The following is a 46783-nucleotide window of genomic DNA, read 5'->3' as shown; positions in this document are numbered from 1 at the left end:
CCCGCGGCCGAAGCGCCTCCCGTACAATGCTGCTCGCCTTTTGCCCATTCCGGCAGCGGCCCCCAAGCATTTCCCCAAAAAGAGGCCCCCATGATCATCAAGCCCCGCGTGCGCGGTTTCATCTGCGTGACCACCCATCCCGTCGGCTGCGAGGCCAACGTCAGGAATCAGATCGACTACGTGAAGGCGCAAGGACCGGCGGCCGGGGGGCCCAAGCGCGTGCTGGTGCTTGGCGCGTCGACGGGGTACGGGCTGGCCGCGCGCATCAGCGCGGCGTTCGCCTGTGGCGCGCAGACGCTGGGGGTTTTCTTCGAGCGCCCCGGCGACGCCGGCAAGGCGGGCACGCCCGGCTGGTACAACAGCGCCGCCTTCCACAAGTTCGCGGACGCCGAAGGCCTCTACGCCAAGAGCATCAACGGCGACGCGTTCTCCGACGAGATCAAGCAGAAGACCATCGCCGCGATCAAGGAAGGCATGGGCCAGGTCGACCAGGTCATCTACAGCCTGGCCGCCCCGCGCCGCACTCACCCGAAAACCGGCCAGGTCTACAACTCCACGCTCAAGCCCGTCGGCAAGGCGGTGACCCTGCGCGGGCTGGATACGGACAAGGAAGTCATCAAGGACGGCATGCTGGAACCGGCCACGCAGGCCGAGATCGACGCCACCGTCGCGGTCATGGGCGGCGAGGACTGGCAGATGTGGATCGACGCGCTGCTCGAGGCCGGCGTGCTGGCTGAAGGCGCCACCACCACGGCCTTTACCTACCTCGGCGAAAAGATCACGCACGACATCTACTGGAACGGATCCATCGGCGCCGCCAAAAAGGACCTGGACCAAAAGGTGCTCGACATCCGCGCCAAGCTGGCCGCGCGCGGCGGCGACGCCCGGGTGTCCGTGCTGAAGGCGGTCGTGACGCAGGCCAGCTCGGCCATTCCCATGATGCCGCTGTACCTGTCGCTACTGTTCAAGGTCATGAAGGAAGACGGCACCCACGAAGGCTGCATCGAACAGGTTTACGGCCTGTACCGCGACAGCCTGTGCGGCCCGTCGCCCATCATGGACGACGAAGGACGCCTGCGCGCGGACTACAAGGAACTGGATCCCGCCGTGCAGGCGCGCGTGCAGGCGCTGTGGGATCAGGTGGACACCGCCAGCATCTATCAGCTGACCGATTTCGCGGGCTACAAGCGCGACTTCCTGCGCCTGTTCGGCTTTGAGATCGACGGTGTGGACTATCAGGCGGACGTCGACCCCGCCGTGGAAATCCGCGGCCTGATCTGAGCGCGAGGCGGGCCGGCCCGCCGCGCTTTGGCCGCCGCCGGCAAGCCGGGACGGGCCGGAGCGCTACAGATATTCCAGCGTGACGAGATAACGGCGGGGCGTCGCGCCCGACGCCTTGTCTTCAGCCGACTGGATTGCCCGCACGTCGGTCTTGACATGGCGCACGGGATCAAACGCCCTTCCACCGGCAACCGGCGCGCAGGCGACTTGGGGATGGGCTCCGGGACTGGCCTGCGTCACGCGGGGCATACACTTTCCGGGTTCGACGATGGCGCCCACGAAGCGTATGACGCCGGTATCCGCGCTGGCCATCGTGGGGGCCAGCAAAGCGGCGAACAACAAGGCATGCACTGACGATCGGATGGACATGGCAACTCCTTGGCGTAGGCAAGAACAGGGAAAAAACCAAACTCCTCATTCCTATTACGGCACTTGCGCGCGGAAGCTAAGGCCCTGCCAATCCACCATCCGACATCAAGGCGCCAGGCGCCGCATCTGCGCGGGTAATCTCTGCCAACTTCGTCGTGAACCCAGCCTACTCCGGTTGTTTTTTCGCAGCAATCCTATTTTTTAGTTTTTTTTCGATTGACTACGACACCACTTCCAACAGCCGATCCAAACCGCCTTCGTCGATTGCAATCTTGACCTCTTGCCGCACCGCAGGCTTGGCGCGGTAGCCCACCGACAGCCCTGCCGCGCGCATCATCGGCAGATCGTTGGCGCCATCGCCCACCGCGATGGCGCGCTCAGGCCCCACGCCCAGCGCGGCGCAGACCTCGACCAGCTTGCGGCGCTTCTCTTCGCCATCGCAAATATCCCCCCACGCCTGCGGCACGAGCCGCCCCGTGAGCCGCCCGTCCTTGACCTCGAGCACATTGGCGCGCACGTCGTCCATGCCCAGGCGCACGCGCAGGCGGTCGGTGAAGTGCGTGAAGCCTCCCGTGACCAGCAGGCAGGTCAGGCCCGCCGCCTTGCACGCCGCGATGAGCGCCTGCGCGCCCGGGTTAATTTGCAGGCGCCGTTCGTAGACCTCGTCCAGCGCCGCCTCCGGCATGCCGGCCAGAAGCGCCACGCGCTCGCGCAGGCTCTGTTTGTAATCCACGATTTCACCCCGCATGGCGGCCTCGGTCAGTGCCGCCACTTCGGCCTTCTTGCCCATCAGGTCCGCCATCTCGTCCAGGGTTTCGATCGAGATCAGCGTGGAATCCATGTCGAAGGCGATGACCTTGTAGTCCGCCAGCGCCAACGGCGGGACGATGCCGCGCCATTGCAGGCCGGGGGCCGTCGGGAAAGCAGGCATGCGAACTCCTTGTCTATGCCGGATGGGATGGCCCATGCCGCTGGGTGCAGAGCCATTGAATGAAAAGCTGCGCCTGCGCCGCCGCCGGCCCGTCAGGCCGGTACAGCGCGTGGACGCCCGCGTTGGGCAGTTGCGGCTGGGAAAAGAGCGGCCGCAGCCGGTCCGCGCGCACGTCGTCCTCAAGCAAACACCAGGGTGCGAGCGCGATCCCTAGGTCGTTCATCGCCGCCTGCATGCACAGGAACTGGTGGTCAAAGACAGGACCGGGCAACTGGGCCGGCACGTCCACCTTGGCCAGCGCGAACCAGCGCGGCCAATGGTCCATGCCGCCCGAGATCTTCAGGAGCGGATGGCCCAGGCAGTCCGCGGGCGCGGTCAGGCGGTTGCGCTCGATGAAGCGCGGAGACGCGACGGGCACGTGGAAATCGTCCAGGCAATGCACGCAGGCCAGGTCCGAATGCGCCATGTAGCCATGCCGGATCAGCACGTCGCTGCCGGCATCGCCGCCGCGGTCCAGGAACGGGCGGCCTTGCGTACTGAGCTGGACGTCAATGCCGGGATGCAGCGCCTGAAATGCCGACAGGCGCGGAATCAGCCACTTCATGGTCAGCGACGGCGTGGCGCACACGCGCAGCGCGCCGCCATAGGCCGGGGATTTGAGCTTGGCCGTGGCGGCCGCGATGCGTTCCAGGCTGGCCTGGATTTCCGGAAAATAGGCCTGGGCGCAAGGCAGCAGCGCCACGCCGCGCGCCTCGCGGGCGAACAGGGGCTGGCCCGCATACTCTTCAAGGATGCGGATCTGCTGGCTGACCGCGCTGTGCGTGATGCTCAGTTCGTCGGCCGCCGCGGTGAAACTGCGCAGGCGCGCCGCCGCCTCGAACACGCGCAGGGCCTTCAACGGCGGCAGGCTGTGCCCCGCCATGTCAGGCGTCAACCGCCCGGGCGCCCGCCAGGCGCCGCGCTGTGCTGCTCTTTCCCACTATTGCCCTTGTGTCGTCTATTTATTGTCGGGACGCGGCCGGCACCGGCCGCCTGCCCTGTTCAGCCGCATTCTAGGGGATAGGCGACGCGCCGACCTCTTAGAAAATCTAACGCCATGCCTTAAAAAACACTGCTGGTCGCGAACGGGCGCTGTTCCTATGATGCCTGCAACCTCAGGCAGGAACCCACATGGCATCGATCACGGTAGACGGCATCGTCAAGACATTCGGCGGGCAGCAGGTGCTGCGCAACCTCTCCCTGCACATTCCCGACGGGGCGTTCTATACCCTGCTCGGCCCCAGCGGCTGTGGCAAGACCACGCTGTTGCGCTGCATCGCGGGCTTCTATGCGCCCGATGGCGGCCGCCTGCTGTTCGACCAGGACGACGTGACCCATGTGTCCGCGCACCGCCGCGACATCGGCATGGTGTTCCAGGACTACGCGCTGTTCCCCGACAAGACCGCTTTCGACAATGTCGCCTACGGCCTGCGCGCCCGCGGCGTGGCGCGCGCCGAGACCACGCGGCGCGTCAACGAGGCGCTGGACAAGGTGGGACTGCTGCCCCTGGCCGACCGCTATCCCGCGCAGATGAGCGGCGGCCAGCGCCAGCGCGTGGCGCTGGCGCGCGCGCTGGTCATCCGCCCCCGCGTGCTGCTGATGGACGAGCCGCTCTCGAACCTGGACGCCAAGATGCGCCTGCAGATGCGCGACGTGATCCTGGACCTGGTGCGCGAAGCCGGCATCACCACGGTGTTCGTCACGCACGACCAGGAAGAGGCGCTGGCCATGTCGGACCGCATCGCCATCATGGACCACGGCGACATCGCCCAGCTGGGCACGCCGGAAGATCTCTACGGCACGCCGGTCAACGCCTACGTGGCCGACTTCATCGGGTCGGCCAACGTGATTCCCGTGCCGGCCCGCACCGGCCTGGAAGGCGCGCCCGCCGGCCATGTGCGCTATGAGCTCTGCGGCCTGCAGTTCGACGGCATGCAGGGCGGCACGGGGCTGAACGCGCAAGGCGTGCTGATCGCGCGCCCCGAGGAACTGGCCCTCATGGCCCCGGCGCCCTACGTGCCCAACACGCTGCCCGGCAAGGTCCTGCGGCGGCAGTACCTGGGCTTCAAGACCGCCTATCGCATCGCCCTGGCCAACGGCTCGGAAATCCGCGTCGAACTGCACGCCGGCAACATGGTGGCGCAGTTCCAGCCGGGCGAGTCCGTGCAGGTGCTGATTCCCGCCGACAGCCGCGTCGTCAACGCCTGAGGACGCGCACGCCATGAAAATCAAATGGTGGCCCTGGGGCATCCTGACCGCGATCAGCCTGGTCCTGCTGCTGTTCTTCGTGCTGTATCCGCTGGGCGTGCTCTTTGGCAACAGCATCACCGGCCAGGACGGCGGCTTCACGCTGGAAGGATTCAAGGCCCTGCTGGCCGATTCGCAATACGTGGAGGCCTTCGGCAACACGCTGATCCTGGGCCTGACCGTCACCACGTGCACCGTGCTGGTGGGCGTGCCTTTCGCGTACATGGTGGCGCGCTACGACTTCCCGCTGAAGAACCTGGTGGCCATCCTGCCGGTGCTGACCATCGTGATCCCCGAGATCATCGTCGGCCAGTCCTGGCTGCTCATCCTGGGCAACAACGGCCTCTTGACCAACCTGCTGGGCGACGCGGGCATCTCGCTGCCCTCGTTCTACGGCTGGACCGGCATGGTCTTCTCCATGACGCTGGTCTACTACACCTACATCTACCTGGGCGTGCTGGCCGCGCTGCGCGGCTTCGACGGCCAGCTCGAGGAAGCCGGCCTGAGCCTGGGCACCCCGCCGTTCCTGACCAAGCTGCGCGTGCTGGTGCCCGTGCTGCTGCCCGCCGTGCTCGTCAACGCGCTGGTGGTGTTCACGCTGGTGGTGGGCAACTTTGCGCTGGCGATGCTGCTGGGCAGCCGCGTGCCGCTGCTGTCCGTCATGACGTACAACACCTTCGTCAGCGAAATGGGCGGCAGCCCCACGCTGCAAAGCGCGATGTCCGTGGTGTCGATCGCCATCGTCGCCATCGTGCTGTTCTTCCAGAAGCGGGTGGTCGAACGCAAGGTCTACACCATGACCCAGGGCCGCGCGCCGGCCGCCGTGCGGGTGCGCTCGTGGACGGCGCTGCTCTACACCAGCGGCGTGGGCCTGGTGATCCTGGTGTCCCTGCTGCCGCTCGTCGTGGTCTTCATCGCGGCCTTCACCAAGACCAGCGGACCGGTCATGCAATGGGGGCAGTGGTCGCTCGCCAGCATCCAGCGCGCCCTGCACGGCGCGCCCGAGCCCATCCTGAATTCGCTCAAGTTCGCCTCGCTGGCCACGGTGCTGGGCGTTGCCTTCGCGGTGCTGGTCAGTTACCTGACGATCAAGAAGCGCAGCGCTTTCACGCAGGTGCTGGACTACATCGTGGTGCTGCCCCTGACCATCTCCGGCACCGTGCTGGGGATCGCGCTGGTGCAGACCTTCAATACCGGCTGGCTGGTGCTGGCGGGGACGTCGGGAATCATGGTGCTGTGCTACACGGTGCGCCGCCTGCCCTTCGCGGTGCGCAACGCGTCGTCCGTCCTGTTCAACATCCCCGAGTCGATCGAGGAGGCCTCGATCAGCCTGGGCGTATCCCCGCTCATGACGTTCTTCAAGGTGATCCTGCCCGCCATGAAGGCGTCGATCATCTCGGCCGCCATCCTGATGTGGCTCACCACGATCTCGGAGCTGTCCGCGTCCATCGTGGCCTACAGCGGCGGCCTGGAAACCATGCCCATCGCCATCTTCCGCCAGGTCGACGGCGGCAGGCTGGGCATGGCGTCCGCCTATGGCGCGGCTCTGGTCACCGTGATCGTGCTGCCCATCATCGTGTCCGTGAAGGCATTCCGCATCAAGCTGTTCTCCGGCAAATAACCCACTCGCACAGAGGCTACCCATGCAACTCAAGCACCTTCTCCAGTACAGCGTCCTGGCCGCGGCCCTGGCAACGGGCACGGCGCACGCCCAGAACGTCGTGCTCTATTCGTCCAACAACACCGAAACCATCGAGACCGCGCTGGATGCGGTGAAGAAGAAGTCGCCCAAGCTCAATGTGCAGCCCGTCACCGGCGGCACGGGCACCATGATGAAGCGCATCGAGGCCGAATCGCAGAACCCGCGCGGCGACCTCTTCTGGAGCGGCGGCTTTGGCACGCTGGGCGCCTACCGCCAGCACCTGCAGCCGTACCGCCCCGCGGACCTGGACAAGATTCCGGCGCAGTTCCGCGGCCCCGACGACCTGTGGGTCGGCACCAACGTGCACGTCATGGTCATGATGGTCAACGAGCGCCAGCTCAAGGGCCTGCCGGTCCCGGCGTCGTGGTCCGACCTGATGCAGCCGCAATGGAAGAACAAGTTCGCCATCACCGATCCGTCCAAGAGCGGCACGGCCTACATGCTGGTGTACGGCCTGTACAAGCAGTTCGGCCAGGAAGGCCTGGACAAGATCGCCGCCAACGCTGTCGTCACGGCCTCGTCGGGCACCACCTACAAGGGCGTGGCGGCGGGCGAGTACGCCGTGGGCATGACGCTGGAATACGCCGCGCAGGAATACGTGGCGGGCGGGCAGAAGGAGATCAAGCTGGTGTATCCGACGGAAGGCAGCTATCTGGCCCCCGAAGGCATGTTCATCATCAAGGGCGCCAAGAACCTGGACGCTGCCAAGGCCCTCTACGACGGCCTGCTGAGCAAGGAGTCGCAGGAAGCCCAACTGGTGAAGAACTTCCGCCGCCCCACCCGCACGGACATCGCGGTGGCCAATCTGACCACGCTGCCGGACCTGGCCACGATCAAGATCTTCCCGGTCAGCCAGGAAGCGGCCGCCACCGAGTACGAATCGGTGGTCGCGGCCTGGAACCAGGCCGTCGCGAAATCCAAGTAAGCCTGAAGCGCGCCGCGGGGTCCCGGGCCTGCCTCAGCCGCCCTGGACCATCCGGCCGCCGGCCAGCACCAGCTGGCGTCCGCAACGGGCGGCCAGTTGCGGATCGTGGGTCACCAGCACCAGGGTGGTGCCGTGTTCGCGGTGCAGATCGAACATCAGGTCGATGACCGTCACGCCCGTGGCGGCATCCAGGCTGCCGGTGGGTTCGTCGGCGAACAGCAGGTCCGGCTGCACCACGAAAGCCCGCGCCAGCGATACGCGCTGCTGCTCTCCGCCCGACAGCGTACGCGGATAGTGATGCAGGCGCGCACCCAGCCCCACCCGTTCAAGCATGGCCTGCGCGGCGTCGCGGGCGGCCTGCCCCGCCAATTCCAGCGGCAGCATCACGTTTTCGAGCGCCGTGAGATTGGGCAACAGCTGAAACGACTGGAACACGAAGCCCACGTGGTTGGCCCGCAGGCGCGCACGGCCGTCCTCGTCCAGCGCGAACAGGTCGTGGCCAGCCAGGTGTACGCTACCCATGCTGGGAACATCCAGCCCGGCCAGCAGTCCCAGCAAAGTGGACTTGCCCGAGCCCGAACTGCCCGTGATGGCCACCGCGCTGCCCGCCGCAACCGTAAAATCGATGCCTTCCAGGATAGACAGCGTCCCGCCGGCATCGGCCACCCGCTTGCCCAGCCCTTTCACCACGATCGAATTATTGCTATCCATGCGCCTATTTTCCCGTCTGCTTCTCGTGTCCGCCCTGGCGACCGCCATGGTGGCGCCCGCCCACGCTCAGACCGCCGCGGCGGCCCAGGGTTCCGCGCCGCGCACCGTGCTGGTGGTTGGCGACAGCCTGTCCGCCGAATACGGCATCAAGCGCGGGACGGGCTGGGTGCCCCTGCTGTCCGCAAGAATCTCCGAACAATACCCGAAGTTCCAGGTGGTCAACGCCAGCATCAGCGGCGACACGACCAGCGGCGGAGTCGCGCGCCTGCCCGCCCTGCTGCGCCAGCACGCGCCGGCGGTGGTGGTGCTGGAATTGGGCGCCAATGACGCGCTGCGCGGGCTGCCGCTGAACATGACCGAACAGAACCTGCGCACCATGGCCCAGGCTGCCCGCAAGGCCGACGCGGATGTGCTCATCGTCGGCATGCAGATTCCGCCCAATTACGGCCGGGACTACGCCCAGCGTTTCGCCGATGTGTTTCCCAAGGTCGCCAAAGACGAAAACGCCCGGCTCGTGCCCTTCCTGATGGAAGGCATTGCAACGAACCGGGCGATGTTCCAGGCCGACGGCATCCATCCGAACGAGGATGCCCAGCCTCAATTGCTGGACAACGTGTGGCCGACGCTGCGGCCGCTGTTGAACTAGGGCCTGCGCGCTACCTGAAGCGCTGACAGGCCCCTGACGCGGGCGGGTCAGCCAGCGGCCTGCTGGTCGCCGCGGATGACGTCGGCGGCCGCAGGCAGCACGTTGACCTTGTACTCTTCACGCAGCATGCGGATCATGGCTTCGTTTTCGGCCTGGCCCCATGCGCCCGACAACTGCTGCGCCAGGCGTTCCTTGTCGGCGGCCTCGGACTTGCCGGCCTCGACCTTTTCCAGGCGCACCAGCGTGTAATCCGCGCCGGCCTGCACACCGGCGTAGGCCGGCAGCTGGCCCGCCGGCAGGCGCATCACGGCATCCAGCACCGGACGCGGCAGGTCCTTGGGATCCTGGCGCGACACGACGATGGCGGGCGAGAAACCTTCGGGCGCGGCGGCGGGATTGGCCTTGTCGGCCGCCAGCGCGGCTTCGCCGGCCTTCTTCGCGGCTTCGGCCGAACGCTCATCCAGCAGCTTGCCGCGGATGAAATCGCTGACCTTGTCCAGCGGCGGCACATGCGCCGGCTCGACGGCGGCCACGCGCACGGCCAGCATCGTATCGGGAGCCAGTTCGATCACGCCGGAATTCTGCTTCTCACGCAGCACGTCGGGCGAGAACAGCACCTGGCGCACGCGCGGGTTGTCCAGCAGTGCGGCGTCGGGGCTGTCGGCGGCCGAGCCCGGGCCGACGTTGGCCGCGGGCAGCAGGCCCTCGCGCGTCACGCCGGAGGCGGTGCGCAGCTTCAGGCCGACGGCGTCGGCGGCAGGCTGCAGGCTGTCGCGCTGGTCATAGACTTGCTTGTTCAGCTGGGTAGCCATTTCCGAGAAACGCTGGGCAGCAATCTGCTTGCGGACTTCGGCGGTGATCTGGTCCTTGACCTCGGCCAGCGGCTTGATGGCCGCGGGGTGGATTTCGGTGACCTTGAGGATGTGCAGGCCGAACGGGCTTTCGATCACGCCCGACACCTGGCCCTGGCCCAGGCTGAAGATGGCCTTGTCCAGCGCGGCGGGCTGCGAGCCCGGCGCCTGCCAGTCCAGATCGCCGCCCTTGGCGGCCGAGCCGGCGTCCTGGGAGTTCTTGGCGGCCAGTTCAGCGAATTTGGAGGGGTCCGCGGCGGCTTGCTTGGCCAGGTCCTCGGCTTTGGCGCGCGCGGCCTTGCGGGCGTCTTCCGACGCGCCGGGGGCCAGTTCGATCAGGATATGGCTGACGCGGCGGCGTTCGGGCGTGCCGAAGCGGTTCTTGTTCTGTTCGTAGTACGAAGCCAGGTCTTCGTCCTTGACCTGCACGCCCTGCGTGGCGGCGGCCTCGTCCAGCACGACGTACTGGACCTGAACCTGTTCCGGTACCTGCAGTTGCGCCTTGTTGGCGTCGTACCAGGCCTGGATGTCGGCCGGCGCGACGTTGACCTGCGAACGGTAGTCGGCGGCGGCAAAGTGGCGCAGCTGGACCGTGCGGGTCTGGGTCAGGGCCGATTCCAGCGCCGACACGACTTCGGCCGGCGCGCGGGCCGACTGGCCGACGGGCTCGAGCACGCGGGCAACGGCCAGGTCGCGGCGCAGGCCGGCTTCGAACGAGGTCGGGGACATGCCCTGCGCGGCCAGCACCTGGCGATAGCGCTCGGGCGAGAAGCGGCCGTTGTCCTGGACTTCCGGGATGGCGGCGATGGTGTTGCGCAGCGTTTCATCCGACACGGAGAACCGATTGTCCGCGGCGACATTGGCCAGCAGGCGCTGGTTGATCAGCTGGTTCAGCAGGCCTTCGCGCAGCGCGGGCGTGTCGATGACGGCCGGGTCGAACTGTGCGCCCAGGCGCTGGCGGAACTGCTCCAGCTGATTGCGGTGCGCCTGGTCAAACTCGGCGCGTGAAATCGGCTTGCCAGCAACCGTGGCAAGCTCGGGCTCCTGACGCATGAAGCTGTCATAGCCTTGAATCCCGACCAGGAAGAAGGACGGCACAATCAGAAGCAGCAGGATGAACTGCATCCAGCGCCGATGGCTGCGAATAAATTCGAACATGGAATCCCTGTTGCCGCGCTCCGGGGGGTGACGCCCGGGGCCGCACGAAAACGCATAAAAAAAGGCGAACTCGATTCGCCCTATTCCCATACCGGTTTTTGTTGCTTTGTCACCGGATCAGCTCGCGGATTTTACCATTTCTCATTCATGAAGGCGCTGGCGCGTGACCAAAGGAGCCATGGGCCGCCGCGCGGGACTGCCGGCCGCACGGATGCCCCACGCCGTCAACCCGGGAAATCACCATTTCCGCCCCACCCGTCCCCCCGTATCGTGGCTCTCAGGGTAAGCCCGCAGTCCGCGGCGCCCCACGGACCGGCCCCAGGCCGGTTTGTCCTTCCTCGCACGCATAAAGGTCCCTACAGATGCCGCTCACGCCTTCCCGCCTGCCTATCCTGAGAACCTGCCTTGCCCTGGCTTTCCTGGGGAGCGCGCATACCGCGCTCGCCGCCCCCGTGGCCGCCGTGCACGAGGCGGCCAAGGGGCAGCAGCAGGCCATGCTCGACACCATGCGCGACCTGGTCAACATCGAATCGGGCAGCAAGGACGTCGAAGGCGTGGAGCGCATCGCCGAGCTGATCCGCGACCGCCTCAAGGCGCTGGGCGGAACGGTGGAGATCATCGCGCCCACCGACGTGTTCCGGCTGGACGACACCCCCGAAAAGGTCGGCCCCATGGTCCACGCGGAATTCAAGGGCAGCGGCAGCAAGAAGATCATGCTGATCGCCCACATGGACACCGTCTACCGCAACGGCATGCTCAAGGACCAGCCCTTCCGCGTGGACGGCGACAAGGCCTACGGCCTGGGCATCGCCGACGACAAGCACGGCGTGGCCGCCATCATCCACACCCTGGCCATGCTGAAAGGCCTGGGCTTTGCCGACTACGGCACCCTGACAGTGCTGATCAACGGCGACGAGGAGATCAGTTCGCCCGGCGCCCGCAGCACCATCACGCGCCTGGGCGCGGACCAGGACGCCGTGTTCTCGTTCGAGGGCGGCGGCATGGAACCGCGCCTGACCCTGGCGACCAGTGGCATCGGCGCGGCCTACCTGACCGTGCAGGGCAAGACCTCGCATGCCGGCGCGCGTCCCGAGGGCGGCGTCAATGCACTGTACGAGCTGTCTCATCAACTGCTGAATCTGGACAAGCTGTCCAAGCCCGAAGACGGCCTGAAGCTGAACTGGACCGTCGCGCAGGCCGGCACCAACCGCAACGTCATCCCGGGACTGGCCACCGCCCAGGGCGACGCCCGCGCGCTGCGCGTGTCCGATTTCGACGCCCTGGCCCGCACCCTGGAAGAGCGCGTCCAGAAGAAGCTGCTGCCCGAGTCCAAGGTGAGCGTCAAATTCGAAGTGCGCCGCCCGCCGCTGGAGGCGACGGCCGCCTCGCGCGCGCTGGCCCAGCACGGCGTCCAGATCTACAAGGAACTCGACCTGCCCATGAAGGTGGTGGACCGCGCCAGCGGAGGCGGCACCGATGCCGCGTTCGCCGCGCTGAAAGCCCGTGGCCCCGTCATCGAAGGCATGGGGCTGAGCGGCTTCGGCGCCCACTCCAACGACGCGGAATACATCCAGATCAACAGCATCGTCCCGCGCCTGTACCTGGCCACAAGAATGATCATGGACGTCTCGCAGGACAAGGCGCCGCTGAAATAGGCGTCGGCCGGGACAGGAGGCGCCCCCTGAGAACAGGGTATCCTTGCAACCTGTCCCAAAAGAACCCGAAAGCAGCACCGAAATGACCGCAAACCTCCCCTCCTGGCCCTATTCCCGTTACATCGCGCACCGCGGCGGCGGCCGACTGGCGCCGGAGAACACCCTGGCCGCGATGCGCGTGGGCGCCGCGCATGGCTTCACGATGTTCGAATACGACGTGAAGCTCAGCAGCGACAACGTGCTGGTGCTGATGCACGACGACGACGTCGACCGCACCTCCAACGGCCAGGGCCCGGCCGCGGCCAAGACCTACGCCGAACTTGCCCAGCTGGATTTCGGCGGGTGGCATTCGGCCGCCTACGCCGGCGAACCCCTGCCCACTTTCGCCGCGGTCGCCCGCTACACGGTCGCCAACGGCATCGCCAGCAACGTCGAGATCAAGCCCTGCCCCGGGCGCGAAGCCGAAACCGGCCGCGCCGTCGCGCTGGCTGCCCGCCAACTGTGGCAAGGCGCGGACACGGCCCCGCTGCTGTCCTCGTTCGCCGAGGAAGCCCTGCAGGCCGCGCGTGAAGCCGCGCCCGAACTGCCGCGCGCCCTGCTGGTGGAAAAAGTGCCCGCCGACTGGCGCGAACGGATGGCCAAGTACGACTGCGTGGCCCTGAATATCAACCAGAAGGACGCTACCCGCGAACTGATCCACGCCGTGCACGCCGCCGGCTACCGGATCGCGGCCTGGACCGTCAACGACCCCGAGCGCGCCCGCCTGCTGCTGGACTGGGGCATCGACGGCATTTTCACCGACGAGCTGGCCGCCATCCGGCCCGCCGCCTGAGGCAGGACGTCCCGTGTTCAGCTACCGCCACGCCTTTCACGCCGGCAACCATGCCGACGTGCTCAAGCACGCCATCCTCGTTCACACCCTGGATTACTTCAACAAGAAGGACGCCCCCTACTGGGTCGTCGACACCCACGCGGGCGCCGGCCTCTACAGCCTGGACAGCGACTGGGCGGCCAAGACCTCCGAGTTCGCCGACGGCATCGGCCGCCTGTGGGAGGCCAAGGACCTGCCCCCGATCCTGGCCGACTATGTGGCGCGCATCCGCGACTACAACACCAACGGCCGCCTGAAGCGCTACCCCGGGTCGCCGTGGCTGGCGCTGGACGCGATGCGCCCGTCGGATCGCCTGCGCCTGTTCGAAATGCACCCCACCGAGATCGACACCCTGGTCGGCAACCTGGAACACCAGGGGCGCGCGGCGCAGCGCCAGACCACGATCTACGGCGACGACGGCTTCGAGGGCGTCAAGGCATTGCTGCCGCCGCCCACGCGCCGCGGCATGGTGCTGATCGACCCCTCATACGAAGACAAGCACGACTACCGCCGCACGCTGCAGACCGTCAAGGAATGCGTCAAGCGCTTCGCCACGGGCACCTACGCGATCTGGTATCCGCTGGTGCAGCGCCGCGAGGCCAGCGAAATGGCTCGCCACTTCGAGAACCTGAAGGTCAAGAGCTGGCTGCACGCCACGCTGACCGTCAAGAAGGCCACGATCGACGGCTACGGCCTGCACGGCAGCGGCATGTTCCTCATCAACCCGCCGTGGACGCTGCACGACGCGCTCAAGCAGGCCATGCCTTACCTGGCGCGTGAACTCGCGCAGGACGAGCGGGCGGGATACACGCTGCAGTTCCGCGAGAACCCCTTCCCCGTCGCCAAGAAGCACTCCGACGACTGAGCCGCGGCGCGACCCGCACCAGAACGACAAGGGCCGCGCTGTTGCGCGGCCCTTGCACATTCGCGGGATCAGACCGTCTCGGCGGCCGACTGGCGCAGCGCTTCCTGCGCCAGCGCCAGCTTGGACGCCGCGTCGCGCAAGGCGGTGCGCAGGCCTTCCTCGATCACGGGATGGTAGAACGGCATTTCCAGCATGCGCGCCACCGTCAGTTCCTGCTGCACGGCCCAGGCCAGCAGATGGCCGATGTGCTCGGCGCTGGGGCCGACCATCTCGGCGCCCAGGAAACGGCCCGTCTCGATGTCTGCATAGACGTGCAGCATGCCGCGATTCTTCAGCATGACGCGCGAGCGCCCCTGGTCGCTGAAGTCCACCGCCCCCGTGACGAAGGTGCCGGGCACCAGGCGGGCATGGCTTTCTCCCGCCAGCGCGATCTGCGGATCCGAGAACACCACGCCCAGTGGCGCGCGCCGCAGCCCCTTGCGCACTTCAGGAAAGCGCGCGGCGTTCTCGCCGGCGATGCGGCCTTCGTCGGCGGCTTCGTGCAGCAGCGGCGCATCGGCGTTGGCGTCGCCAGCGATGAAGATGGGCGAATTGCCTGCCTGCATCGTGTGCCGGTCGAACAGCGGCACGCCCTGGGCGTTCAGTTGCAACGACGTGTTCTCCAGGCCCAGCCCGTCGATATTGGGACGGCGGCCGGTCGCGACCAGCGCGTAGTCGAAGCGCTCGGTGCGCTCGCTGTTGTCGAGCGCGATGTACCGCACTTCCACTTCGTCGCCGACGCGCGTCGTTTCCAGCACGCGGGCGTCCGGATCCAGATAGAACTCGCGCTGGAAGATCTTGCGGGCCGTCTGGCGCACCTGCGGATCGCTGATGCCGCCCAGGCTGCCGCTCACGCCGAAGACGCGAACTTCCACGCCCAGGCGCGCCAGCGCCTGGCCCAGCTCCAGACCGATCACGCCGGGCCCGAACACGGCCACGCGGTTCGGCAGGTCGTCCCACGCGAAGACATCATCGTTCACGACGAGGCGGTCGCCCAGCGCCAGGAAAGGCGGCGGCACGGACGGACGCGAGCCGGTGGCGATCACCACGCGCGACGCCTGGATCTCGGTGTGCTCGTCCACGCGCAACACCGTGTCGGACACGAACCGGGCGTAGCCGCGCAGCTTGTCCTGCGACGGGATGTTTTCCACCCCCTCGAGCACGAAGCCCACGAAACGGTCCCGTTCGCGCTTGACGCGGTCCATGACTTCGGCGCCATCGACCGAAATCTCGCCGCCCACGTGCACCCCGAATGCTTCGGTGTGCGCGGCCGCATGCGCCGCCTCGGCAGCGGCAATCAGCAGCTTGGACGGCATGCAGCCCACCCGTGCGCAGGTGGTGCCATAGGGGCCGCCCTCGATGAGCAGCGCGCGCATGCCCGCGGCCTTCGCGGCCCGGTACGCGGCCAGGCCGGCGGTGCCGGCGCCGATCACGGCGATGTCGGTGTGCAGTGTTTTCATGAGTGGGTGTCCCCCGGTGTTGCGTGTCAGCAGGAATTCAAAGGCGAGTTCAGCCTTGTTGCGCATCCTCCGGACGAACGCCGTCCCGCGCCGGAGCGCGCGGCATCGCCACGAGGGTGCATAAGAAGGGAAACTCAGGACGGTCCGGCCAACGCGGCTTTTCAGCCGCGCCGGTCAGGCCTGCCGGACGGGTAGAGGGTACCCGGCCGGCAGCGCGACAACTCAGGCGAAGTGCGCCTTCAGGTCTTCCAGGCCGCCGATCAGGGCGCCATTGATGAACACCTGGGGAGCCGTGCCCTTGCCGGACACCGCGCCGATCACGCGGCCGCGGACCTTGTTTTCCAGCGGGATCTCGATCGGGGCGTAGCCCTTGCTGTCCAGCAGCGCCTTGGCTTCCACGCAGAACGGGCAGCCCGGCTTGGAGAACACGACCACCTGGTCGGGCTTCTTGGCCGTCGGGGCGAAGTGGGCCAGCATGGTGTCGGCGTCCGACACTTCAAACGGGTCGCCTTCCTTTTCCGGTTCGATGAACATCTTCTGGACCACGCCGTCCTTCACGAGCATGGAATAGCGCCAGCTGCGCTTGCCGAAGCCCAGGTCGCTCTTGTCGACCAGCATGCCCATGCCTTCGGTGAAGGCGCCGTTGCCGTCGGGCAGCAGCGTGATGTTGGCCGATTCCTGGTCCTTGGCCCATTCGTTCATGACGAAGGTGTCGTTGACCGACACGCAGACGATGCTGTCCACGCCGGCGTCGAAGAACGCGGGGGCCAGTTCGTTGTAGCGCGGCAGGTGGGTCGACGAGCAGGTCGGCGTGAAAGCGCCGGGAAGCGAGAAGACCACGACAGTCTTGTTCTTGAACAGGTCGTCGGTCGTGACCTTCTTCCACGTGTTGTCCTCACGAACGGGGAACGTAACGTTCGGAACACGTTGGCCTTCGCGGTTTTGCAGCATTCGAATCTCTCCTTGGGGTAGCGGGGTTTGGTTAACCACCATGGAAAGAATCATAAATCTCAACTATCAACTAATCCAATTTAATTAATTTAATTGATTGATAGTCAATGGCAATTAAATAATTGCCTAAGGAAGGCTGGACCTATCATAGCCCAGCCCTCCATGGGCCTCAGACGCGCGACGGCTCGTAGCCGGCGTCGCGGATCGCGGCCTCGATCTTGTCCGCCTGGTCCGTGCCGGTCACCGTGACGCGATGGGCCGGCAGGTCCACGGCCACAGTGGCGCCCGGAGCGGCCTGATTCACCGCGCCGGTGATGGTTTTGACGCAATGGCCGCAAGTCATATCAGGCACTTGGAACTCGATGCTCATTAGATTTCTCCTGGTTGAAGGCTGGCGGGATCGGTTTGTTCCCCCATTGAAGGCAGGTTAAACCTTCCCATGGTGTCAGGGTCAAGCGTAGAATGGGGCTTGACCTTCCCACAATGGGAAGGATGAAACTGGGTGCTCCCATCCAGACAGAGACCATCATGAGCGTTGCCGCCCCCTCCTCATTTTCCGAGTTGGAACTCGCCATCGAAGGCATGACCTGCGCATCATGCGTCAAGCGCGTGGAAAAAGCCTTGACCAATGTCCCCGGCGTTGCGCAGGCGCAAGTAAACCTTGCGACGGAGCGCGCCCTGGTGTCGTTCGACCCCACTGCCGCGCAGCCCCAGGCGCTGGTCGCCGCCGTGGGCAAGATGGGCTACGAGGCCCGCCCGATCGCCGCGCAGGACGACCATGCCGAACGGCAATCGCAGGCGCGCGACGCCGAGGCCCAGCGTCTGCAGGGCGCATTCATCGCCGCGCTGGTGCTGACGCTGCCCGTCTTCGCCCTGGAAATGGGTTCGCACCTGATACCCGCCATGCACCACTGGGTGCTGGATACGATCGGCCAGCAGAACAGCTGGCTGCTGCAGTTCGTCCTGACCACCGCCGTGCTGGCCTGGCCCGGCCGGCAGTTCTTTACCAAGGGCCTGGCCGCGCTGTGGCGCCGCGCGCCCGAAATGAACTCCCTGGTGGCGTTGGGCGCCGGCGCGGCCTGGGCCTATTCCGTCGTGGCGACCTTCGCTCCCGGCTGGCTGCCGGAAGCCGCGCGAAACGTCTACTTCGAGGCGGCCGCCGTGATCGTCACGCTGATCCTGCTGGGCCGCATGCTCGAAGCGCGCGCCAAGGGCAAGACGGGCGCCGCGATCAAGCGCCTGATCGGCCTGCAGCCCCGCACCGCGCGCGTCATGCGCGACGGCCAGGCCCAGGACATCGAGATTGAGCGCGTGCGCACCGGCGACATCGTGGTGGTGCGCCCCGGAGAGAAAATCCCGCTGGACGGCGAGATCATCGAAGGCAGTTCCTACGTCGATGAATCCATGCTCACGGGCGAACCCGTGCCGGTCGAAAAGCAGCCCGGCATGCAGGCGACCGGCGGCACGCTCAATACCTCGGGCAGCTTCACGCTGCGCGTCACGCACACCGGCGCCGACACGATGCTGGCCAGGATCATCCGCATGGTCGAAGCCGCCCAGGGCGCGCGCCTGCCCATCCAGGCGCTGGTGGACCAGGTGACGGCGTGGTTCGTCCCCGCCGTCATGGCGGCCGCCCTGCTCACCTTCCTGGCCTGGTTCTTTTTCGGCCCGTCGCCTGCGCTGTCGCATGCGCTGGTCAACGCGGTCGCCGTGCTGATCATCGCCTGCCCGTGCGCAATGGGCCTGGCCACGCCCACGTCCATCATGGTGGGCACCGGTCGCGCCGCCGAGATGGGCGTGCTGTTCCGCCAGGGCGACGCCCTGCAGACGCTGCGCGACGTCAACGTCGTGGCCTTCGACAAGACCGGCACGCTGACGCTGGGCAAGCCCACGCTGACCGAACTGGAACCGGCCGCCGACCATGACGCGCAGCAGGTGCTGCAGTGGGTGGCCTCGGTGCAGGCGCGCTCCGAACACCCGATCGCACTGGCCATCGTGGCCGCGGCCGAGGAACGCAAGCTGCCGCTGCTCGCGGCCCAGGGTTTCGCCGCGATCACGGGCGCCGGCGTCGAAGCCGCGGTGGACGGCAGGAACGTGCTGGCCGGCGCCGCGCGCCTGATGGCCGAACGCGGCGTGGACGTCAGCGCGTTCGGCGAACGCGCCGCCGACTGGGGCAACGAAGGCAAGACGCCCATCTATGTCGCCATCGACGGCCAGGCGGCCGCCATGATGGCGGTGACGGACCCGGTCAAGCCTTCCGCCGCGTCCGCGATCGCGGCGCTGCATGCGCAAGGCCTCAAGACGGCCATGATCACGGGCGACAACCGCTACACGGCGCAAGCCGTCGCGCGCCAGCTGGGCATCGATGAAGTCCGCGCCGAGGTGCTGCCGGACGGCAAGGTGCAGGCGATCGCGTCGCTGCGCGAAGGCGGGCGCAAGGTGGCCTTCGTGGGCGACGGCATCAACGACGCGCCCGCATTGGCCGCGGCGGATACCGGCATCGCCATCGGCACCGGCACGGACGTGGCGATCGAAGCCGCTTCCGTCGTCCTGATGGCCGACGACCTGCACGGCGTGCCCAACGCCATCGCGCTCAGCCGCGCCACGCTGGCCAATATCCGCCAGAACCTGTTCTGGGCGTTTGCCTACAACGCGGCGCTGATCCCGCTGGCCGCGGGCGCACTGTATCCGGCCTTCGGCCTGTCGCTGTCGCCGATCTTTGCCGCCGGCGCCATGGCCCTGTCCAGCGTCTTCGTGCTGGGCAACGCGCTGCGCCTGAAGGCCTTCCGCCCGCGCGCGGCGCACGCCTAGTCCGGCATCGGACATCCAGGAGTCTGCAAATGAATATTGGACAAGCCGCGAAAAGCTCGGGCATCTCCGCCAAGATGATCCGCTACTACGAGAGCATCGGCCTCATCGGGCCGGCGGTGCGCACGGATTCGGGCTATCGCGTCTACAGCGAGCATGACCTGCACACCCTGCGCTTCGTGCGGCGCGCGCGGGACCTGGGCTTTTCCGTGGAGCAGATGAACGAGCTGCTGACGCTATGGAAGGACCGCAGCCGCGCCAGCGCGGACGTCAAGCGCATTGCGCTGGAGCACGTGCAGGAACTGGAGCGCAAGGCCGAGGCGCTGCGCGAGATGGCGGCCACGCTCAAGCATCTGGCCCAGAATTGCCACGGCGACGACAGGCCCGACTGCCCCATCCTGGAAAACCTGGGCTGCTCTCACTGACGTAGAGCCGGGCCGCGCCTTTTGCACGACAGGCGCGCCCCGCCCCCGCGCCTTATTGCCCCGCCTGGGCCTCGGCGGCGACGCGCGCCTCGTAGGCCTCGGTGGCCGCCTGCTTGGCCGCCGCCTTTTCGGCCGCCGCGGCGAGCTTCGCCTCTTCCGCCGCCACGGCATCCGCGGCAGCCTGGATGGCCCGCTGGCGGGCGCGTTCCTTCACTTCCAGCACGCCCGCGGCATCCAGCGATTCGAACACGGCGATCGATTCCACGTGGCCCGTATGCGGGAACATGTTGATCACGCCCGCGCTCTTGAGCACATAGCCGCCTTCGTGGACGAGGATCGCGGCATCGCGCGCCAGCGTGGCCGGATTACAGGACACGTAGACGATGCGGCGCGGACGTTCTTCGTGCGTCAGTTCCGACAGCGCCTGCGACACGGCATGCGCGCCCTCGCGCGGCGGGTCGATCAGCATGCGGTCGAAGTAGCCAAGGCTGCGCAGCCAGGTCGCATCGACCTCGAACAGGTTGAGCGTGGCGAAGCTGGTGCGCTCGCCCAGCCCGTGGCGGGACGCCGCATCAAAGGCCCGGTCGGTCAGCGCCTTGCTGCCCTCGACGCCCACGGCCTCGCGCCCTTGCGTGGCCAGGGGCAAGGTGAAGTTGCCCAGCCCGCAGAACAGGTCCGCCACGCGGTCGGTCGGCTGCACTTCCAGCAACTGCAGCGCCCGCGACACCATCGCGCGGTTGATGGCGTGGTTGACCTGCGTGAAGTCGGTGGGGCGGTAAGGCATGCGCAGACCGAATTCCGGCATCGTGTACGCCAGCGTGTCGTTGTGCTCGCGCTCCAGCGCGTGCACGGTTTCCGGGCCCTTGGACTGCAGCCACCACTGCACATTGTGGCGCGCCGCGAAGGCGCGCAGGATGGCGATGTCGCCGTCGGTCAGGGGCAGCAGGTGGCGCAGCACCAGCGCCGTCACCCCGTCGCCCAGGGATACTTCGATCTGGGGCATGCGATCGGGCGCCGACATGGAGCCGATCATTTCGCGCAGCGGAACCAGCAGGTCGCTGACGTGGGGCGGCAGCACGTGGCATTCGCGCATGTCGGCCACATAGCTGCTCTTGCGTTCGTGGAATCCGACCAGCACCCCGCCCTTCTTCGGCACCACGCGCACCGACAGGCGCGCGCGATAGCGGTAGCCCCAGGTCGGTCCCTGCATGGGCGCGAGGATGCGCGCCGGGCGCAGCTTGCCCACGTGCCAGAAGGTGTCTTCCAAGGCACGCTGCTTGATGGCCACCTGAGTGGTGGGCTCCAGGTGCTGCATCGCACAGCCGCCACAGACGCCAAAGTGCGGGCAGCGCGGCGCGACGCGTTGCGACGAGGGCCGCAGCACCTCGTCGACGCGGGCGGTTTCATACGAAGGCTTGCGGCGCAACGTGATCGCGGTGACCCGTTCGCCCGGCAATGCGCCTTCCACGAAAATGACTTTCCCGTCGCGGCGGGCGATCCCCCTGGCTTCCAGGTCCAGGGATTCGATACTTAAAACGTCAGACATCTCACGCAGTCCAGAATTGCACGCAACCCAATATTGTAAAAGGACTGTGCGCAAACCCGGAAATCGAGTTTCACGGGGCCGGAACCCTTGCGAGACGCCAATGAGGACTTGCGGAAGCGGGCATCAAAAAAAGGGGCTTGCCGGCGGCCGCCTGGTAGCGACCGCCCGCAAACCCCAAAGGCCGGCGCTGTTCAGGGCGCCGCCACGGATATCAGAATGAACGCGCCACCGAGAAGACGGCGCCGATGCGGCCAGACGGATGGCCGTATTTGGTGGGCAGCCAGTTGTCCTTGGTGGCGCCCACGGCGGCCAGGCCCAGGATCCAGCCCTTCAGGTCCTTGGTCACGCCGACCTTGTAGTCGACGTAATGGCCGATGGAATCGCCGTCCATGTTGGTCTGGTTCTTGAGCTTCTGGTAGCCCAGGTGGCCCAGCAGCCCCCAGCCGTCGCCGAGGTCGAAGGTAGCCGTGCCGTCCAGGTACCAGGTGCCCTTGCTGTCGGGGGTGCTGAAGAAGTCGCTGGGCGTGTACGAATACTTGAGGCTGTAGTTGCCGTAGGAGGCGCCGAGGTAAAGGTCCGTGTTGTTGTAGTTGCCGCCCTTGGGGGAACTGGAACCCGGGTAGTAGTAATGCAGCACGCCCGCATCCAGCGTGAATCCGCCGCCGACGTCGCCCTTCCAGCCGCCGTAGAAGTCCATTTCCAGGTTGCCGTCGGTGAACACGAAGCTGGAGACATTGGAGTTCCAGTTGCCCAGGTAGAAGCCCGAACTGTGCGTCAGGTCAAAGCCCAGTTGCGCTGCCGGACGGAAATCGGTCTGGGAATAGCCCCGAAAACGGTAGTCGCTGACAATGGTCGCGTTTCCGCTAAGCGAAAAACCACCCCCCAGGTCGGTGGGTTCGGCCTGCGCAGACCCTGCGAAACAAGCGGCAAGTGCGACAGGCAAGGCTAGCAACGTCTTCTTCATGGTGCGGAGTCCTGATCGGATTTACGAGGAGGCGGACGGCGCGCGGCGCATCCGGCTGGCCGGCCTTGCTGCTTGATTACTACCGGCTCAAATCCTTTGAAGCAATGTCCGTGCCAGGTTTGGCGCATCACCGCGAAGCCCGATCCGCCCGGCGGCATGACGGCTGCGCACCATGCTGGTGCCCCGCTTTGGGGCGCAGGGGCAACCGATGCGTCAAAACGGGGAATGCGGGGCCACGACCTGCCTCGGGCAAGGACCCGTACCAACAAAAAACCCCGGCACGCGGTGGCGTCCGGGGTCTGGCGGGGCGGAAGGATCCGCCCCGATGGCGGGCTGGGATTACCGGCTTAGTTGGCCTTGGGCGGGGGCGGCGGGGGCACGTCGCCGGCGGCGGGCGGAGGCGGCGGCATGCCGGCCCTGCCCTTGCCCTGGCGGCCTTCCATCTTGGCGTGACGCTCGGCCATCCTGGCTTCGCGTTCCTTGACGATCTTGGTCACCTGGCCACGCTGGGTGTCATTCAGGCTGTCCCAGACCGCCAGCCACTGGTCGCGCACCTGCTTGGCCTGCGCGCCGAACTGATCGCGGGATTTTTCGGATTGCTCGATCAGTGCGCGCGGGTCCAGCTTGCCGCTGTCCAGTTGCGCCTTCAGCAGATCATGGCGCTTGCCGCCGGAAGCGCGCATCGCTTCGTGCAGGCTGCGCTGGCCGTCCTGGGCCGTCTTGAACAGGGCTTCCTGCTTGGCGTCGAGCTTCAGTTCGGCGACCTGGGCCTTGGACACGGGGCCCAGGCCGGGGATGAACAGGCCATCGCGCATGCCTTTGTGGAAACCGCCGCCGCGGTGGCCTTCGTGCATGGCGGCGGGGCCGCCTTCGGCGGGGGGAGGAGGCGCAGCCATGACGGCGCTGGCCGCGAAGCCGCTCGTCGCGGCGACAATTGCAAGGGCGGCCAAGTTGGTGCGGATAGCGAATCGGGACATGAAGGTCTCCTGAAAGTGAAGAAAGCGAGGCCATTGTGCGACTCCGCTGGTTTCATCCAGGTTTCGTGCGTGACGGCCATGTTTCAGTCGATTGCTTGTCCCGCAGACGCAAGAACGGAGCCGTGCAGGCTCCGCTCAGTGGCGGGCTTTCCGTGGAAACGGAGCGCCGCCGGCCCGGCCGCCGTGGAGGTCAGCCGGCGTCCCAGGCCGCCATGTATTCCTTCCAGTGCGGCGCGTCGCTGGCGCTGAGCGTGTCGCGCACCAGCGCCACTTCGGCTTCGTAGGACGTACGGTCCAGTTCGCCGCGCAGGAAACGGAAGCGGCAGTAGACCAGCCACGTGTTGACCACGTCGGTCTCGCAGTACGCGCGCACCTCGTCGGCGCGGCCCGTGCTCCAGGCTTCCCAGACCTTGCTGCCGTCCATGCCGAGCTTGCCCGGAAAGCCGCACAGCTTGGCCAGTTCATCGAGCGGCGCGTTGGCCCGGCCGTTGTACTTGGCCAGCACGTCCATCAGATCAACGTGGCGCGTGTGATAGCGCGAGATGTAGTTGTTGAACTTGAAGTCGCGGTCTTCCTCGCCCATGTCCCAGTAGCGCGGCGCGGGCACGCCCTGGATCAGGCTGCGGTAATGCAGCACCGGCAGGTCGAAGCCCGATCCGTTCCAGCTGACGAGCTTGGGCGTGTAGCGTTCGATGGTCTTGAAGAAGCCGGCCAGCAAGGCGGCTTCGGGGTCATCGGGCTGGCCCAGCGTCTTGACGCGAAAGCCCTGGTCGTCGCGGAACACGCAGCCCACCACCGCCACCTTGTGCAGGTGCAGCGGCAGGAAGTCGTGGCCCACGGCTTCGCGCCGCGCCGCAAGCGCGCGCTCGACCACTTCGTGGTCCGGCACGTCGGCGCCCCAGCCGTTGAGCTTGCGCAGCCCGTCGGCGTCGGGAATGGTTTCGAGGTCGAATACCAGAGTGGGCGTCATTTGGGCGGCAGGTACTGCATCGGGTCAACGGGCGTGCCCTGGCGGCGGATCTCGAAGTGCAGGCGCGGCGACGTGGTGTCGCTTTGGCCGAGTTCGGCGATCTTGGCGCCGCGCTTGACGTTCTGGCCCGTCTTCACGAGCAAGGCGCGGTTGTGCGCATACGCGGTGATGAAGCCGTTCTGGTGTTCGACGATGATCAGGTTGCCCAGGCCGCGCACGCCGTTGCCGCTGTACTTGACCAGGCCGTCGGCCGCTGCGGTGATGGGATCGCCCAGCGCGCCGGCGATGTCGATGCCCTTGCTGCTGGAATTGAATCCCTGCACGATCTGGCCGCTTGCCGGCCAGGCCCAGTTGATGACGCCGGCGTCGGCCGCGCGCGTGGCCGGCTTGGTGTCCACCGGCGCCGGAGGCGGCGTGGGCGTGGCGTCGGGCGCGGGCGTGCCCGCTGCGGGGGGTTCGGGTTGATCGAGCGGACGCGGCTGCGGCTTGACGCTGGCAACCGGCGCGGTCTGCGCGCCGCCGCCCGAACCGCCGGACATCTTCAGCACCTGCCCGACCGAGATCTGGTTGGGATCGCTGATGTTGTTCCAGCGCTTGATGTTTTCGATATCGGCGTTGTTGGCGCGGGCGATCTTGTAGAGCGTGTCGCCCGGCTTGACCACATAGCTGCCGGACGGCGCGGACGACGCGGGTTGCCCGCCGGTCATGTCGACCACGGGGGCACGAGTACCTTTGGATGCGCAGCCGGCCAGGATGGCGAGGCTGAGGACCCCCACTGCGAAGAGCGGGCGGCGCAGGCGCGTCATGGACGCGCCCATATTCATATCGGTCAGTTGCAACTGCCCGTTGAGCATACGTTTCTCCTGTTGCTCAAGATTGTATTCCGGACCGTAGCGGCACAAAGCGCACGGCCTCTAGTTCAGTACGTTTCCAGCTGGCCGCGCCTGTGCGTTCGATCAGAACAAGGCGCTGGTTCGAGCCCCCTTCGGGAGCGATCAGGCGGCCACCCGGCGCAAGCTGCGTGAGCAGCGCTTGCGGGATGGCCAAGCCAGCGGCAGCCACAACAATAGCATCGAACGGAGCCACGCCGGGCAGCCCCAAGGTGCCATCGCCATAGATCAAGCGGATCCTGGTGGTGAGGCGCAAGGCGCGCAGGTGATCGCGCGCCAGCTCGTAAAGTCCGCGTATGCGTTCGATCGTGTGGACATCGCGCACGAATTGCGCCAGCACCGCCGCCTGGTACCCGCAGCCCGCGCCGACCTCGAGCACGCGCGTCGGCGTGCGGTCTTCGCAGGCAGCCGCGATCATACGCGCCACGACCCACGGCTGTGAAATGGTTTGCGAATGTCCGATGGGCAGCGCGGCGTCTTCGTAGGCACGGCTGGCAAGCGCTTCATCCACGAACAGATGGCGCGGCACGGTGGCCATGGCATTGAGTACGCGCTCGTCCGTGATGCCTTGCGCCCGCAGCCGCTGGACCATGGCCTGGCGCAGGCGTTCGGAGTTCAGGCCCAGGTTGCCGCCCGACGCGGGCTGGGGCGCCTGCGCCTGCTTCTGGAGAGTGGCCGCCGAAATGCGCGTGTTGCTGTTGGCCGGGGTGTAGCCCGGGCCCAGGCGCCCCGTATCGTGGCGAACGGGGCCGCTGCGGCCCGACGCCCCTTGGGAAATGTCCGGCTGGCTTACGCGCTTGCGCATAGCGGCTCCGCCCACGTGCGGATCTCGTCCAGTTGGCTGTGCTGGGTCAGGTCCAGGCGCAACGGCGTGACGGAAACGATGCCTTGCTCGACCGCATGGAAATCCGTGCCGGGCGTGGCGTCCGCCGCCAGGCCGACCGGACCGATCCAGTAGACCGTGTCGCCATACGGCGTGGTGGTGCGCACGACGGGCTGGGACGGGTGCCGCTTGCCCAGCCGCGTGACCGCGAATCCATGCATGTCTTCGAAACGGCGGCTGGGAATATTGACATTGAGCAGCACCGGAGCGGCCAGCGGCTGCGCCAGATGGCGCTCGACGACCAGGCGGGCCGCGCGGGCGGCGGACTCGATGTGTTCCCAGCCCTTTTCCGCCAACGAAAACGCGATGGCGGGAATGCCGAACAGGTAGCCTTCGCTGGCGGCGGCGACGGTGCCCGAATAGAGGGTGTCGTCGCCCATGTTGGCGCCGTTGTTGATGCCGGACACGACCAGGTCGGGACGCGTGTCCATCAGGCCGGTGAGCGCAACGTGCACGCAGTCGGACGGCGTGCCGTTGACGGCGATGAAACCGTTGGACGCCGTGCGCACGGACAACGGCCGGTTCAGCGTCAGGGAATTGGAGGCGCCGCTGTGATTGGTCTCGGGGGCGACAACGGTGAGATCGCCCAGGCCTTCCAGCGCCGCAACCAGCGCTTCAAGGCCGGGGGCCGAGTAACCATCGTCGTTCGAAACCAGAATTCGCATTGTGCATCCGAAAGAAAATAAAACGCGGGTGGGCGTTGCGGATTGTACCGTCCGCGGCCGGCTCCCGTCTGTCCGGGGTGGCGCCTTTGGATCGGTCCCCCACGCTCGATAACCCGAACCCGGTTCGCGCCCGGGCGCGGTAGAATCCGCAGCCATTACTACAACAACGGATTCCCTTTCCATGGCGATAACCGAACCCTCCCTGGCGTTTGCCGCTGCGCTCGTCCTGTTGGCCTACCTGATCGGCTCCGTGCCCTTCGCCGTGGTCGTCAGCAAGCTCATGGGGCTGCAGGACCCCCGCAGCTACGGATCCAAGAATCCCGGCGCCACCAATGTGCTGCGCACCGGCAACAAGACGGCCGCCGCGCTGACGCTGCTGGGAGATGCGGCCAAGGGTTGGTTCGCGATCTGGCTGGCCGAAAAGCTGGCCCCCGGCATCAGCCCTGCCGCCCTGGCGGCGGTGGCGCTGGCGGCCTTCGTGGGCCACCTGTACCCGATCTTCCTGGGTTTCAAGGGGGGCAAGGGCGTGGCGACCGCGCTGGGCGTGCTGGTGGCGATCCAGCCCTGGCTGGCCGTCGCCACCGCGGCCACCTGGCTCATCATCGCGGTGTTCTTCCGTTATTCCTCGCTGGCCTCGCTGGTGGCCGCGTTCTTCGCCCCCGTCTACTACGTGTTCGGATCCGGCCTGGCCTGGCAGGCGCAGCCGGCCCTGGGCATCGCGCTGGCGGTCATCGGCATCCTGCTGTTCTACCGCCACCGCGCCAACATCGCCCGCCTCATCCAGGGCACCGAAAGCCGCATCGGCAGCAAGAAGAAATAATCCTGGGGTTCGGCAGGCGGCCTGGCCGCCCGCCTTGCTTCATGCGATATCGGCCAGGTCCCAGCGCGGTTTCACCGTGAAGCTGTGGGCGCTGGCATCCAGCGTCGCCAATCCCGCCTTGACCCGTTCCGACGCCGCGAAAGCAATCATGGCGCCGTTGTCGGTGCACAGCTCCAGCGGCGGGAAATAGGCCCGGGCCTTCAGGGGCTTGAGCGCCGCATCCAGCTTGGCGCGCAGGAGCTGATTCGCCCCTACCCCGCCCGCGACCACCAGGCGGCGCAATCCCGTCTGTTTCAGCGCGCGGATGGATTTTGCGGCCAGCACTTCCACGATGGCCGCCTGCGTGGCCGCGGCCAGGTCGGCGCGCGCCTGCTCGTCCAGGCCGCCGCCATCCCGCTCGGCCGCCTTGACCCGCGTCAGCACGGCCGTCTTCAGGCCGCTGAAGCTGAAGTCCAGGTCTCCGCTGTGGAGCATGGGGCGCGGCAGGTCGAAGCGCGAGGCATCGCCGCTGCCGGCCAGCCTGGCCAGCGCAGGCCCGCCGGGGTAACCCAGGCCCATCAGCTTGGCGGACTTGTCGAAGGCCTCGCCCGCCGCGTCGTCGAGCGTTTCGCCCAGCAATTCGTAGCGGCCCACGCCGTCCACGCGCATCAGCTGCGTGTGGCCGCCGGACACCAAGAGGGCGATAAAGGGAAATTCGGGCCGCGGGTCGGCCAGCATCGGCGATAGCAGATGGCCTTCGAGGTGGTGGATGCCGATGGCCGGCAGGCCGCGCGACCAGGCGAACGACTGCGCCACGCTGGCGCCGACCAGCAAGGCGCCGGCGAGCCCGGGGCCCGCCGTATAGGCGACCGCGCCGATATCGGACATCTGCAGGCCGGCGTCCTCGAGCACCTGGCGGGTCAGGGGCACGACGCGGCGGATGTGGTCGCGCGAGGCGAGTTCGGGCACCACGCCCCCGTATTCCTGGTGCATGGCGATCTGGGTGTGCAGCGCATGCGCGAGCAGACCGCGTTCCGTACAGACGGCTGCGACACCGGTTTCGTCGCAGGAGCTTTCAAAGCCGAGAATAATCATGGCGGCAGAGTTTACAACTGATGCGAAAATACGCCTGTTTCTGAATTGGGAGGGACTATCCGGCCCCTCCCGCCACAATCCGCAAGCCTGTAAAAAACACTGGGGACTCGAATGCTGGAGAAGCTATTCAAGCTGCGTGAACACGGCACGACCGCAAGAACGGAAGTCGTGGCCGGCCTGACGACATTCCTGACGATGTCGTACATCATCTTCGTGAATCCGGACATCCTGTCGTCGACGGGCATGGACCGCGACGCCGTGTTCGTCGCCACCTGCCTGGCCGCCGCGCTGGGTTCCCTGGTGATGGCGTTCATCGCCAACTGGCCGATCGGCATGGCGCCCGGCATGGGCCTGAACGCCTTCTTTGCCTTCACCGTGGTCAAGACCATGGGCTACACCTGGGAGCAGGCGCTGGGCGCCGTGTTCATCTCGGGCATCATCTTCCTGTTCCTGACGATATCCGGCATCCGGGTCTGGCTGGTCAAGGGCATCCCGCATTCGCTGCGCAGCGCCATCGCGGCCGGCATCGGATTGTTCCTTGCCATTATCGCGCTATCCAGCGCCGGCATCGTGGTCGCGCATCCGGCCACCAAGGTCACGCTGGGCAACCTCACCGCCCACGGCCCGCTCTTCGCCATCCTGGGCTTCTTCGTCATCGCGTCGCTGGACGCGCTGCGCGTGCGCGGGGCGATTCTGATCGGCATCATCGTCGTCACCGTGCTGTCGATGGCGCTGGGCTACAACGAGTTCAAGGGCATTTTCTCGGCCCCGCCCAGCCTGTCGCCCACGCTGTTCAAGCTGGACATCCTGGGCGCGCTGCACAGCGGTTTCGTCCACGTGATCCTGGTGTTCGTGCTGGTCGAGGTCTTCGACGCCACCGGCACGCTGGTGGGCGTGGCCAAGCGCGCCGGCCTGGTGCCGGAAGACCGCCCCAACCGCCTGGGACGCGCCCTGTTCGCCGACAGCACCGCCATCGTGGCCGGCTCGATGCTGGGCACCAGCAGCACCACCGCGTATGTCGAAAGCGCATCGGGCGTGCAGGCCGGCGGCCGCACCGGCATGACCGCGCTCATCGTGGGCCTGCTGTTCCTGGCCGCGCTGTTCATTTCGCCGCTGGCAGGGGCCGTGCCCGCCTATGCCACCGCGCCCGCCCTGCTCTATGTGGCCGGCCTGATGATGCGCGAACTGATCGACATCGACTGGAACGACGTCTGCGAAGCCACGCCCGCCGCGCTGACGGCGCTGGTCATGCCGTTCACGTACTCGATCGCCAACGGCATCGCGTTCGGCTTCATCAGCTACGTGGTGCTCAAGACCGCCACCGGCAAGATCCGCGACGTGCATCCGGCCACGTGGCTGGTCGCCGTGCTGTTCGTCATCCGCTACGCGTTCTTCCCTGAGTAGGCCGCAAGCCCTAAAGGCGGCGCAGCGTGGGGGCGCTTTTTCATCGCCGAGCCGCCTCAAGATGAAAACGCCCCCTTGGGGGGCAGCAAGCCGAAGGCGCAGCGTGGGGGCGGCAACTTCTCATTGCGCCGTCCACACCGCGAGTTCGTACCCGTCCGGATCAAGGAACTGGAAACGGCTACCGCCGGGAAAGGAAAACACGTCGCGGCTGATCCGACCGCCCGCCGCCGTCACGCGGCGCTGGATCGCGGGCAGGTCCTCGCCATACAGAATCACGAGCGGGCCGCCCGGCCGCACCGGTTCGCCAGTGGTGAAGCCGCCCGTCAGGCGGCCGTCGGTGAATTCGCAATAGGACGGCCCGTAATCCGTGAATGTCCACCCGAATACGTCGCCGTAGAAGCGCTTGCTGCGTTCGATGTCTGCCACGTTGAATTCGATGTTGTCGATCTGATTGTTCTGGCCTCGGATGCCCATGTGTATCTCCTGCGGGACGTCCCGCTTCGCGCACTATAACGGTGCCGCGCGCGGGTGTGGGCGTTGCGTGCCGCGCCCGCTATTGCGCGGATCGAGAAAATCAATCAACCCGTCCGACCGCATGGTTGCTGGCTTGCAGGCTTGAATTCGCCGATACACTCCCCATGTAAATCAGCATATGGAGTACATCTTGCGCCTTTCCCGTCTGAGCCCTGCGTTGCCCCCCTGTCCCGCCACGAACACCGGGGTGCGCGCATGAGCGCCCTGGCCAGCATTCCCTTTTCCGTGCTCGACCTGGCCCCGATTGTGCAGGGGCGGGATGCCGCAGACGCCTTCCGCAACACGGTCGCGCTGGCGCAGCACGTCGAACGGCTTGGCTACAACCGCTTCTGGCTGGCCGAGCACCACAACATCAACGGCGTGGCCAGCAGCGCCACGGCCGTGCTGATCGGACACGTCGCGGGCCACACAAGCACCCTGCGCGTGGGCTCAGGCGGCGTGATGCTGCCCAACCATGCACCCCTGATCATCGCCGAACAATTCGGCACGCTCGAAACCCTGTACCCCGGTCGCATCGACCTGGGCCTGGGCCGCGCGCCCGGCAGCGACGGCGCCACGCAGCAGGCGCTGCGCCGCAGCCCGCGCAGCGGCCTGGAGTTCCCGGCCCTGGTGGAAGAGTTGCGCGCGTTCCTGGCGCCCTCGCGCTCCGGACAGCCCGTGCGCGCCATTCCCGGCGAAGGCCTGGACATCCCCATCTGGCTGCTGGGATCCAGCGATTTCAGCGCGCGCATGGCGGCCGAGCTTGGCCTGCCGTTCTCATTCGCGGGCCATTTTTCGCCCGAGGGCATGGCGGCGATGCGCCTGTACCGCCATCTGTTCAAACCGTCCGCAACCCTGTCGCGTCCGTATTCGATGATCGGCGTGCCGGTGATCGCCGCCGAATCCGATGAGGCGGCCCGGTTCCAATCCACCACCCAGCAATTGAAATTCCTGTCGCTGGTGCGCGGCCATCGCCTGCAGCTGCAGCCGCCCGTCGAAAGCATGGACGGCGTGTGGAACGAATGGGAGCGCGAGGCGGTCAATCAAAGGCTGGGTGCCTCGATCGTGGGCGGCCCCGACACCGTCAAGCGCGAACTCGAAGCGCTGGTCGCCGAAACGCAGGCCGACGAAGTCATGATCGTGTCCGATTTCTATGACATCGCGGACCGTCTGCGCTCTTTCGAGATCGTCGCGTCGCTGAAGAACGGCGCCGGCGTATCCACCAAAACCGCGGCCTGAGGGCCGCAGACTGCGCCAACCGAAGCGCCAACCATTGCGACGCAGGCTGGACCGGCTCTACTATTGCTTATCAGGCAATCGGCCATCACGCGTCGCCGCAACATGTCCGGGGCAGGCCCCGGGGTCTCCGCCACCGCTTTTTAGCCGCCCGCGCGGCAAGGATTCCAAATGAGTATTGTTGAACTCACCAAAGACAGCTTCCAGGACGCCATCACGCCTGACGGCACCCTGATCGTCGACTTCTGGGCCCCCTGGTGCGGCCCGTGCCGGGGCTTTGCGCCCGTGTTCGAGCACGCCGCCACCGAGCATCCCGATGTCACGTTCGCCAAGGTGAACACCGACGTCGAGCAGGAACTGGCCGGCGCGCTGGGCATCCGCTCGATCCCCACCCTGATGGTCTTCCGCGAAAAGGTCCTGCTGTTCTCGCAGCCGGGCGCCTTGTCGGGCGGACAGCTCAATGAGCTGCTTGCCAAGATCAAGGAAGTGGACATGGAACAGGTCCACAAGGAAATCGCCGCGGCGCAAGACAGCCAGGACGCATGAACCAACAAGGGGCCCGACATCGGGCCCCTTGCTTTTGCACCGGGGCAACTGGCCCGCTTGCGTGGCCGCGGCCCTGCGGCGGCGCTAGGACAGCACTTCCCAGGCCGACCGGCCGCGCGTGATGTTCGCGACGGTGACCTCCAGGTCGCCCAGCACCGCGCGCGGCGCCGTGAAGGACAGCGTCACGCCCTCTTCGTTGAAGTCTTCCTGCTGGATCGCCGCGCCCGCCTGGGCCAGGCGCGACTTCAGCAGCGCAAGTTCGGCGAATCCGCAGTTGCAGCGCACGGTCGCCAGGTCCACGATCTCGGTGCGTTCCGCCAGCCGCAGGCAATTGGCCGCGCAGCCGCCGTAGGCGCGCACCAGTCCGCCCGCACCCAGCTTGATTCCCCCGTACCAGCGCACCACCAGCACGGCCACGCGGTCCATGTCCTGCCCTTCGATGGCTTGCAGGATGGGCCGGCCGGCGGTGCCGCCGGGTTCGCCGTCATCGTTGAAGCGGTATTCCTGGCCGATGCGATAGGCCCAGCAATTGTGGGTGGCCTCGGGGTCGCCGCGCTCGGCGAAAAAGCGCATCGCGTCGTCGACGGTCGCGACAGGCGCGGCGTAGGCCGCGAAGCGGCTCTTCTTGATGTCTTCCTGGTAGGAACAGGGAGCGGTCAGCGTGTGCGTCATGCCCGGCATTGTAAGTGCGCGCGCGGACGCCGCACCGATTGCGGCGCGCTGCGGGCGCTAGCCGTGGCAGTCGGGCACTTCCTGGTCGAGATAGACGTCGAAGGCCACATCGCGCGCCCACTTCGTCGTCATGGCCTTCCAGGCCCCGGCCCGGTCCCAGGCCCGCATCTCCTGGCCCAGCCAGTCGCGCGACGCCTGGTCGCCGGCCGACAACAGCCATACGCGCGCTTGCCGCGCGCCGTCGGCCGCCAAGGTCGAGGAAAACTTCTTCCATTCCGGAAACCGCACCAGTGGTTCCCACACCGCGTCGTCGACCAGCCCGATGTCGCAACTGCCTTCGCGCACCGCGACCAGGGCATCGGACGGCACGCGATACGTGCGCACCACCGCGCCCCACTGCTGCGCCAGGGCCCGCGCCTGTATCGCGGCCTCGGCCATGCAGACGGTGCGTCCGCGCACGTCCGCCGGCTTGCGCAACGACGTGTCGCTGCGGATCACGGCCTTGGGGCGCGCCGCATAGCCCGTGGGCTGCGCGGCCACCGTCTCCGGCTGCCCGTCGGCGCGGTCCGCGAGCACCAGGTCCACCTGGCCTGCCGCCAGCGCGGCCGCAGCCTGATCGGCCGGCAGTTGCACCAGGCGCACCGCCAGCCCGAGGCTGGCGCCCAGCTGTTCGGAAACGGCCGCGTCCAGGCCTTCGGGCGTGCGGTCCCACGCGCCGGCCGCGGGCGGCGGCGCCAGATACGGCACGCCCACCACCAGCTCGCCCCTGGCGCGAGCCGCCGGGAACGTGTCCGGCTGCGCATGCGCATGCGCCACCAGCATCAGGCTGGCGGCAACGAGCAAGGGGCGCAGGCGGGCGATCATGGCGGGCGGCTGGGATTCAGACGTACTGATATCGCAACAGGCGGTGCTTGAGGTTTTCAAGCACGAACTGGTCGATCAGCGCGGCCAGCACGGCGATGACGAGGATGTTGGTCATGACGCCGGTCATGTCCGCGATCTCGCCCGAATACGCCAGCGACCGGCCCAGGCCCTTGCCGAAGCCGATCAGCATTTCCGCCGAAATCAGCGCGCGCCACGCGTTGCCGAACGCGAGCTGCGCGCCGGTGATGAGTTCGGGCATGACCGCGGGCAGGTACACCCGCTTGACCAGCCCCCAGCGCGTCGCGCCCATGACGCGCGCCGCCGATACGTGCACGCGCTGCACGGATTCGGTGGCGTTCATCACGCTGAGCGCGGCCGGGAAGAACGCGGACAGCGCCACGACCACGATGATGGGCGTATTGCCGAACCCCATCACGATGAGGAACAGCGGCACCCAGGCGATCGACGGGATCGATTGCAGGATGACGATGGCGCTGCGCAACACTTCGCGGAAGAAGAACAGCACGGCCGCCACCAGGCCGAAGCCGATGCCTGCCGCGAGCGCCAGGCCGTAACCCGCGCCCAGCCGGCCCAGCGTGCCCAACAGGCTTTGGTGGAAGGACTGCTTGCCCAGGTCTTCGAACAGGCGTTCGACCACGGCTGGCACGCCCGGCATCAGGAAGTCCGGCAGCGCGAACGCCGCCAGTTGCCAAAGCGCCAGGATGAACAGGACGCCCAAAACGCCCGCAAGATGCTTGCGGGCGCCGGTCACTCGGGTGGATGCGCTCAAAGCTTGCGAGCCTCTTGCCAGGACAGGTCGACGATGCTGGAGACGTCGTACGGCTTGCCGTCGCGCGTCTTGAGCGAACCCTGGGCCTGCAGGATGTCAGCGATTTCCTGCATGCGGGCCGTATCCTTCTGCGTCAGCTTGGGCGTGAACACCTGCGTGCTGATGGCTTCGGCGATAACGGTTTCGCGCGGGAGCTCGCCGCGGCTCAGCGTCTTGAGCGTGGGCTCGGCAATGAAGTACGAGGCGATCAGCTTGGAGGCCTGCGCGGGCTCCTTCTGCAGCAGCGTGATGGCCTGGTTCTGGGCGTCCAGCGCCTTCCAGACGTCGTCCTTGCGCTTGGTCAGGGTTTCGCCGGACGTGATCACGACCATGCACGGGAACGGCCAGGCCTGGCCGACTTCGTAGATCTGCTTGACCGGCGCAACCAGTTGCGCGATGCGGTCGTAGGGTTCGAACAGGAAGGCCGCGTCCACGCGCTTGCCGACCAGCGACTGCACGGCGACCGCCGGGCTCACGCCCATGACGTTGACGTCGTCGGCGCCGAGGTTGCCCTGCTTGAGCACCACGCCCTTCAGGACCACGTCGGCGGTGCTGCCTTCGGCCTGCGAGGCCAGCGTCTTGCCCTTGAGGCCGGCGATGTCCTTGATGCCGGAGTCATCGCGCACGATCAGCGAGTGGTAGCCCTGCTGCGCGCCGCCCACCACCTTCAGGTCCGCGCCCTTCGAGGCCCAGGCCACCGCATTGGTGAAGCCCAGCACGCCGATGTCCAGCTGGCCGCCGACGATCGCCTTGATCAGGTCGGTGCCCGACTTGAATTCGATCAGTTCGGAATCCAGGCCGGCCTTCTTGTAATAGCCGCCCTCTTGCGCGACGATCGCCTGCGCATCGTCCATCACGCGCAGGTAGCCCACGCGGAATTTCTCGGCGGCCATCGCGGGGGCAGCCGCCAGCAGCGCCGCGGCCAGCGGCAGGGACAGCCATTGCTTCAGTTTCATCAGGAGCTCCAGGGAATTCGGGAATCGGCGGCGCCGGGGCGCGGCCGGGGTATTCAAGAAAGAGTGAGATCAGGCGGCCAGGGCCAGGTCCGAGTGCGCGTCCGCGCCGCCCACGCCGATGCCCAAGAGGCGCAGGATTTCGCGCTTTTCGGCGGCCAGGTCGGCCAGGTCGTGGGTCTTGACGCGGTGGGCCAGATTGAATTCGCGCAGCACGCGGGCGGGCCGCGGGCTGAAGACGACGATGCGGTCGGCCAGGAACAGGGCTTCGTCGACATCGTGCGTCACCAGCAGCACGGTGGGCTTTTCCTGGGCGATCAGCTGGCGCAGGACATCCTGCAGGCTCAGGCGGGTCAGCGCGTCGAGCGCGCCGAAGGGCTCGTCCATGAGCATGGTCTGGGGCTGCGCGATGAAGGCGCGGGCCAGCGCGGCGCGCTGGCGCATGCCGCCCGACACCTGATGCGGGTAATAGTGTTCAAAGCCGGCCAGGCTGACGCGCGCGAGCCATTCGCGGGCGGCCTCGCGGGCGCGCTTCTTGGGGGTGTTCTGGAATTCCAGCGCCAGCGCCACGTTGTCTTCGAGGGTCAGCCAGGGGTACAGCGCATGTTCCTGGAACACCAGCGTGCGGCTGGGGTGCGGACCGGCGACCGGGACGCCGTCCGCAAGCACGCGGCCCTGCGTCGGCTGTTCCAGCCCGGCGGCCAGGTGCAGCAGCGTGGACTTGCCGCAGCCCGAAGGCCCCACCAGGGCGACGAGTTCGCCGGTCTTGAATTCGCTGGTGAAGCCATCCACGACCGGCAGGTCGCCGAAGTGCTTGTGGACGTTGTCGAAGGTCAGGTTCATGGAACGAATCTTGGGCGCGCGTGGAAACGAGGCTCAAATCTAACAATTCGTTATATGAATCCAAACGATCAATACGGCATGTCCTTACTTCTTTTTGTAATAACGATCAGGCGGCGGCCGTTGAGGCAGCATGACGGGTGGCCGCGCGTTGCAGCGCAAATGCGATAAAGAAGCCCACCATCACGGCCACGGACGCCGCCAGGAAGATCGCGGGGTAGCCAAAGCCGCTGGAGATGTAGCCCGCGATCGGCCCGGTGACGCCCAGCGCCAGATCGAGAAACGCCGAGTAAGCGCCCAGCGCGGCGCCGCGGCTGCCCGCCGGCACGCGCGCCACCGCCTCGACCCCGATCGCCGGAAACACCAGCGCGAATCCGCAGCCCGTGAGGGCGGCGCCCACCAGCGCCATGCCCGGGTTGGGGGCCACCCACAGCAGCAGCAGCCCGGCTGCTTCCACCACGAAAGACACCTGCGCCACGCGGAATCCGCCAAAGCGGGTGATGGTGCCGGCGAACAGCAGGCGCACCCCGATGAAGGCCCCGCCGAAGGCGCTGAGCGCGTGCGCCGCGCCATCCCAGGAGGAACTCGCGTAGTACAGCGCCACGAAGGCCGCCAGCGTGCCGAAACCCACCGAGCCCAGCCCCAGCGCCATCCCGTGCGGGAAGACGCGCATGACGACGCTCTTGAACGCCAGGCGGTGCCCGCCGACGATGGCGACCGCCTTGCGCGCGATGGCCAGCCCAAGGCCGCCCAGCCCCAGGAGCAGCACCGCGCCGCCCAGCGCGCCCATGCTCCATTGCTTTTCCAGCTGCACCCCAAGCGGGGCGCCCAGCGCGAGCGCGCCGTAGGTGCAGATTCCGTTCCAGGAGATGACGCGGGCGGTGTGCAGCGGCCCTACCCTGGCTATCGCCCACGTGGCCGAGCCGGTTCCCACCCAGCTTTCGCCGAAGCCCAGGGCCAGGCGGCTGAGGATGATCGCCGCCAGGCTGAGCCAGGCCGTGCGTTCGAAGGCATACGCGAGCAGCAGGAAGACGCCGCTGACCGCGCAGGCGGCCATGCCGATCACGACCGTCTGCTTGGGGCCGACCGTATCGGCCATGCGCCCGGCATGGGAGCGACTGAGCAAGGTGGCCACGTACTGCACGCTGATCGCCAGGCCGGCGAGCACGGAGCCGTAGCCCAGGTTGTTGTGCACGTAGCCCGGCAGCACGGCAAGCGGCAGGCCGATGGCCAGATAGCAGATGAAGGTGAAGAAGGCGATGGCAACGATGCGGGCCGTCAGCGTGAACGTGCCGATCTGCGCGCCATCGGGCGCGGCATGCTGAGAGGAAGACATTTGGGGGGCAAGAAGAGGCCTGGCCGGACAGCCGCCAGGGACCGGCCGATGATAGCGCAATGCAGATTGCGGCTGGCTGAACGCAGGCGTGGCGCCGATTTCGGGCGCATAAACAAAAGCGGCGCACGAGGCCGTGCGCCGCTTCCAGGTCAACCGGGCGGGATCAGGCCTCGATGCCGCGCGAAGACAGGTAGTCTTCGTAGCCGCCGCGGTAGTCGACGATCTCGCCCGAGGGCAGGATTTCGATCACGCGCGTGGCCAGGCCCGACACGAATTCGCGGTCGTGCGAGACGAACACCAGCGTGCCTTCGTACTTTTCCAGCGCGAACTGCAGCGATTCGATCGATTCCATGTCCAGGTGGTTCGTCGGTTCGTCGAGCAGCATGACGTTGTGCCGGCCCAGCATCAGGCGGCCGAAGGTCATGCGGTTCTTTTCGCCGCCGGACAGCACCTTGGGCGCCTTGGGCAGGTCGTCCGCCGAGAACAGCAGGCGGCCCAGCACCGAACGGATGGACTGGTCGTCGTCGCCCGGCTGGCGATGGTCGCCCATCCAGTCCAGCAGGTTGATGTCGGTCTGCAGGAACTGGTCAGAGACGTCCTGGGCCATGTAGCCGAGGTCAGCGTTGTCGGACCACTTCACGGAACCCGAATCGGGCTGCAGGTCGGTGGCCAGCAGGCGCAGCAGCGTCGTCTTGCCCACGCCGTTGGCGCCGATGATGGCGATCTTCTCGCCGGCATCGACCATGGCCGAGAACTTGGTGATCACGGGCGCGTCGTAGGCCTTGGACAGGTTTTCGACGGTGACCGCCAGGCGGTGCATGACCTTGTTCTGCTCGAAGCGGATGTACGGGTTCTGGCGCGACGACGGCTTGACCACGACCTGGTCGGCCTTGATGCGGTCGATCTGCTTCAGGCGCGAGGTGGCCTGGCGCGACTTGGACTTGTTGGCCGCGAAGCGGCGCACGAAGTCCTGCAGTTCGGCCACGCGCTCCTTGGCCTTGGCGTTGTTGGCCACCAGGCGCTCGCGGGCCTGGGTGGACGCCAGCATGTAGTCGTCGTAGTTGCCGGCGTAGATGCGGATCTCGCCGTAGTCCACGTCGGCCATGTGCGTGCACACCTGGTTCAGGAAGTGGCGGTCGTGGCTGATGATGATCATCGTGCTCTGGTAGCTGTTGAGCACGTTCTCCAGCCAGCGGATGGTGTTGATGTCCAGGTTGTTGGTGGGCTCGTCCAGCAGCAGGACGTCGGGATTGGAGAACAGCGCCTGCGCCAGCAGCACGCGCAGCTTCCAGCCCGGGGCCACTTCGCGCATGGGCAGGTTGTGCTGGTCCACGGCGATTTCCAGGCCCAGCAGCAGCTCGCCCGCGCGGGCTTCGGCGGTGTAGCCGTCGTATTCGGCGAACTTGGCTTCCAGGTCGGCCGCACGCATGTAGTCGTCTTCGGTCGCCTCCGGATTCGCATAGATGGCGTCACGTTCCGACATGGCGGACCACATTTCGGTATGGCCCATCATCACGACGTCCAGCACGCGCAGGTCTTCAAACGCGAACTGGTCCTGGCGCAGCTTGCCCAGGCGCACGCCCGGCTCGAGCGCGACGTTGCCGGCGGAGGGCTCAAGGTCGCCGCCGATGATCTTCATGAACGTAGACTTGCCGGACCCATTGGCCCCGATCAGCCCGTAGCGGTTGCCTTCCCCGAACTTGACGCTGACGTTCTCGAAAAGGGGCTTGGGACCGAACTGGATGGTGAGATTGGCTGTGGATATCACGGTGTATTTGCGTTTGAAGGCGCCCGAAGGCGCATGCGGGGAAACCTGATAGTGTAGCAAAGGGGGATGCGCCCCCGTTTACAACGCGAGCCCATCTCTTCCATCAATGCGGCCAGGCCGTTGCCAGGCGCGGTTCTCGCGCGCCTGCGCACGCTGGCCTGGAGCCAGCCAGGATCAGTGGTGGTGCTCGTCCAGCACCAGGTGCGCCAGGCCCTTTTCGGTGGCGATGCCCACCTTCTGCCCGACCGGCAGGGTGGCCTTGGTGGCCACATGCCCGTACGGCAGGCCGGTCACGACCGGCACCTTGACCGTCTTGCGCAGCCACGCCACGACTTCCTGCATGTCGTACCCGTTGTCGTGCGGCGCCAGCCTGTAGTCCGTGAACCGGCCCAGCACGATCGCCTTCTGGCGCGCCAGGATGCCGGCCTGCGCAAGCTGGATCAGCATGCGTTCGACGCGGTAGGGATGCTCGGCCACGTCTTCCAGGAACAGGATGCCCCCGCGGACCTTGGGCATATAGGGCGTGCCCAGCAGCGAGGCCACCATCGCCAGGTTGCCGCCCCAGAGGATGCCGCGGGCATCGACCGGGTCCGCGTCCTGGGTCTCGAAGCTGAGGATTTCCAGTTCGCCCCGCATTACTTCGCCGAACAGCGCCTCGGTCAGGTCGTCGACCTTCTTGCCGCCGAAGTCCTGGACGGCGGTGGCGCCGGTGTAGCTGACCGCGCCGGTCTGGGCCAGCAGGCCCAGGTTGAACGCGGTGAAGTCGCTCATGCCCACGAAGCGCTTGCCGCTGTCGGCGATGGCCTTCCAGTCGATGGCGGGCAGCAGCCGGCCCAGGCCATAGCCGCCGCGCGTCGCCATGACGATGGGAAGCTTTTGCTTGATGGCGCGCGTCAGGCTGGCCAGGCGCTGCGCATCCGTGCCGGCGAAGCGCTGGTGCACGGCGAGCGCGGTGCGGTCCACGGCCGTCTTGAAGCCCTGCCCCTGGAGCCGTTCGCGCGCGAGTTCCACGGTGGCCGGATCACGCACCGCGGACGACGGCGAGATCAGGTAGATGCCGCGGGCATCGGGCAGGTGGCCGTGATGGTGGCCGTGGTCGTGGTCGTGGCCGCAATCGTCGCCGCAGTCGTGGCCGTGATCGTGATCATGGCCGGCGTGCGCGGCGGGCTTGGCGGCTTTGGGGGTGCTCATGCGATGGATTCCTTGGCGCGGCGCTCGCGGAAGAACCGGCGCAGCAGGTCGCCGCACGGTTCGGCCAGCACGCCGCCGGTGACTGAAGTGTGATGATTTAGCTTGGGAACGGCGCCAACGTCCAGCACGCTGCCGCAGGCGCCGGTCTTGGGGTCGTAGGCGCCGAACACCACGCGCGACAGGCGCGCGTGCAGCATGGCGCCGATGCACATGACGCACGGCTCCAGCGTGACATAGACGGTGATGCCCGGCAGCCGGTAGTTTTCAAGCTGGCGGGCGGCATTGCGCAGCGCCACGATCTCGGCGTGCGCGGTCGGGTCGTGGTCGATGATGGTGCGGTTGAAGCCGCGTCCCAGGATGTCGCCCTGCGGCGAGACCACCAGCGCGCCCACGGGGACCTCGCCGATGTCGTACGCCGCCTGGGCCTGCTCCAGGGCCAGGGTGATGTAGCGCGCGTCCTCTTCGGTCCAGGGCGGAACCGCCGCCATGGGGGTCGGATCAACCACGGTACACCCGGGATTTCAGCGCGATGCGGCCGGCCAGGCTGGTGACGGCCTCTTCCAGCCATTGATAGAGTTCGGCCTGTTCGTCGTAGCGGGCCTGGTTCAGGTTGGACACCCGGCCTTCTTCGATGAAGCCCCAGGCCCGGCTGCGCTTGTCGCGATGCTTGGGATCCCAGACGCCGAACGCAAAACCGCCGGCGCGGCGGATCAGCGAGAAGCACGGGATATCGGTGTAGCCGTCGCCGACGAACACCATCTGGTCGAACGGCACGCGCAGCCGGTCTTCGGGGACCTTGCGGTTGACCTCGAACGGCTTGTTGCGGAAATCGCGGCCGATGATGCCCTTCTGGATGTGGAAGAGATACCGGGTTTTGTCGGTGAAGCTGACGACGCGGCGCGGAAATGCGATGCCGCCGTCCGCGCCGTACACGAATTCGGAGGCCCAGATTTCGGTGAACTCGTGCGCGATGGGCGTGGAGCGGACGACGTCGCCGATGCCGCTGGAGATCAGGTAGAACTCGAGCTGCACCTGCGGCTGCTCGGCGCGCACGGCGGCGCGCAGGCGCTGGAACAGCGTGGGCACGCCATCGTGCAGTTCCAGGCGGGCGCCCCATTCATTCAGGCGTTGCTGCGTGATGAGGCCATGCCGGCCCTCTTGCGAGAGCTGGATCATCTTGTAGAGATAGGCGGGCACGGGGTCCCAGTCCTGCTGGGACAGCAGCGGGTCGACCTGGTCTTTCCAGAAGGAAGCCGTGTCCACCCCGATGCTGTCCAGGAAACCGGACGTGCTGTCCGAAGCCAGCGTGTCGTCGAAATCGAAAATCAGGGCGATGACGTCGGACATGTATATGCGTAAAAAGGGGCGACAGCCGCCATTTTGCCTGAATGCGGCGGCGGTTGCGCCCCTTCTGCCCCGCCCTACTGGCGGATCGGCGCGGTGGTCGTGCCCGGCGCGGGCGCCATGCCCGGCGCCGTGCCCGCCGGCGCGACGCTGTCCGCCGGCACCTGGATCACGGTTTCACGCAGCACGCCGCCGCCCTGCACGCTGCCGCGCACCGTGGTGTTGGGCGAGGTCATCTGCGTCACGCAGCTCTGGCGCTGCGCTTCGGGCAGGCGGTTGCAGCGGGCCAGCATGTTCTGCTGCAGCTGCTCGGGACTGGCGTCCCGGAGATTCTGGCGCGTGGCTTCCTGCTTGGCCGCGCCGGCCTCGCGCTTGCAGGTGTCGACGGACTGGTTGGTGTCGCCGCTCTTGCACCGGGCCATATCCTGCTGGAAACGGCCCTGGGGCGTGGCCGTGCCGCTGGTCGTATCGGCCGCGTGGACCGCGCCGGCGGCGAACATCAGGCCTGCCGTACACAGGGTTGCCGCAAGACGCTTGGTGGGCATGTGTCGAAGAATCATGGTCAGCTCCTTTGAAAGAGATTGAACCCGGGCCGCGCGGTTCAGGCACCACGCAGCCAACCGACACCACTATCCCACTGTTGAGCGGTGGGGGACATGTCCAGCGACATGAATTCGTAAGGTTACGTTTCAGCGCTTAAAAACAGGGACACAACAATTCAACCCCTAGCGCGCGTCCCTGTCCGCGTCGGCCTTGGTCAGCCGGTTGCGGTAGGTGGCCGCGCGCATCAGCAGCATGGCCGTGACCGGCGACGAAACAATCAGCAGCAGCGTGATGATCACTTCATGGAAGACCGGACGCGCCGACAGCGCCGAAAACACCAGGATGGAGGCGCCAAGCACGCAGCCGCAACCCAGCGTGTTGCCTAGCGTCGGCGCGTGGATGCGCGCCTGGAACGTCCGGAACCGCAGCAGGCCCGCGGAACCGGTCACGGCCAGCAGGCCGCCCAGCACCAGCAGGATGCAGGCGGGGATGCTGGCCCACAGCGGAAGTTCGGCACCGATCATGGCTCGATCACCTCTCCGCGCAGCAGGAACCGCGCCATGGCGGTGGAACCCACGAAACCGAACAGCGCGATCAGCAGCGCGATGTCGAAATAGACGGACGTGCCGGACCGGATGCCGAACACCAGCATCGTCAGCATGCCGTTGATGTACAGCGTATCCAGGGCCAGGACGCGGTCCTGGGCAGTGGGGCCTCGCAGGAGGCGGACGGTGGCGAACACCATGCCCAGCGCAAAGCAGAGCAAGGCAAAGGACGCCGCCCAGTAAAGTGCGGTATTCATTCAAACATCTCCATCAGCGGGCGCTCGTAGCGCTCCTGCACGAGCTTGATCCATTCGCCTTCGTTCTGCAGGTCCAGCACGTGCAGCTTCAGGCTGTGGTCGTCGGTCAGGTCCACCCAGACGGTTCCGGGCGTATACGTGACGATGCAGGCGAGCATCGCCAGGCCATGCGGATCGCGCATGGTGAGCGGGATCATGATGAACCCGGGGGAAAAGACATTGGGGCGGGGATTGAGGATCAGCCGCGCCACGGCGATGTTGGACTTGATGATGTCCACCGTGACGTGCAGGAACAGCGGCACCACTTTCCAGAGGCGGCGCGGCCGCGCGTGCAGCGGACGCAGGCGCGAGGCCGCCCAGGTGAACCACAGCGCCAGCGCCAGTCCCAGCGCGATCTGGCCCACCGACAGGCTTTCGTTGAGCACCAGCCACAGCACGAACAGCAGCGTGGGCAGGATCAGGAAGTAGAGACGGCGCATCAGCTTCCTCCGTTGGCGCCGCGCACGGTCTGCGCGGACATGACGGCGTCGATGTACGACGCGGGCTGGTCCAGCGACCGGGCGGCATCGTCCAGGTAGGCCGATACCGGACCGGCGCCCGCGGCCAAGCCAATGCACAGGAGCACCAGCACGGCCACCGGGCCGGCCTCGATGACGCGCAGCCGCGGCGTGCTGCGGTCGTCGCTGGCCCAGAACACGCGGATGCCGGTGCGGCCCAGGCCGATCAAGCCGGCCAGGCCCGAGATCAGCACGGCGGCCACCAGCAGCCAGGCGTCCATCGGCGGCGCGGATTCGGTGGCGGCCGACACGGCGGCGGACAGCAGCGAGAATTTCGCCACGAAGCCCGACAGCGGCGGCAGCCCCGTCACCAGCAGCGCGCATGAAATGAACGCGAGGCCCAGGAATGCCATGGCGGCCGGAATGGCCACGCCCACCACGTCGTCGGACCGGTTGACCGATGCCGGATCATCCAGGTCGAAGGCGTCGAGCGTGACCGCCAGCACGTTGGCGCCGAAGCTGCGCGTGCGCTCGATCAGTTCGGCCAGCAGGAAGAACGCGCCCGTCGTCAGCACCGAGCTGATCAGGTAGAACAGCGCCGGACCCGTGAGCGTGACGCCGGGCATGCCCAGCGCGGTCAGCAGCGTGCCCGCCGACACGATCACGCAGTAGCCCACCATCTTTTCCAGCTGCTGGGTCGCCAGCAGGCCCAGGGCGCCGAACAGCAGCGTGGCCAGTCCCGCGGCGAACATCCAGTCCAGGCTGAAGGCCGCGGGCGCACCCGACGGCAGCAGCAGCGAGCCGATGCGCAGCAGCGCGTAGATGCCCACCTTGGTCATGATGGAAAACATGGCCGCGATGGGCGCGCCGGCCGAGCCGTAGCCCTTGACCAGCCAGAAGTTGAGTGGCCAGGCGCCTGCCTTCACGAGAAAGGCCACGCCAAGAATGGCCGCGCCCGCCTCGAACAGCATGCGCTCCGAGCCTGCCAGGTTGCCGGCGCGCAGCGCCAGGTCTGCCATGTTCAGCGTGCCCGTGACGCCGTAGATCAGCGCGATGCTGATGAGCAGCAGGAACGACGCCACCAGGTTCACGGCGATGTACTGCAGGCCCGCGCTGACGCGCGCCACGCCCGAGCCGTGCAGCAGCAGGCCATAGGATGCCGCCAGCAGGACTTCGAAGAACACGAACAGGTTGAACAGGTCTCCGGTAAGGAAGGCGCCGTTCAGGCCCATCAGCAGAAACTGGAACAGCGAATGGAAATGCACCCCCGCGCGGTCCCAGCGGGCCAGCGCGTAGACCAGCGTGGCCAGGCCTAGCACCGCGGTCAGGGTCAGCATCACGGCCGCCAGGCGGTCGACGACCAGCACGATGCCGAACGGCGCCGGCCAATCGCCCACGAGGTAGACCCCTACCCCTTCGGGCCAGACGCCCGGCACGCCGCCGCCGGCGACCACCAGCAGGGCAATGGCGGCCGCCAGCTGGGCCAGTGTGGACACCAGCGCGATTCCGCTGCGCGCATAGCGGCTGGTGTCGGCCAGCAGGAGCATCGCCGCCCCCGCGACCAGCGGGGTGATGATGGGCAGTACGGGTAGATGTTGAAGCCAAAAATTCAAGATTGGGACTCCCGTCCATCAACGTGGTCGGTACCCGTGAGGCCACGCGAGGCCAGCAGCACAACCAGGAACAGCGCGGTGGTGGCGAAGCCGATGACGATGGCCGTCAGCACCAGCGCCTGCGGCAGCGGATCCGTATACCAGGAGGGGTCATGCGCCATGGCCGGATCCACCACCGGCGGGCGGCCGGAACTGAGCCGGCCCATGCCGAAGATGAAGAGGTTCACCGCGTAGGAGACCAGCGACAGGCCCATGATGAACTGGAACGTCCGGGGCCGCAGCAGCAGCCAGACGCCCGAGCCCGCCAGGACTCCGATCGCGGCAGCGTATATCAATTCCATCAGGCTTCCCCTGTTTGAGCGGCGGCCGCCTGGAGTTCGGCGGCAGCCTTGCGTTGCGCGCGCAGCGATTGGTGGGCCAGCGCCACCAGCACCAGCACGGTGGAACCCACGACCAGCATGTAGACGCCCAGGTCGAAGAGCAGCACGCTGGAAAGGTGCACGTGGCCGACCAGCGGCAGCGCGACATCCCAGGCCAGCGCGGCCAGGAACGGCTTGTAGGCGAGCCAGGCCGTCACCGCCGCGCCGCCGGCGCACAGCAGGCCGATCGCGATCCAGTACTGCGGGTTGAGCCGGCTGCGCGACTCGACCCAGTACACCCCGCCCACCATGTACTGCAGGATGACGGCGGTGGCGAAGATCAGGCCGCCGACGAACCCGCCGCCCGGCTGGTTGTGGCCGCGCAGCAGGAAGTACACCGAGATCAGCGCGGCGACGGGCAGCAGCAGGCGGACCAGCACCGCAGGCACCATCATCGAGTTCGGCGGCACCAGCGACTTGATGTCGGGCGCTTCGGGAACGCCGCCGTCCTGGTCGATCTGCTGGCGCGGCAGGTCGGCGCTTTCCGCCGCGGGGCGGAAGCGGCGCAGCAGCGCGTAGACCGTCAGCGCCACGATGCCAAGCACCGTGATCTCGCCGAACGTGTCGAAACCGCGGAAGTCGACCAGGATCACGTTGACCACGTTGGTGCCGCCGCCGTCCGGCAGCGCGCGGTCGACGAAATACGAGGAGATGGTTTCGCCCTGCGGCCGCGCCAGCACGGCGTAGGCC

At 67.1% G+C, this 46783-nt stretch carries 48 protein-coding genes; 14 read left to right on the top strand and 34 right to left on the bottom strand.

Annotation, left to right across the window (positions count from 1 at the left end; translation table 11 throughout):
• Positions 1–90: 90 nt before the first annotated feature.
• Positions 91–1281 (top strand): enoyl-ACP reductase FabV, encoded by a 1191-nt coding sequence (gene fabV / locus ABE485_RS24335; RefSeq protein WP_346517813.1) that lies wholly within the window; start codon positions 91–93, stop codon positions 1279–1281.
• Between the two features lie 63 nt (positions 1282–1344).
• On the opposite strand, the gene ABE485_RS24330 is transcribed toward fabV, so the two are convergent.
• From ABE485_RS24330 to ABE485_RS24320, 3 genes are all read right to left on the bottom strand, one after another.
• The gene (locus tag ABE485_RS24330) at positions 1345–1650 is read right to left on the bottom strand and encodes a hypothetical protein (RefSeq protein WP_346517812.1); all 306 of its coding nucleotides are present in this window, start codon (positions 1648–1650) and stop codon (positions 1345–1347) included.
• 220 nt (positions 1651–1870) lie between these two features.
• Entirely contained in the window at positions 1871–2581 is a 711-nt protein-coding gene (serB, locus tag ABE485_RS24325) for a phosphoserine phosphatase SerB (protein ID WP_346517811.1), read from the bottom strand.
• Positions 2582–2594: 13 nt separating this feature from the next.
• A complete protein-coding gene (locus ABE485_RS24320; RefSeq protein WP_346517810.1) occupies positions 2595–3503 on the bottom strand; it encodes a LysR substrate-binding domain-containing protein in 909 nt (302 codons plus the stop codon).
• Positions 3504–3751: 248 nt separating this feature from the next.
• On the opposite strand from ABE485_RS24320, the gene ABE485_RS24315 reads away from it, so the two are divergent.
• Genes ABE485_RS24315 through ABE485_RS24305 form a run of 3 tightly spaced genes read left to right on the top strand, consistent with a single transcriptional unit; the run spans position 3752 to position 7494 of the window.
• Complete coding sequence (locus tag ABE485_RS24315) at positions 3752–4828, top strand: ABC transporter ATP-binding protein (RefSeq protein WP_346517809.1); 1077 nt, start codon at positions 3752–3754, stop codon at positions 4826–4828.
• 13 nt (positions 4829–4841) lie between these two features.
• Positions 4842–6488, top strand: a complete 1647-nt coding sequence (locus ABE485_RS24310) for an ABC transporter permease (protein ID WP_346517808.1) — start codon at positions 4842–4844, stop codon at positions 6486–6488.
• A gap of 22 nt (positions 6489–6510) precedes the next feature.
• On the top strand, positions 6511–7494 hold the full coding sequence (locus ABE485_RS24305) for an ABC transporter substrate-binding protein (RefSeq protein ID WP_346517807.1): 984 nt from the start codon (positions 6511–6513) through the stop codon (positions 7492–7494).
• A 33-nt stretch (positions 7495–7527) separates the two neighbouring features.
• Here the strand turns inward: ABE485_RS24305 and ABE485_RS24300 are convergent, their stop codons facing one another.
• Positions 7528–8205, bottom strand: coding sequence for an ABC transporter ATP-binding protein (locus ABE485_RS24300; RefSeq protein WP_346517806.1), 678 nt, complete (start codon positions 8203–8205; stop codon positions 7528–7530).
• On the opposite strand from ABE485_RS24300, the gene ABE485_RS24295 reads away from it, so the two are divergent.
• Positions 8204–8851 (top strand): arylesterase, encoded by a 648-nt coding sequence (locus ABE485_RS24295; RefSeq protein ID WP_346517805.1) that lies wholly within the window; start codon positions 8204–8206, stop codon positions 8849–8851. The genes ABE485_RS24300 and ABE485_RS24295 overlap by 2 nt on opposite strands.
• A 47-nt stretch (positions 8852–8898) precedes the next feature.
• On the opposite strand, the gene ABE485_RS24290 is transcribed toward ABE485_RS24295, so the two are convergent.
• On the bottom strand, positions 8899–10860 hold the full coding sequence (locus ABE485_RS24290) for a SurA N-terminal domain-containing protein (RefSeq protein WP_346517804.1): 1962 nt from the start codon (positions 10858–10860) through the stop codon (positions 8899–8901).
• Positions 10861–11222: 362 nt separating this feature from the next.
• Between ABE485_RS24290 and ABE485_RS24285 the strand changes: the two genes are divergently transcribed.
• From ABE485_RS24285 to ABE485_RS24275, 3 genes are all read left to right on the top strand, one after another.
• Positions 11223–12515: a M20/M25/M40 family metallo-hydrolase gene (locus ABE485_RS24285; protein WP_346517803.1), complete on the top strand. Its 1293-nt coding sequence runs from the start codon at positions 11223–11225 to the stop codon at positions 12513–12515.
• A gap of 82 nt (positions 12516–12597) precedes the next feature.
• The gene (gene ugpQ / locus ABE485_RS24280) at positions 12598–13347 is read left to right on the top strand and encodes a glycerophosphodiester phosphodiesterase (protein ID WP_346517802.1); all 750 of its coding nucleotides are present in this window, start codon (positions 12598–12600) and stop codon (positions 13345–13347) included.
• Positions 13348–13360: 13 nt separating this feature from the next.
• Positions 13361–14251 carry a 23S rRNA (adenine(2030)-N(6))-methyltransferase RlmJ gene (locus ABE485_RS24275; RefSeq protein WP_346517801.1) on the top strand — a complete coding sequence of 297 codons (891 nt, stop codon included), beginning with the start codon at positions 13361–13363 and terminating at the stop codon, positions 14249–14251.
• 68 nt (positions 14252–14319) lie between these two features.
• Here the strand turns inward: ABE485_RS24275 and ABE485_RS24270 are convergent, their stop codons facing one another.
• The 3 genes from ABE485_RS24270 to ABE485_RS24260 all read right to left on the bottom strand — a co-directional run bounded on the left by ABE485_RS24270 (position 14320) and on the right by ABE485_RS24260 (position 17071).
• Entirely contained in the window at positions 14320–15750 is a 1431-nt protein-coding gene (locus tag ABE485_RS24270) for a dihydrolipoyl dehydrogenase (protein ID WP_346517800.1), read from the bottom strand.
• Positions 15751–15972: 222 nt separating this feature from the next.
• Positions 15973–16701 carry a glutathione peroxidase gene (locus ABE485_RS24265; protein WP_346517799.1) on the bottom strand — a complete coding sequence of 243 codons (729 nt, stop codon included), beginning with the start codon at positions 16699–16701 and terminating at the stop codon, positions 15973–15975.
• A gap of 169 nt (positions 16702–16870) precedes the next feature.
• Positions 16871–17071 (bottom strand): heavy-metal-associated domain-containing protein, encoded by a 201-nt coding sequence (locus ABE485_RS24260; RefSeq protein ID WP_346517798.1) that lies wholly within the window; start codon positions 17069–17071, stop codon positions 16871–16873.
• Between the two features lie 158 nt (positions 17072–17229).
• On the opposite strand from ABE485_RS24260, the gene ABE485_RS24255 reads away from it, so the two are divergent.
• Positions 17230–19512 (top strand): heavy metal translocating P-type ATPase, encoded by a 2283-nt coding sequence (locus tag ABE485_RS24255; protein ID WP_346517797.1) that lies wholly within the window; start codon positions 17230–17232, stop codon positions 19510–19512.
• 29 nt (positions 19513–19541) lie between these two features.
• Positions 19542–19934 carry a Cu(I)-responsive transcriptional regulator gene (gene cueR / locus ABE485_RS24250; RefSeq protein WP_346517796.1) on the top strand — a complete coding sequence of 131 codons (393 nt, stop codon included), beginning with the start codon at positions 19542–19544 and terminating at the stop codon, positions 19932–19934.
• A 52-nt stretch (positions 19935–19986) separates the two neighbouring features.
• Here the strand turns inward: cueR and rlmD are convergent, their stop codons facing one another.
• From rlmD to surE, 7 genes are all read right to left on the bottom strand, one after another.
• Positions 19987–21480 carry a 23S rRNA (uracil(1939)-C(5))-methyltransferase RlmD gene (gene rlmD, locus ABE485_RS24245; RefSeq protein WP_346517795.1) on the bottom strand — a complete coding sequence of 498 codons (1494 nt, stop codon included), beginning with the start codon at positions 21478–21480 and terminating at the stop codon, positions 19987–19989.
• A gap of 211 nt (positions 21481–21691) precedes the next feature.
• Positions 21692–22444, bottom strand: a complete 753-nt coding sequence (locus ABE485_RS24240) for a TorF family putative porin (RefSeq protein ID WP_346517794.1) — start codon at positions 22442–22444, stop codon at positions 21692–21694.
• Positions 22445–22791: 347 nt separating this feature from the next.
• Positions 22792–23421, bottom strand: a complete 630-nt coding sequence (locus ABE485_RS24235) for a hypothetical protein (RefSeq protein ID WP_346517793.1) — start codon at positions 23419–23421, stop codon at positions 22792–22794.
• A 190-nt stretch (positions 23422–23611) separates the two neighbouring features.
• Complete coding sequence (locus tag ABE485_RS24230; protein WP_346517792.1) at positions 23612–24391, bottom strand: 3'-5' exonuclease; 780 nt, start codon at positions 24389–24391, stop codon at positions 23612–23614.
• Positions 24388–25245 (bottom strand): peptidoglycan DD-metalloendopeptidase family protein, encoded by an 858-nt coding sequence (locus ABE485_RS24225; protein ID WP_346517791.1) that lies wholly within the window; start codon positions 25243–25245, stop codon positions 24388–24390. Before ABE485_RS24225 ends, ABE485_RS24230 begins: the two co-directional genes overlap by 4 nt.
• Before the next feature lie 16 nt (positions 25246–25261).
• Positions 25262–26086, bottom strand: coding sequence for a protein-L-isoaspartate(D-aspartate) O-methyltransferase (locus ABE485_RS24220; protein ID WP_346517790.1), 825 nt, complete (start codon positions 26084–26086; stop codon positions 25262–25264).
• Complete coding sequence (gene surE / locus ABE485_RS24215; RefSeq protein ID WP_346517789.1) at positions 26071–26829, bottom strand: 5'/3'-nucleotidase SurE; 759 nt, start codon at positions 26827–26829, stop codon at positions 26071–26073. Before surE ends, ABE485_RS24220 begins: the two co-directional genes overlap by 16 nt.
• Positions 26830–27010: 181 nt before the next feature.
• Between surE and plsY the strand changes: the two genes are divergently transcribed.
• Positions 27011–27649, top strand: a complete 639-nt coding sequence (plsY, locus tag ABE485_RS24210; RefSeq protein ID WP_346517788.1) for a glycerol-3-phosphate 1-O-acyltransferase PlsY — start codon at positions 27011–27013, stop codon at positions 27647–27649.
• A gap of 39 nt (positions 27650–27688) precedes the next feature.
• Here the strand turns inward: plsY and tsaD are convergent, their stop codons facing one another.
• Positions 27689–28723, bottom strand: coding sequence for a tRNA (adenosine(37)-N6)-threonylcarbamoyltransferase complex transferase subunit TsaD (gene tsaD / locus ABE485_RS24205; protein WP_346517787.1), 1035 nt, complete (start codon positions 28721–28723; stop codon positions 27689–27691).
• 111 nt (positions 28724–28834) lie between these two features.
• Here tsaD and ABE485_RS24200 point away from each other — a divergent pair, with 111 nt between their 5' ends.
• Entirely contained in the window at positions 28835–30127 is a 1293-nt protein-coding gene (locus ABE485_RS24200; protein ID WP_346517786.1) for an NCS2 family permease, read from the top strand.
• Positions 30128–30247: 120 nt separating this feature from the next.
• Here the strand turns inward: ABE485_RS24200 and ABE485_RS24195 are convergent, their stop codons facing one another.
• A complete protein-coding gene (locus tag ABE485_RS24195) occupies positions 30248–30601 on the bottom strand; it encodes a VOC family protein (protein ID WP_346517785.1) in 354 nt (117 codons plus the stop codon).
• A gap of 255 nt (positions 30602–30856) precedes the next feature.
• On the opposite strand from ABE485_RS24195, the gene ABE485_RS24190 reads away from it, so the two are divergent.
• Both ABE485_RS24190 and ABE485_RS24185 read left to right on the top strand, forming a co-directional pair.
• Positions 30857–31879, top strand: a complete 1023-nt coding sequence (locus tag ABE485_RS24190; RefSeq protein WP_346517784.1) for an LLM class flavin-dependent oxidoreductase — start codon at positions 30857–30859, stop codon at positions 31877–31879.
• 168 nt (positions 31880–32047) lie between these two features.
• The gene (locus ABE485_RS24185) at positions 32048–32422 is read left to right on the top strand and encodes a thioredoxin family protein (RefSeq protein WP_346517783.1); all 375 of its coding nucleotides are present in this window, start codon (positions 32048–32050) and stop codon (positions 32420–32422) included.
• An 84-nt stretch (positions 32423–32506) separates the two neighbouring features.
• Here the strand turns inward: ABE485_RS24185 and ABE485_RS24180 are convergent, their stop codons facing one another.
• The 17 genes from ABE485_RS24180 to mbhE all read right to left on the bottom strand — a co-directional run.
• Positions 32507–33094: an IMPACT family protein gene (locus ABE485_RS24180; RefSeq protein WP_346517782.1), complete on the bottom strand. Its 588-nt coding sequence runs from the start codon at positions 33092–33094 to the stop codon at positions 32507–32509.
• Between the two features lie 57 nt (positions 33095–33151).
• Positions 33152–33958 (bottom strand): transporter substrate-binding domain-containing protein, encoded by an 807-nt coding sequence (locus ABE485_RS24175; RefSeq protein ID WP_346517781.1) that lies wholly within the window; start codon positions 33956–33958, stop codon positions 33152–33154.
• Between the two features lie 16 nt (positions 33959–33974).
• Complete coding sequence (locus tag ABE485_RS24170; protein ID WP_346517780.1) at positions 33975–34748, bottom strand: ABC transporter permease; 774 nt, start codon at positions 34746–34748, stop codon at positions 33975–33977.
• Positions 34745–35743, bottom strand: coding sequence for an ABC transporter substrate-binding protein (locus ABE485_RS24165; protein WP_346517779.1), 999 nt, complete (start codon positions 35741–35743; stop codon positions 34745–34747). Before ABE485_RS24165 ends, ABE485_RS24170 begins: the two co-directional genes overlap by 4 nt.
• Before the next feature lie 69 nt (positions 35744–35812).
• Positions 35813–36583: an ABC transporter ATP-binding protein gene (locus ABE485_RS24160; RefSeq protein ID WP_346517778.1), complete on the bottom strand. Its 771-nt coding sequence runs from the start codon at positions 36581–36583 to the stop codon at positions 35813–35815.
• Between the two features lie 106 nt (positions 36584–36689).
• Complete coding sequence (locus ABE485_RS24155; protein ID WP_346517777.1) at positions 36690–37916, bottom strand: MFS transporter; 1227 nt, start codon at positions 37914–37916, stop codon at positions 36690–36692.
• Between the two features lie 163 nt (positions 37917–38079).
• Entirely contained in the window at positions 38080–39684 is a 1605-nt protein-coding gene (locus ABE485_RS24150; protein WP_346517776.1) for an ABC-F family ATPase, read from the bottom strand.
• A 174-nt stretch (positions 39685–39858) separates the two neighbouring features.
• Positions 39859–40875 (bottom strand): LD-carboxypeptidase, encoded by a 1017-nt coding sequence (locus ABE485_RS24145; RefSeq protein WP_346517775.1) that lies wholly within the window; start codon positions 40873–40875, stop codon positions 39859–39861.
• Positions 40872–41363, bottom strand: coding sequence for a tRNA adenosine(34) deaminase TadA (gene tadA, locus ABE485_RS24140; RefSeq protein ID WP_346517814.1), 492 nt, complete (start codon positions 41361–41363; stop codon positions 40872–40874). The genes ABE485_RS24145 and tadA overlap by 4 nt, the downstream gene beginning before the upstream one ends.
• Before the next feature lie 10 nt (positions 41364–41373).
• Positions 41374–42222 (bottom strand): HAD family hydrolase, encoded by an 849-nt coding sequence (locus ABE485_RS24135; RefSeq protein ID WP_346517774.1) that lies wholly within the window; start codon positions 42220–42222, stop codon positions 41374–41376.
• A 74-nt stretch (positions 42223–42296) separates the two neighbouring features.
• The gene (locus tag ABE485_RS24130) at positions 42297–42779 is read right to left on the bottom strand and encodes a hypothetical protein (protein ID WP_346517773.1); all 483 of its coding nucleotides are present in this window, start codon (positions 42777–42779) and stop codon (positions 42297–42299) included.
• Positions 42780–42944: 165 nt separating this feature from the next.
• Positions 42945–43286: a monovalent cation/H(+) antiporter subunit G gene (gene mnhG / locus ABE485_RS24125; RefSeq protein WP_346517772.1), complete on the bottom strand. Its 342-nt coding sequence runs from the start codon at positions 43284–43286 to the stop codon at positions 42945–42947.
• Positions 43283–43564 carry a K+/H+ antiporter subunit F gene (locus ABE485_RS24120; RefSeq protein WP_346517771.1) on the bottom strand — a complete coding sequence of 94 codons (282 nt, stop codon included), beginning with the start codon at positions 43562–43564 and terminating at the stop codon, positions 43283–43285. The genes mnhG and ABE485_RS24120 overlap by 4 nt, the downstream gene beginning before the upstream one ends.
• Complete coding sequence (locus ABE485_RS24115; RefSeq protein WP_346517770.1) at positions 43561–44043, bottom strand: Na+/H+ antiporter subunit E; 483 nt, start codon at positions 44041–44043, stop codon at positions 43561–43563. The genes ABE485_RS24120 and ABE485_RS24115 overlap by 4 nt, the downstream gene beginning before the upstream one ends.
• Positions 44043–45674, bottom strand: coding sequence for a monovalent cation/H+ antiporter subunit D (locus ABE485_RS24110; protein ID WP_346517769.1), 1632 nt, complete (start codon positions 45672–45674; stop codon positions 44043–44045). The genes ABE485_RS24115 and ABE485_RS24110 overlap by 1 nt, the downstream gene beginning before the upstream one ends.
• Entirely contained in the window at positions 45671–46015 is a 345-nt protein-coding gene (locus tag ABE485_RS24105) for a Na+/H+ antiporter subunit C (RefSeq protein WP_346517768.1), read from the bottom strand. Before ABE485_RS24105 ends, ABE485_RS24110 begins: the two co-directional genes overlap by 4 nt.
• The coding region (mbhE, locus tag ABE485_RS24100) for a hydrogen gas-evolving membrane-bound hydrogenase subunit E (protein WP_346517767.1) at positions 46015–46783 on the bottom strand (769 nt) is incomplete at its 5' end. The genes mbhE and ABE485_RS24105, both read right to left, overlap by 1 nt.

The sequence above is a fragment of the Achromobacter spanius genome (genome assembly GCF_039673305.1).
Classification (GTDB): domain Bacteria; phylum Pseudomonadota; class Gammaproteobacteria; order Burkholderiales; family Burkholderiaceae_B; genus Achromobacter; species Achromobacter spanius_F.
The sequence above is the reverse complement of the archived record's forward strand: the minus strand, read 5'-3'. Positions and strand labels throughout refer to the sequence as shown.

Bases quoted from the DNA above. Each gene is read 5' to 3' on its own strand.
- fabV (WP_346517813.1), top strand. From the start codon at position 91: ATGATCATCAAGCCCCGCGTGCGCGGTTTCATCTGCGTGACCACCCAT.
- ABE485_RS24330 (WP_346517812.1), bottom strand. From the start codon at position 1,650: ATGTCCATCCGATCGTCAGTGCATGCCTTGTTGTTCGCCGCTTTGCTG.
- serB (WP_346517811.1), bottom strand. From the start codon at position 2,581: ATGCCTGCTTTCCCGACGGCCCCCGGCCTGCAATGGCGCGGCATCGTC.
- ABE485_RS24320 (WP_346517810.1), bottom strand. From the start codon at position 3,503: ATGGCGGGGCACAGCCTGCCGCCGTTGAAGGCCCTGCGCGTGTTCGAG.
- ABE485_RS24315 (WP_346517809.1), top strand. From the start codon at position 3,752: ATGGCATCGATCACGGTAGACGGCATCGTCAAGACATTCGGCGGGCAG.
- ABE485_RS24310 (WP_346517808.1), top strand. From the start codon at position 4,842: ATGAAAATCAAATGGTGGCCCTGGGGCATCCTGACCGCGATCAGCCTG.
- ABE485_RS24305 (WP_346517807.1), top strand. From the start codon at position 6,511: ATGCAACTCAAGCACCTTCTCCAGTACAGCGTCCTGGCCGCGGCCCTG.
- ABE485_RS24295 (WP_346517805.1), top strand. From the start codon at position 8,204: ATGCGCCTATTTTCCCGTCTGCTTCTCGTGTCCGCCCTGGCGACCGCC.
- ABE485_RS24300 (WP_346517806.1), bottom strand. From the start codon at position 8,205: ATGGATAGCAATAATTCGATCGTGGTGAAAGGGCTGGGCAAGCGGGTG.
- ABE485_RS24290 (WP_346517804.1), bottom strand. From the start codon at position 10,860: ATGTTCGAATTTATTCGCAGCCATCGGCGCTGGATGCAGTTCATCCTG.
- ABE485_RS24285 (WP_346517803.1), top strand. From the start codon at position 11,223: ATGCCGCTCACGCCTTCCCGCCTGCCTATCCTGAGAACCTGCCTTGCC.
- ugpQ (WP_346517802.1), top strand. From the start codon at position 12,598: ATGACCGCAAACCTCCCCTCCTGGCCCTATTCCCGTTACATCGCGCAC.
- ABE485_RS24270 (WP_346517800.1), bottom strand. From the start codon at position 15,750: ATGAAAACACTGCACACCGACATCGCCGTGATCGGCGCCGGCACCGCC.
- ABE485_RS24265 (WP_346517799.1), bottom strand. From the start codon at position 16,701: ATGCTGCAAAACCGCGAAGGCCAACGTGTTCCGAACGTTACGTTCCCC.
- ABE485_RS24260 (WP_346517798.1), bottom strand. From the start codon at position 17,071: ATGAGCATCGAGTTCCAAGTGCCTGATATGACTTGCGGCCATTGCGTC.
- ABE485_RS24255 (WP_346517797.1), top strand. From the start codon at position 17,230: ATGAGCGTTGCCGCCCCCTCCTCATTTTCCGAGTTGGAACTCGCCATC.
- cueR (WP_346517796.1), top strand. From the start codon at position 19,542: ATGAATATTGGACAAGCCGCGAAAAGCTCGGGCATCTCCGCCAAGATG.
- rlmD (WP_346517795.1), bottom strand. From the start codon at position 21,480: ATGTCTGACGTTTTAAGTATCGAATCCCTGGACCTGGAAGCCAGGGGG.
- ABE485_RS24240 (WP_346517794.1), bottom strand. From the start codon at position 22,444: ATGAAGAAGACGTTGCTAGCCTTGCCTGTCGCACTTGCCGCTTGTTTC.
- ABE485_RS24235 (WP_346517793.1), bottom strand. From the start codon at position 23,421: ATGTCCCGATTCGCTATCCGCACCAACTTGGCCGCCCTTGCAATTGTC.
- ABE485_RS24230 (WP_346517792.1), bottom strand. From the start codon at position 24,391: ATGACGCCCACTCTGGTATTCGACCTCGAAACCATTCCCGACGCCGAC.
- ABE485_RS24225 (WP_346517791.1), bottom strand. From the start codon at position 25,245: ATGCTCAACGGGCAGTTGCAACTGACCGATATGAATATGGGCGCGTCC.
- ABE485_RS24220 (WP_346517790.1), bottom strand. From the start codon at position 26,086: ATGCGCAAGCGCGTAAGCCAGCCGGACATTTCCCAAGGGGCGTCGGGC.
- surE (WP_346517789.1), bottom strand. From the start codon at position 26,829: ATGCGAATTCTGGTTTCGAACGACGATGGTTACTCGGCCCCCGGCCTT.
- plsY (WP_346517788.1), top strand. From the start codon at position 27,011: ATGGCGATAACCGAACCCTCCCTGGCGTTTGCCGCTGCGCTCGTCCTG.
- tsaD (WP_346517787.1), bottom strand. From the start codon at position 28,723: ATGATTATTCTCGGCTTTGAAAGCTCCTGCGACGAAACCGGTGTCGCA.
- ABE485_RS24200 (WP_346517786.1), top strand. From the start codon at position 28,835: ATGCTGGAGAAGCTATTCAAGCTGCGTGAACACGGCACGACCGCAAGA.
- ABE485_RS24195 (WP_346517785.1), bottom strand. From the start codon at position 30,601: ATGGGCATCCGAGGCCAGAACAATCAGATCGACAACATCGAATTCAAC.
- ABE485_RS24190 (WP_346517784.1), top strand. From the start codon at position 30,857: ATGAGCGCCCTGGCCAGCATTCCCTTTTCCGTGCTCGACCTGGCCCCG.
- ABE485_RS24185 (WP_346517783.1), top strand. From the start codon at position 32,048: ATGAGTATTGTTGAACTCACCAAAGACAGCTTCCAGGACGCCATCACG.
- ABE485_RS24180 (WP_346517782.1), bottom strand. From the start codon at position 33,094: ATGACGCACACGCTGACCGCTCCCTGTTCCTACCAGGAAGACATCAAG.
- ABE485_RS24175 (WP_346517781.1), bottom strand. From the start codon at position 33,958: ATGATCGCCCGCCTGCGCCCCTTGCTCGTTGCCGCCAGCCTGATGCTG.
- ABE485_RS24165 (WP_346517779.1), bottom strand. From the start codon at position 35,743: ATGAAACTGAAGCAATGGCTGTCCCTGCCGCTGGCCGCGGCGCTGCTG.
- ABE485_RS24160 (WP_346517778.1), bottom strand. From the start codon at position 36,583: ATGAACCTGACCTTCGACAACGTCCACAAGCACTTCGGCGACCTGCCG.
- ABE485_RS24155 (WP_346517777.1), bottom strand. From the start codon at position 37,916: ATGTCTTCCTCTCAGCATGCCGCGCCCGATGGCGCGCAGATCGGCACG.
- ABE485_RS24145 (WP_346517775.1), bottom strand. From the start codon at position 40,875: ATGAGCACCCCCAAAGCCGCCAAGCCCGCCGCGCACGCCGGCCATGAT.
- tadA (WP_346517814.1), bottom strand. From the start codon at position 41,363: ATGGCGGCGGTTCCGCCCTGGACCGAAGAGGACGCGCGCTACATCACC.
- ABE485_RS24135 (WP_346517774.1), bottom strand. From the start codon at position 42,222: ATGTCCGACGTCATCGCCCTGATTTTCGATTTCGACGACACGCTGGCT.
- ABE485_RS24130 (WP_346517773.1), bottom strand. From the start codon at position 42,779: ATGATTCTTCGACACATGCCCACCAAGCGTCTTGCGGCAACCCTGTGT.
- mnhG (WP_346517772.1), bottom strand. From the start codon at position 43,286: ATGATCGGTGCCGAACTTCCGCTGTGGGCCAGCATCCCCGCCTGCATC.
- ABE485_RS24120 (WP_346517771.1), bottom strand. From the start codon at position 43,564: ATGAATACCGCACTTTACTGGGCGGCGTCCTTTGCCTTGCTCTGCTTT.
- ABE485_RS24115 (WP_346517770.1), bottom strand. From the start codon at position 44,043: ATGCGCCGTCTCTACTTCCTGATCCTGCCCACGCTGCTGTTCGTGCTG.
- ABE485_RS24105 (WP_346517768.1), bottom strand. From the start codon at position 46,015: ATGGAATTGATATACGCTGCCGCGATCGGAGTCCTGGCGGGCTCGGGC.